Genomic DNA, 44,377 nt, shown 5'->3' with positions numbered 1-44,377 from the left:
GCAATGGGCCTCTCTGTGGCAATGGCGCTCTCTGTAGCAATGGACCTCTCTGTGGCAATGGCGCTCCCTGTAGCAATGGGCCTCTCTGTGGCAATGGCGCTCTCTGTAGCAATGGACCTCTCTGTGGCAATGGCGCTCCCTGTAGCAATGGGCCTCTCTGTGGCGAGGGGGCTTGCCCCCGTTGGGCTGCGCAGCGGCCCCAGAAGCACGGGAGTGCTGCGCACTCAAACGGGGGCAAGCCCCCTCGCCACAAAGAGGCCCCTCGAAGTTAACCAATAGGCGTGCAACAAGCGAGGCTGGCGCGATATGCAGGTTGATTGGCAAAGATCGCAGCCATGGGCCGATTGTCTGTGTTCAAGGTGAAGAACAGACTGATTCCATCAGCGCCGTTACGGCGTTCTTCACGAGGTAAGGTCCATGAACAACACCATCGCCGGCATCAGAATTCCCGACAGCGCTTTGGCCAGGGCCGCTACTGAATACATTCGCGACGTCGAATCAGACCTGCTGTACAACCACTCTCGCAGGGTATTTCTGTTCGGTGCGCTGAGCGGTAAACGCAAGCAACTGACCTACAACGCAGAGTTGCTGTATGTCGGGGCGATGTTCCATGACTTGGGCTTGATGGAAGGCCATCGTTCCGCAGACGAGCGTTTTGAGGTCGACAGCGCCAATGCCGCCAAAGCGTTCCTCACTCCGTACGGTTTGAGCGATGACGATATCGAGCAGGTGTGGTTGTCCATCGCCCTGCACACCACGCCAGGCGTGCCGCAGCACCTGCGTCCGAATGTGGCGCTGGTGACTGCCGGGGTGGAAATGGATGTGCTGGGTATCGACTATGCCGCGTTCCCGGTTGAGCAACGCGAGGCAGTCGTGCATGCGCATCCGCGCGGTGACGGATTCAAGGAATGCATTCTGTGTGCGTTCGCCAATGGCTTCAAACACAAGCCGGATACCACGTTTGGCACGGTGAATGCGGATGTGCTGGAGGACAGCGAAGCAGGGTTCAAGCCGATGAACTTTGTCGAGATCATCCGCAAATCGCCTTGGGTCTCCTGAACACCAAAAAACCGGTGGAGTGAGCCTGCTCGCGATAGCGCTCTATCAGTGAACGAATGTATCGCCTGACATGGCCCCATCGCGAGCAGGCTCACTCCCACAGTGGGCTGAGGTGATCACAACGATGTGATCACCTCATTGGTTCAAACCGCTCCCGGCGCCTGCGCCCGACGCACATCCGGCTGCTTCCACGAATCCGCTGCGCTTTCTTCGATCGCTTGCTGAATCGCACGCTTGCGCGCTTCTTCGGCACGGCGACTGAAGAACCACACCAAAAACGTCATCAGCGACACCGCGAGCAGAATCAGGCTGGCCACGGCGTTGATCTCCGGCTTCACCCCCAGGCGCACCGCCGAGAACACTTCCATCGGCAGCGTGGTCGAGCCCGGCCCGGAGACGAAGCTTGCCAGCACCAGGTCATCCAGCGACAGCGCGAACGACATCATGCCGCCCGCACCCAGCGACGGCGCGATCATGGGAATGGTGATCAGGAAGAACACCTTCCACGGTCGTGCGCCAAGGTCCATGGCCGCCTCTTCGATGGACAGGTCCAGCTCACGCAAACGTGCCGACACCACCACCGCCACATACGCCGAACAGAACGTAGTGTGGGCAATCCAGATCGTGATGATGCCGCGTTCCTGCGGCCAACCGATCATTTGCGCCATCGCCACGAACAGCAGCAACAGAGACAGACCGGTAATGACTTCCGGCATCACCAGCGGCGCGGTGACCAAACCACCGAACAGCGTGCGACCTTTGAAGTGGCTGATCCGCGTCAACACGAATGCCGCCATTGTGCCCAGCGCCACCGCCGCCACCGCCGTGTAGGTGGCAATTTCCAGCGAACGCAGCACCGAGCCCATCAGCTGCGAGTTGTCCATCAAGCCGACGTACCACTTGATCGACCAGCCGCCCCACACCGTGACCAGTTTCGAGGCGTTGAACGAGTAGATCACCAGGATCAGCATTGGCAGGTAGATGAACAGCAGACCCACGACCAGCATGAAACTCGAGAAACGGAAGCGCTTCATTATTTGCCCTCCATTTCTTTGGCCTGACTACGGTTGAACAGAATGATCGGCACGATCAGGATTGCCAGCATCACCACCGCCAGGGCAGACGCCACCGGCCAGTCACGGTTGTTGAAGAATTCCTGCCAGAGCACTTTACCGATCATCAAGGTTTCCGGCCCGCCGAGCAGTTCCGGGATCACGAACTCACCCACCACCGGAATGAACACCAGCATGCAGCCAGCGATGATGCCGTTCTTGGACAGCGGGATGGTGATCTTCCAGAAGCTGTTGAAGGTACTCGAACCCAGGTCGGACGCGGCTTCCAGCAAGCTGTTGTCGTGCTTCACCAGGTTGGCGTAAAGCGGCAGGATCATGAAAGGCAGGTACGAATACACAACACCGATGTAAACCGCGAGGTTGGTGTTGAGGATTTGCAGCGGCTCATCGATCCAGCCCATGGTCATCAGGAACCCGTTGAGCAAGCCGTTGTTGCTGAGGATGCCCATCCACGCATAAACGCGGATCAGGATCGCGGTCCAGGTCGGCATCATGATCAGCAGCACCAGCACCGTCTGCATCTCTTTGCGCGCGCTGGCAATGGCGTAGGCCATCGGGTAACCGATCAACAGGCACAGTACGGTGCTGATCAGCGCCATCTTCAGCGAGCCGAGGTAAGCGGCAATGTACAACTCGTCCTCGGTGAGCATCACGTAGTTGCCCAGGTTCAGCAGCAACTGCAGTTTTTGCTCAACGAACGTGTAAATCTCGGTGTACGGCGGGATGGCGACATCGGCTTCAGCAAAGCTGATCTTCAACACAATGAAGAACGGCAGCATGAAGAACAGAAACAGCCAGATGAACGGAACCCCGATGACCAGCTGACGGCCACCGGGAATTATTCGGTTGAGGCGGCGTTTGAACTTGCGCATGTTCATGAGCGAAGTACCACGCCGCTGTCGTCTTCCCACCAGACGAACACTTGATCGCCCCAGGTTGGGCGCTGGCCGCGACGCTCGGCGTTAGCGACGAACGACTGGACGATTTTGCCGCTCGGCAATTCGACGTAGAACACCGAATGGCCGCCAAGGTAGGCGATGTCGTGGACCTTGCCGCTGGACCAGTTGTACTCACAGGTCGGCATGTCGGCGGTGACCAGCAGTTTTTCCGGCCGGATCGCGTAGGTGACCGACTTGTCCTGCACCGAGGTGCTGATGCCGTGACCGACGAAAATGTTGCGGTCCAGGTCCTTGCAGGTGATCAGCGCATGACCTTCGGCGTCGTCCACCACTTCGCCTTCGAAGATGTTGACGTTGCCGATGAATTCGCAAACCAGGCGACTGGTCGGAGTTTCGTAGATATCGATCGGGCTGCCGATCTGCGCGATCCAGCCCAGGTGCATGATCGCGATACGCTCGGCCATGGTCATGGCCTCTTCCTGATCGTGGGTCACCATCACGCAGGTTACGCCCACGCGCTCGATGATCTCGACCAGTTCCAGCTGCATCTGCGAACGAAGTTTCTTGTCCAGTGCGCCCATTGGCTCGTCGAGCAGCAACAGCTTCGGCCGCTTGGCCAACGAACGGGCCAGCGCCACCCGCTGACGCTGACCGCCGGACAACTGATGCGGCTTGCGCTTGGCGTACTGGCTCATCTGCACCAGCTTGAGCATTTCGGCGACCCGCGCATCAACCTCAGCGGCGGGAATCTTGTCCTGCTTGAGGCCGAAGGCGATGTTCTGCGCCACGGTCATGTGCGGGAACAATGCGTAAGACTGAAACATCATGTTGATGGGCCGCTCGTACGGCGGCATGTCGGTGATGTCTACGCCATCAAGGAAAATGCGCCCCTCCGTGGGCCTTTCGAAGCCTGCGAGCATACGCAGCAACGTGGATTTGCCCGATCCCGAACCGCCGAGCAAGGCGAAGATTTCGCCTTTCTTGATCTCCAGGGACACATCGTCCACCGCAATCGTCTCGTCGAACTTCTTCGTGACCCGGTCGATTTTGACCAGCACCTGCTTGGGTGTCTGGTCGCCCTCGAGGGCTTTCTTGTAGGCGCCGGAGGCAACTGCCATTTACGAAACTCCCAAAAAAAAGAGTGCAGTTCGCTCAAGGTGAGCCAACCTTGGATAGTTTGAGGCCAAAAGCTATTTGCCCGACTTGACCTTGGTCCAGCTGCGGGTCATCAAGCGTTGAATGTTCGGTGGCAACTCGATCGACACATAGGTCTTGTCGAGGACGGCCTGGGGTGGATACACCGACTCATCGGTGCGAATGGACTGTTCCATCAACGTGTCCGATTTGGGGTTCGGGTTGGCGTAGCCCACATAGTCACTGACCTGGGCAATCACCTCGGGTTTCAGCAAATAGTTGATGAAGGCGTGCGCCTCCTTGGCGTTGCTCGAGTCTTTCGGGATTGCCAACATGTCAAACCAGAGCGCGCCGCCCTCTTTGGGAATGGAGTAGGCAATGTCCACACCTTTGCCGGCTTCGGCCGCGCGGGCCTTGGCCTGGAACATGTCACCGGAGAAACCGATCGCCACGCAGATGTCGCCGTTGGCCAGGTCGGCGATGTATTTGGAGGAATGGAAGTAAGTCACGTAAGGCCGCACCTTGAGCAACTTGGCTTCGGCCTTTTTGTAATCGTCAGGGTTGGTGCTGTTGGCGTTCAGACCCATGTAGTTGAGGACCGTGGGCATCATTTCGTCGGCAGAGTCGAGAAACGCGACGCCGCAGCTTTGCAGCTTCTTGATGTTTTCCGGTTCGAACACCACGTTCCACGAATCGATCCTGTCGAGACCAAGCACTGCCTTGACCTTCTCGACGTTGTAACCGATGCCGTTGGTGCCCCACAGATACGGCACGGCGTAGAGGTTGCCGGGATCGTTCTGCTCCAGACGTTTGAGCAGCAACGGATCAAGGTTGGCATAGTTGGGCAGTTGTTTCTTGTCGAGCTTCTGGAAAGCGCCGGCCTTGATCTGTTTGCCGAGGAAGTGGTTGGACGGCACGACCACGTCGTAACCGGTGCGCCCGGCCAGCAACTTGCCTTCCAGGGTTTCATTGGAGTCGAACACGTCGTAGACCGGTTTGATCCCGGTCTCTTTCTCGAAATCTGCCAGGGTGGACTCGCCGATGTAGTCCGACCAGTTATAAATATGCACGGTACCGGCCGCCTGAACACTGACCGCCAGGGTCAAGCCAGCGCCGACCAGCAATGCATTGCGCAACACAGAAAAAATAGGCAAGTGAAGGTCCTCTAAATTAGTTGGGCCCAAGTTGCCCGCGTCACATGACAGCCATGGCTGCCCGGCAACAAACCGGCGCGCAACTTACCCTCGATAATCCATTCCAGCAAAACTTTTATGCAGATACCTGTAGCAGCTGCCGAAGGCTGCGTTAAGGTCCGAAGGACCTTGCCGCGTTTTCAACAGCACAACTGCTTCGCAGTCGGACGCAGCCTGCGGCAGCTGCTACAGGGGTTTTACTGATTACTTACCGGATTTGATCTTGGTCCAGCTGCGCGTGAGGATTCGCTGAGTCGCGGCCGGCAGGTCGGCAATCGCATACAGTTTGGCCAGCACGTCCGCAGGCGGGTAGACGCCCGGGTCTTCGGTAATGTCCTTTTCCACCAACGGCGTGGCGGCCGAGTTGCCGTTCGGGAAGCGTACGGCGTTGGTGATTTCAGCCATGATTTCCGGCTTCATCAGGAAGGTCATGAATTTGTAGGCGCCTTCGACGTTTTCAGCATCTTTAGGGATGGCGACCATGTCGTAGAAGCTGCCTGCACCTTCTTTCGGAATGTTGTAGCTGACTTTGACCTTGTCACCGGCTTCAGCGGCGCGCGCTTTGGCCTGGTAGATGTCACCGGAGTAACCGACGGCTACGCAGATGTTGCCATTGGCCAGATCGGAGATGTACTTGGAGGAGTGGAAGTAGCCCACCGAAGGACGAATCTTCAGGAACAGTGCTTCAGCCTCGGCCAATTGTTTTTTGTCCTGGCTGTCGGTTGGATAGCCCAGGTAGTGCAACGCCACCGGAAGCATCTCGGTTGGCGAATCGAGGAAACTGATACCGCACGATTTCAACTTCGCGGCGTTTTCAGGTTTGAACAGCAAGTCCCAGGAATTGGTCGGCGCATCGGCACCCAGTGCAGCCTTGACCTTCTCGGCGTTGAAACCAATGCCGATCGAACCCCACATGTACGGGAAAGCGTGTTCGTTGCCCGGGTCACTCACCGAGACCGCTTTGAGCAGGTCGGTATTGAGATTTTTCCAGTTGGGCAGCTTGGACTTGTCCAGTTTCTGATAGACGCCAGCCTTGATCTGCTTGGCCAGGAAGTTGTTCGACGGCACGACGATGTCGTAGCCGGACTTGCCTGCCAGCAACTTGGCTTCCAGGGTTTCGTTGCTGTCGAAAACGTCGTAAACGACTTTGATCCCCGACTCGGCTTCGAACTTCTTGACGGTATCCGGTGCGATGTAATCGGACCAGTTGTACACGTGCAGGACTTTGTCATCCGCCTGAACGGCGCCTGCCATCACGCCCATCAGGGACATGGCGAGGAGGGTCTTGCCAGCTATCTTCATACCTAATGCCTTCATGGGTAATGCTCCAGTTTTTCTTTTTAACCGCATGCTCGGCAGCCTTTCCCGGTCATCCGAACGGTGGGTCGTCTGGCAAGATCCAAGGCAGGCTTTCAAGGAAAGACCCAGCCTTTGTTTTGCTCCGAGCAAAATGCGCGCATCGCACTTCGCTCAGAGCCTAGCACTTAGCCCTGCAACGCACTCAGGGTCAGGTCCAGACACTTGCGTGCCTTGGTCACCAGTTCATCGATCTCAGCCTTGGTAATCACCAGCGGCGGAGCAATGATCATGGTGTCGCCGACGGCACGCATGATCAGGCCGTTTTCAAAGCAGAACGTGCGGCAGATCATCCCGGCGCCCTTGCCTTCATAGCGCTTGCGCGTGGCCTTGTCCTGAACCAGCTCAATGGCCCCCAGCAGTCCTACCCCGCGTACTTCCCCCACCAACGGGTGATCGTTCAGCTCCCGTAGACGCTTTTGCAAATAGGGTGCCGACTCCGTATTAACGCGCTCGATAATTTTCTCGTCGCGCATGATGCGGATGTTTTCCAGCGCCACGGCTGCGGCAACAGGATGGCCCGAGTACGTGAAACCGTGGTTGAAATCGCCACCTTCGTTGAGCACTGCGACCACCTCGTCGCGCACGATCAGGCCACCCATCGGGATGTAACCGGAAGTCAGGCCCTTGGCGATAGTCATCATGTCGGGCTTGAGGTCGTAGAAATCGGTACCAAACCACTCACCGGTGCGACCGAAACCACAAATCACTTCGTCGGCGACGAACAGGATGTCGTACTTGGCGAGGATTTCCTTGATGCGCGGCCAGTAGGTCTCTGGCGGAATGATCACGCCGCCGGCACCCTGGATCGGCTCGGCAATAAAGGCCCCGACGTTGTCCACGCCGACTTCGAGAATCTTCTCTTCCAGCTGATTGGCCGCCCACACACCGAATTCTTCCGGGGTCATGTCGCCGCCTTCGGCGAACCAATACGGCTGCGCGATGTGAACGATGCCCGGGATCGGCAAGTCGCCCTGCTCGTGCATGTACGTCATGCCACCCAGGCTCGCGCCGGCCACGGTGGAACCGTGATAACCGTTCTTGCGGCTGATGATGACTTTCTTGTTCGGCTGGCCCTTGATCGCCCAATAGTGGCGAACCATGCGCAGCATCGTGTCGTTGCCTTCGGAACCGGAGCCGGTGAAGAACACATGGTTCATGCCTTGCGGCGCGATGTCGGCAATGGCTTTGGCCAATTCGAGTACCGGCGGGTGAGCGGTCTGGAAGAACAGGTTGTAATAAGGCAGTTCACGCATCTGCTTACTGGCTGCGTCGGCCAGTTCATCGCGACCGTAACCGATCGCCACACACCACAGGCCGGCCATGCCGTCGAGGATCTTGTTGCCTTCGCTGTCCCAGAGGTACACACCCTTGGCGCTGGTGATAATGCGCGGGCCTTTCTCTTTCAGCTGTTTGAAATCGCTGAACGGGGCCAGGTGGTGATCGTTGCTCAGTGTCTGCCATTCACGGGTTTGCGGATTGTTGCTGGTCATGCGAATTCTCCTAAAAAGATCAGGTGAAAGCGCCGCCCGACAGCGGCGGCGCCCGGCGGATCAGACGGCGAAGAGCAGGAATTCCCGCTCCCACGAACTGATCACGCGCTTGAAGTTTTCATGCTCGGCCCGCTTGACCGCGACATAGCCAGTGATGAATTTCTTGCCAAGGTACTTCTCGACAGTCGCGCTGTTTTCCATACGTTCCAGCGCGTCTTCAATGGTCAGCGGCAGGCGCAGGTTGCGCCGCTCGTAACCACGGCCCACTACCGGTGCGCTTGGGTTGAGCCCTTCGACCATGCCGATGTAGCCGCAGAGCAGGCTCGCGGCAATCGCCAGGTACGGATTGGCATCAGCACCCGGCAGGCGGTTTTCCACCCGACGGTTTTGTGGCCCGGCATCCGGAACCCGCAGACCCACGGTGCGGTTCTCTTCGCCCCACTCCACGTTCACCGGCGCCGAAGTGTCCGGCAGGAAGCGGCGGAACGAGTTGACGTTCGGCGCGAACAGCGGCAACAGTTCGGGGATCAGTTTCTGCAAGCCACCGATGTGGTGCAGGAACAGCTGACTCATGGTCCCGTCATCATTGGAGAACACGTTCTTGCCGGTCTCCATGCTGATGATGCTCTGGTGCAAATGCATTGCGCTGCCCGGCTCGCCGGTCATGGGCTTGGCCATGAACGTCGCCGCGACGTTATGCTTGAGCGCCGCTTCGCGCATGGTGCGTTTGAAGATCAGGATCTGGTCGGCCAGGGACAAGGCATCGCCGTGACGGAAGTTGATTTCCATCTGCGCCGTGCCGTCCTCGTGGATCAATGTGTCGAGGTCCAGCTCCTGCAACTCGCACCAGTCGTAAACGTCTTCGAACAGCGGGTCGAACTCGTTCGCCGCTTCGATCGAGAACGACTGGCGGCCCGTTTCCGGGCGACCGGAACGGCCAATCGGCGGCTGCAGCGGATAGTCCGGGTCGTCACTGCGTTTGGTCAGGTAAAACTCCATTTCCGGCGCCACGATGGGCTGCCAGCCTTTGTCGGCATAGAGTTTCAGGACTTTCTTCAAGACGTTGCGCGGCGACAGCTCGATCGGGTTGCCTTGCTTGTCATAGGCATCGTGGATCACCTGAGCGGTCGGCTCGATAGACCAGGGCACCATGTACACCGCGTTCTGGTCGGGGCGGCAGATCATGTCAATGTCGGCCGGGTCGAGCAGCTCGTAATAGATATCGTCTTCGACATAGTCGCCGGTCACGGTCTGCAACAGAACGCTCTCGGGCAGGCGCATGCCTTTTTCAGCAATGAACTTGTTGGTCGGCGAAATCTTGCCTCGGGTGATCCCGGTCAAGTCGGCGATCATGCATTCGACTTCTGTGATCTTGTGGTCTTTCAACCAATCGGTGAGCTGGTCGAGGTTGTTACTCATAAATGCCTCTTAGGCTGAGTTTCCTGACTCTTGTAAGTCAGGCGTTGTTTGACGCGTGGGCGTCGCTTGGTACAGATTGCCACTGTGGTTGCCGCGCACGAATACCCGCCTCGACAGTAGCGTGGAAAGACATTGTAGGGTTTGCGCGTGCAGAATCATGAGCAACGTACGACGCAATGGCCGAGCCGTGCTCGAAAAAGAGTTCTATATTGGAAGAAGCGCCGGTAACCAGACTGCCATCGAGCCCGTCCAGAATATCGGACGCTGCCGGCACAAAGCCCTGCAGCGGGCAGGAGGTGACGCCGATCAACGGCAGGCGAGACATGAAGCACCCCGGTATTATTGCTGTTATGGGTTTGAATCGGAGCTTAGCCTTGTTCATTTTTTTACACAACACCCCCGTAAAAAATACAACACGGCCCGCTCAAGCCCGCAGCCGGCAAAGCGCTCAATGACATAAAAACGCCCCAAAGTGCCTCAAAATTGCCCTGTGAGCGCTTTTTTAGGGCAAAAAAGGCCTCGCTTGACTTCGGCATGCCGTTCGGGTTGACTGAAACCCGAAGAGATCAATGATTGATATTTTTAACAACAAAGGTGTTGCATCATGTCGGTACCCCCGCGTGCCGTTCAGCTTAACGAAGCGAACGCGTTCCTTAAGGAACATCCTGAGGTTCTGTACGTTGACCTTCTGATTGCGGATATGAATGGTGTGGTGCGCGGCAAGCGCATCGAACGCACCAGTCTCCACAAGGTTTACGAGAAAGGCATCAACCTGCCGGCCTCCCTATTTGCTCTGGATATCAATGGCTCGACGGTGGAAAGCACCGGCCTGGGTCTGGACATCGGCGATGCTGACCGTATCTGCTATCCAATCCCCGACACTCTGTGCAATGAACCTTGGCAGAAGCGCCCTACCGCGCAACTGTTGATGACCATGCACGAACTTGAAGGCCAGCCGTTCTTCGCTGACCCGCGGGAAGTGCTGGCCAATGTCGTTCGTAAGTTCGACGAGATGGGCTTGACCATCTGCGCCGCGTTCGAGCTGGAGTTTTACCTGATCGACCAGGAAAACGTGAACGGTCGTCCGCAGCCGCCACGCTCGCCGGTATCCGGCAAGCGCCCGCATTCGACTCAGGTCTACCTGATCGACGACCTCGACGAATACGTCGACTGCCTCCAGGACATTCTGGAAGGTGCCAAAGAGCAAGGCATACCTGCCGACGCAATCGTCAAGGAAAGTGCCCCGGCGCAGTTCGAAGTGAACCTGCACCACGTCGCCGACCCGATCAAGGCGTGCGACTACGCGGTACTGCTCAAGCGTCTGATCAAGAACATTGCCTACGACCATGAAATGGACACCACTTTCATGGCCAAGCCTTACCCGGGCCAGGCCGGCAATGGTCTGCACGTACACATTTCGATTCTTGATAAAGAAGGCAAAAATATTTTTGCCAGCGAGGATCCCGAGCAGAACGCCGCACTGCGTCACGCGATCGGCGGTGTGCTCGAGACCCTGCCCGCGCAGATGGCTTTTCTCTGCCCGAACGTCAACTCCTACCGTCGTTTCGGCGCACAGTTCTATGTGCCGAACTCGCCGTGCTGGGGCCTGGATAACCGCACGGTGGCGATCCGCGTGCCGACCGGTTCCTCGGACGCTGTGCGTATCGAGCACCGTGTGGCCGGCGCTGACGCCAACCCGTATCTGCTGATGGCTTCGGTTCTGGCAGGCGTGCACCACGGTCTGACCAACAAGATCGAGCCGGGGGCACCGGTTGAAGGCAACAGCTACGAGCAGAACGAGCAGAGCCTGCCGAACAACCTGCGCGACGCATTGCGCGAGCTGGACGACAGCGAAGTCATGGCCAAATATATCGATCCGAAATACATCGATATCTTCGTGGCCTGCAAGGAAAGTGAGCTGGAGGAGTTCGAACACTCCATCTCCGACCTTGAATACAACTGGTACCTGCACACCGTGTAAGCGGGTGCAGTAAAAAAGAACGTCGCCGGCCTCACAGCCTGCGGCGTTTTTTTATGGCTCAGATAGACCTTCTAACCATGGTCAGCACTCAATCCCTGTGGCGAGGGGCTTTACCCCCGTTGGAGTGCGCAGCGCTCCCATGAACAGTCAACGCGGTATGCCTGACTGACCAGAATGGACTATAGAGGGAGCGCTGCGCACTCCTACGGGGGTAAACCCCCTCGCCACAGGTAGACCCCCTCACCACAAAGAACTCCTCACTACAGCGAACCCCCCTCACCACAAAGAACTCCCTCACCACAGCGAAACCCCTTCACCAATAAGACCCCCCGGCACAGGGGATGTGGAACATCTCTGCGCTCTGCGTACAATGCCCCCTGCCCCCGCAGGAGTCTCCAATGACGCGCATCGCCACCGTTCGCAAACCCCGCGCCCGCAGTCAGGCGCGGATCGATTCGATACTCGACGCCGCGCGCACGCTGCTGGCGGCCGAGGGCGTGGCCAGCCTGTCGATTTACAGCGTAGCCGAGCGCGCGGAGATTCCGCCCTCCTCCGTCTACCACTTTTTCGCGAGCGTTCCGGCCCTGCTCGAAGCGCTGACCGCCGACGTTCACGGCGCTTTCCGCGCCTGTCTGCAAGCACCCATCGATCACGATGCGCTGCGCAACTGGCACGACCTCTCGCGCCTGGTCGAACAGCGCATGCTGGAGATTTACGAAGGAGATGCCGCCGCGCGGCAGTTGATCCTCGCCCAGCATGGCTTGACCGAAGTGACTCAGGCCGACCGTCAGCACGACATTGAACTGGGCGATTTGATGCACAAGCTGTTCGATCACCATTTCGAACTGCCGAAACTGCCGACCGATGTCGATGTGTTTGCGCTGGCCATGGAGCTAGGGGATCGGGTGTACGCGCGCTCGGTGCAGCAGCACGGACAGATTACCCCGCGCATGGCAGAAGAAGGGATGCGGGTGTTTGATGCGTACCTTGGGCTCTATCTGCCGCCGTATCTGCCAAAGCGCACGGTTTCAACCTGATCTGCGTGGCGGCTCCTACGGCGTCATCGCGAGCAGGCTCGCTCCCACAGTGGATCTTCGGCGAACAAAGCATTTGAGTACGACAAAAATCCCTGTGGGAGCGAGCCTGCTCGCGATGGCCGCGCCGCTGACATGACCTGTTCACACGCATAAAAAAACCCCGAAAGGCTTGTGCCGTTCGGGGCTATAGGTGGCGCATGGATCACAACTTGGCGATCGACACTTCGGTGGATTTCACAAACGCAATCACCTCGCTACCGACCACCAGCTCCAACTCCTTCACCGAGCGCGTGGTAATCACTGAAGTGACGATGCCCGAGGCGGTCTGCACGTCGATTTCCGAGAGCACGTCACCCAGCACGATTTCCTTGATGTGGCCTTTGAACTGGTTACGAACGTTAATGGCTTTGATCGTCATACGATTTCTCCTAAGGTCGACATGAGATGCAAGTGGCAAGCCTCAAGCTGCAAGTAAAAGCAATCCAATCCACTTGCAGCTTGAAGCTTGCAACTTGCCGCTGCTTCTATTGCGCCCAACGCAACTGCGTGGGCAGGGGTGAAACGGGTTCCGGTTCCGGCGGTTGGCCGGGTAATGCGAGGACGCGGTTGAGCACTTCGGTTTCCAGCGTCGCCAGTCGATGAGAGCCACGCACTCGGGGGCGCGGCAGTTCTACGTGCAAGTCGAGGCCGACTTCGCCCTCTTCGATCAGGATCACCCGATCGGCAATCGCCACCGCTTCACTGACGTCGTGGGTCACCAGCAACACGGTGAAACCGTGCTTCTGCCACAGCCGCTCGATCAGTTGCTGCATTTCAATTCGAGTCAGCGCATCCAGTGCGCCCAAGGGCTCGTCCAGCAGCAGCAAGCGCGGCTGATGAATCAACGCGCGGGCCAGCGCCACACGCTGCTTCTGCCCACCGGAGAGTGCCGCCGGCCACTCGTTGGCGCGATCCGCCAGACCGACTGATTCCAAGGCTTCCAGCGCTTGCGGCCGCCAGTTCCCGGACAAGCCGAGACCGACGTTGTCGATGACTTTTTTCCACGGCAGCAGCCGCGCTTCCTGGAACATCAGCCGCGTCTCTTCGCGCGCGTCAGTCAACGCGGCGGAGCCCGCGAGCAATTCACCACCACTAGGTTTATCAAGCCCGGCGAGCAAGCGCAGCAACGTGCTTTTGCCACAACCGCTGCGACCGACCACGGCCACAAATTGACCGGCCGGAATGTGCAAATCGATGCCGCGCAACACCTGTCGCGAGCCAAAGGTTTTTTGCAGTTTGCGCACCGCCAGCGGTATCCCGCGCAATAGACGTGGGGGTTGTTGAGCCGTCATTCGACACCTCCCTTGGCAACCTGATACGCCGGATGCCAGCGCAACCAGACACGCTCCAGACCACGGGCCGCAAGGTCGGCCAGCTTGCCGAGCACCGCGTACAGAAGAATCGCCAGCACCACCACATCCGTCTGTAAGAACTCTCGGGCATTCATGGCCAGATAGCCGATGCCAGAGCTTGCGGAAATGGTTTCCGCGACGATCAGCGTCAGCCACATAAAGCCCAGGGCGAAACGTACGCCGACCAGAATCGAAGGCAACGCACCCGGCAAAATCACTTGGCGGAACAGGCTGAATCCGGACAAGCCGTAACTGCGCGCCATCTCCACCAGCGCCGGATCAACGTTGCGAATGCCGTGGTAAGTGTTGAGGTAGATCGGAAACAACGTACCCAGCGCCACCAGAAAAATCTTCGCCGACTCGTCGATGCCGAACCACAAAATCACCAGCGGAATCAGCGCCAGGTGCGGAACGTTGCGGATCATCTGCACCGAGCTGTCGAGCAGGCGTTCACCCCATTTCGACAGGCCGGTGATGAAACCCAGCACCAGGCCGAGGCTGCCGCCAATGGTAAAACCCAGCGCCGCACGCCAGCCACTGATCGCCAGATGCGTCCAGATTTCGCCGCTCTGCACCAGGCTGATACCGGCTTCGATCACCGCGATCGGCGCCGGCAAAATCCGGGTCGACAGCCAGCCCGCCGACACCGACAGCTGCCACACCGCCAGCAGCAAAACCGGCAACGCCCAGGGCGCAAGGCTGTGGATGATTTTCTTCATGACGCGCCTCAGCTCTGCGACGCGGCTTTGGGGAGAATGTCGTTGGCGACCATCTCACCGAACGGGCTGACGTAGTTGGCGCCTTGCGGCAGCTGCGGGCGCTCGATGTCGAGGTGCGGGAACAGCAGCTCGGCGACCCGGTACGACTCTTCCAGGTGCGGATAACCGGAGAAGATGAAGGTATCGATGCCCAGGTCTGCGTATTCCTTTACGCGAGCGGCCACGGTCGGGCCATCGCCGACCAATGCCGTACCGGCACCACCGCGCACCAGGCCGACGCCGGCCCACAGGTTGGGACTGACTTCGAGGTTGTCGCGACTGCCGCCGTGCAGCGCCGCCATGCGTTGCTGGCCGACCGAATCGAACCGTGCCAGTGACGCCTGGGCGCGGGCGATGGTGTCGTCATCCAGATGAGAAATCAGGCGATCCGCCGCTTGCCAGGCTTCGGCATTGGTTTCACGAACGATCACATGCAGACGAATGCCGAAGCGCACAGTGCGACCGAGCTTGGCGGCCTTGGCACGCACCTGTTCGATTTTCTCCGCAACGGCGGCCGGCGGTTCGCCCCAGGTCAGGACCATCTCCACTTGCTCTGCCGCCAGATCCTGGGCCGCTTCCGAGGAGCCGCCAAAGTACAGCGGCGGACGCGGTTGCTGGATCGGCGGATAGAGCAGCTTGGCGCCTTTCACGCTGATGTGCTGACCGTCGTAATCGACGGTTTCACCTTCCAGCACGCGGCGCCAGATGCGGGTGAATTCCACCGAGGCTTGATAACGTTCTTCGTGCGTCAGGAACAAACCGTCGCCGGCCAGTTCTTCCGGATCACCGCCGGTGACCAGGTTGAACAACGCGCGGCCACCGGACAGGCGATCCAGCGTGGCCGCCTGACGCGCAGCGACCGTCGGGGAAATGATCCCGGGGCGCAACGCGACCAGAAACTTCAGGCGCTGAGTCACTGGAATCAGCGACGCGGCGACCAGCCACGAATCTTCGCAGGAGCGGCCCGTGGGGATCAGCACTCCGCCAAAACCCAAGCGATCAGCCGCTTGCGCGATCTGTTGCAAGTAACCGTGGTCGACGGCGCGCGCGCCCTCTGAAGTGCCGAGGTAATGGCCATCGCCGTGGGTAGGCAGGAACCAGAAAATATTGAGGCTCATGGAGTGGTCTCCTTGGGGAATCGAATGACGGGGCTTTGCTTACTGAGCTTTGGTCGCTGAGCTTTGCGCAACGGCGGCCGGTGGCGTCCAGATCACGTCTTTGATGCTGAGCGGCTTCGGAATCAGCTTGAGCTGATAGAAGCTGTCGGCGATTTTCTGTTGCGCGGCGACCACTTCCGGGGTCAGGAACACGGCACCGAAGCCCTGACGTTTCATCGAGGTGAGAGTGATGTCCGCCGGCAGGCCAAGCAATGGCGCGACCTGACGGGTGACGTCTTCAGGGTTGGCCTGGGCCCACTCGCCGACGGCGCGCACTTCTTCCACCAGGGTCTGAATCACCTGAGGATTTTTCTGTGCGTAGGGTTTGGTCGCGAGGTAGAACTGATGGTTGTCGACGATGCCTTTGCCGTCGCGCAAGGCGTGCGCCTGCAGCTGCTGTTCGGCGGCGGCCTGGTACGGGTCCCAGATTACCCAGGCGTCTACGCTGCCACGCTCAAAGGCAGCACGCGCATCGGCGGGAGGCAGGAAAACGGTCTGGATGTCGCTGTATTTGAGCCCGGCATCTTCCAGCGCCCGCACCAGCAGGTAGTGCACGTTGGAGCCTTTGTTCAGGGCGACCTTCTTACCTTTGAGTTCTTGCACCGATTTGATCGGTGAATCCTTCGGCACCAGGATCGCTTCACTGTGCGGTGCCGGCGGTTCGTACGCCACGTAGAGCAGATCCGCACCAGCCGCCTGGGCAAACACCGGAGGCGTTTCGCCGGTGACGCCAAAATCGATGGAGCCGACGTTCAGGCCTTCAAGCAATTGCGGGCCGCCGGGGAACTCAGTCCATTTGACGTCCACGCCTTGCGCGGCGAGACGTTTTTCCAGGGTGCCTTTGGCTTTGAGCAGCACCAGAGTGCCGTACTTTTGATAACCGATTCGCAACGTCTCGGCCTGAGCTTGAGTAATGGCGCCGAAGGACACAGCCGCAGCAAACAGAGCGACCAGACCACGACGCAAAATGACAGTGCGCATAGCGCTCTCCTTTTTGCAGTTGGGTATTGGCTGCACCTGCTTGCCCGTTAGCGGGCGAGTAAGATGAGTATTTCAAATTCGGGTGTGGCTTGAATGCTGGCTCAAATACTCCAGCGGGCACTTAACAAACGTTCGTTCAACACATTCGGATCAAGCGGTTTCGGCCGTCGGGCCATGGCGCTTAAAAACAGGTCCAGGGATTCGTTCAGGCGTTGTTCCAGCTCCGGGGCCAGTTGCGCCTGCGCGCTGCCTTCGCCGTAAGCGATCTGGCTGTCGACGGCAAAAATGCCGTGGAGCATTTCCTGAGCTTTCAACGCCGACAACACCGGTTTGAGCGCGTAATCGACCGCGAGCATGTGAGCGATGCTGCCACCGGTAGCGATGGGCAACACCACTTTGTGCGCCAGTGCGCGTTCAGGCAGCAAGTCCAGCAAGGTCTTCAGGGCACCGGAGAATGAGGCCTTGTAGACCGGCGTGGCGATCACCACGCCGTCGGCATTTTCAATTTGTTGCAGCAGGTCGATGACTTTCGGGCTGTCGAAGCGTGCGTGTAGCAAGTCTTCGGCCGGAAAGTCCCGTATCCGGTAACTGACCACTTCCACACCTTGCTCCTGCAACCAGCGTTGCGAGCGTTCCAGCAGCACCCCGGAGCGCGAGCGCTGGCTGGGACTGCCACCGAGAGAGACGACCAACATTCAGATATTCCTTGAACGGTGCAGCGATTCGCAGTGTGCGATCTCGCTTCGATGGAAAGACCTTACCAGCCGATTGATATATCTATAAATCATGTTTAATCATTTGATTATTCTTTTTTGTTCTATGCAATTCGCTGCATTTTGCTCATAAAAAAAGGCCGTCGAAACGGCCTGAAAGTCTCTGCTTGAATATCATTGAACGCGGATGGCGCAGGAGCTGGCTTGCCAGCGATGTGGGTGTACCTGATACACCAAAGCGCGTGGATCGCCAGCAAGCCGGCTCCTACAGCATCAGTTAGCGGTTCGGTTGAGGCGTGAGGCGCAGGTAGGGTTTCACCGCGCGATAGCCCTTGGGGAAGCGTTGTTTGATCTCATCTTCATCTTTGAGCGACGGCACAATCACCACGTCATCACCGTCCTGCCAGTTGGCTGGCGTGGCGACTTTGTAATTGTCGGTCAACTGTAACGAGTCGATGACTCGCAGGATTTCATGGAAGTTGCGTCCGGTGCTGGCGGGGTACGTGATGGTCAACCGGATCTTCTTGTTCGGGTCGATCACAAAGAGCGAACGCACGGTGAGGGTGTCGTTGGCGTTTGGATGAATCAGGTCATAGAGGTCCGAGACTTTGCGATCGGCATCCGCGAGGATCGGAAAGTTGACAGCGGTGCCCTGAGTTTCGTTGATGTCCTCGATCCATCGGTGGTGCGAGTCCACTGGATCCACCGATAGGGCAATGGCCTTGACTCCGCGCTGGGCGAATTCGTCCTTGAGCTTGGCGGTAAACCCCAGTTCGGTGGTGCACACCGGCGTAAAGTCGGCGGGGTGAGAAAACAGCACTCCCCAGCTAGTGCCCAGCCATTCGTGAAAACGAAGGGTACCGGCGCTGGAATCCTGTTCAAAGTCGGGGGCGGTGTCGCCCAGTCTGAGGCTCATGATACTGCTCCTGTGAGTACTGTTTGAACTCACTGTGCCCGCATTCATTAGCAATTAAAAAGAATAAATATCGATTTGGTTAGATCTTTTGTAAATATTAAAAACAGGATCAACTTGTTTCGAAAACACAAAAGCCCCGCCTGACGTATCCGCCGAGCGGGGCTTTTTACGATGACAGGAGTGCTGTTACAACAGCGGAATCGAATAGCTGAGAATCAGGCGGTTTTCGTCCTGGGAGCGAACGCCCGGGATGTTGGTGCGCCAGGTAGCGTTTTTCCACATGACGCCAACGTTCTTCAGTGGGCCTTGCGGCACGACGTAACCCACAGTCAGGTCGCGTTCCCACTCGGAGGCGTTGTTGCCAGCCGGCGCGGAGTTGGCGCGAGTATCGATGTCATCGCCACGCAGATACACCAGACCGGCAGTCAGGCCAGGCACGCCGACTTTAGCGAAGTCGTACGAGTAGCGTGCTTGCCAGGTGCGCTCGCCGGCACGGCCGAACTTCTGGATTTGCATGTCGGTGATGGTGTAGTTAGACGAACCGTCGCCCTGGTTCAACCAAGGGAAGTCGCTGCTGCCATTGCTGACCTGATAACCACCACCAAAGGTATGACCGGCAACGGTGTACAGGAACAGACCGCTGTACAGATTATTGTCGACTTTGCCTTTACCGTTCGATGTGCTGCTGTAGTTGCCCGAGCTGTAGTAAAGCGGATCGTGACCGTTGGCGCCGTCGTCAGAGCTGTTGAAGTAGCGCAAATCCGACTTCAAGACACCTGGACCGATCGCCCAATTGTGTACCAGACCCAGGAAGTGCTGCTTGTAGAAGTCTTCCAGGTTGCCGTAGTAGTACTGAGCAGTCAGGTCCTTGGTGATTTTGTAGTCACCACCGGCATAAATGAACTTGTTGCTGTCACGGCCGCTGATGGTACGTGCGTTGGCACCACCGATGCTCATCTGCTCGTTGTTGCTGGAGTTACGCCCCTTCACGGATTCGATCTGGCCGCCGACCAGGGTCAGGTCCTTGATTTCGCCGGATGTGATCTGACCGCCCTGCCAGGTTTGTGGCAGCAGACGACCATCGTTGGTTGCGATAACCGGGTTCTTCGGCTGCAGTGTGCCCAGTTTCAACTCGGTCTGAGATATCTTGGCTTTTGCCGTCAGGCCCAGGCTGGAGAAGTTATCAACCGCTTCACCGTTGGACTCGCTTGGGAAAACCGTGCCGCCGTACGAGTTATTGCTGGCCCCGTTAGTTCCGCCGCCCGAATCCAGACGCACGCCCAGCAGGCCGATCGCATCGATACCGAAGCCGACCGTGCCTTGGGTGTACCCTGAGATGAAACGCAGATCGAAGCCCTGGCCCCATTCTTCGTTCTTGTTCGCGCCAGAACCATCACGGTTATCGGTATTGATGTAGAAGTTGCGCAGCCCCAACGTGGCCTTGCTGTCTTCGATAAAACCGGCGGCGCCTGCCTGCTGCGCCATAACCCCTACAGCCACAGCCAGGGCCAAGGTGGACTTGTTCATGTGTTTCGCTCCTATCGTTCTCTGATTCTTGTGTAACCGGCCCGGGGTCGACTGCCCCAAATCCTGATTCGCGCAATGAGCGCATCGCCCTTGTGCGTATGTAGCCAAGGGCCCGCCATCTGAGGGGCGCGCATGATAAACCCAAAAAAATCTATGTCAGCATTTTTAATTTCTTTTCGGAATATAGGATTGCACTGCTCCAGCGCGCCCGGACAGGGGGTATCGGCCCTGACGTCAGTTTCTGAACCATCAATGTGAGTCGGGCAGATCCGGAGAGTGGGCGCATCCCCGATCCCGCAGACGAGGCTCACTTTAGTACTGCCGGACAGAAACTAAAAAGAATAAAAAATTAGATATATAAACCTTTTAGGAATATAAAAATCCACGCAAAAAAAAGCCCCGCCGGCAGGCGAGGCTTTGATTGGTTTTTTACATGAAGCTGTAGGTGTAGTTGAAGATCACACGGGTTTGGTCCGCCGCCGCAATGTTGGGAGCGTCGCCACGATACGTACCGTGACGGACCGTGGTCCCGAAACCTTTCAACGCGCCCGTTTGAATCACGTAATCGACACGCAGGTCACGCTCCCACTCAGTGGCATCCGGGCCGCCCACGGTCCGCGATTTGATATCGTCGCCACGCAAGTAAGCGGCAGATGCTTTGAGGCCTGGAACACCCAGTGAAGCGAAGTCATAGGTGTATTGACCGAAAGTAGTGTTTTCACCAGCGCGAACGAAGCCGTTGATCATGGCATCAGTAAACAGGTAGAAGCTCGCACCGCCTGCTTCCTCACTACGACCGCCGTCGTTGGTGACGCTGCCTTGGTTCAAATAAACGAAGCCGCCATCATCCCCGACTTGCTGATGACCCAACAGGAAAGCACTTCCACCCAGCGTGTAGGTGAAGATCGCACTCCAGGTTTTGTTGTCGACTTCGCCAGCGGTCTTAGCATAACCACCGTTGTTGTTGAACGCGTAGCCAGCGTCGCCGTTCTTACCATCGGAACTGCTGTCGAAATAGCGCAGGTCGGTCTTGAAGGACTGATTAGCAGCGATCGGGAAAACGTGCGTCAAACCGAGGAAAGTCTGTTTGTAGAAATTTTCCAGGTTGGAGTGGTAAGCCTGCAGGGTCAGATCTTTAGTAACCTTCCAGTCAGCACCCGCGTAACGGAACTGATTGCTTTCCTGAGTTGCACCCGCCACCGACAGACCCGTCGAGTTGGAGGAAGCGCGACCCGATGCATGCTCCAACTGACCAACGTTGAATGTCACATTGTCGATTTCCTTCGAGGTGATGGTGCCACCTTCAAAGGTTTGCGGCAGCAAACGGCTGTCGTTTGCTACCAGGATCGGCATGTTCGGCTGCAGAGCGCCGCCATAGTGGGCTTCAGTCTTGGAGAAGCGCGCCTTGACGTTACCGTTTGCTCGGCTCCATGAGTCGGCAGCCGAATTGCCGGACTCACTCGGGAAGAATGAGCTTGGATAGGTATGCTTGTTATCGCCACCCAGGTAAATCCCGACGAGAGCCTGTGCGTCAAAACCGAAACCAACGACACCTTGAGTGAAGCCGGAGAGATAATCGAATTTGAAACCCTGGGCTGTCTCGCGCTGATCCGCCCCGCCATCACGGTTATCAGCGTTGAAATACATCGTTCGCGAACTGACGCTAGCCTTGCTGTCTTCGATAAAACCGGCGGCGCCTGCCTGCTGCGCCATAACCCCTACGGCCACGGCCAGGGCCAAGGTGGATTTATTCATTATCTAGCTCCTCTCGTTTCTAATTCTTGTGTTCTTGGTCCTGGGTCGTGTGCCCCGGATTCCTAAGATGGGTGATTAGCGCCGCAGCGTGACTCTCAAGTCAATCGTAACTGTGTATGTCTACGACCATAGTCTAATACCCGGAATTGGGGACAATTTCAGGCTGGTTACATCGGATCTACACCAAATGATTTAGCCGTTCGATCCTTCAGACCTTTTCGGAATAGAGCCAGTGATAACGCTGTGCGTGTCTCGCGAATTAGCTCAGTCCCAAATGGTCTTTATTAGTCCTTATTTAGATCGATCAGCTTTAAGCAAAATCAATCCAGGGAAGGCTTCGGGACCACCAGACGCGCACTATCCAGACCATTTGTTACAGTTTTTGTATCGCGCTCACTGACTTTTCTATACACGCGACAAAGCTCACTGCGGGCTGCCGGGGCGCGGCGAACCAGCGTTTCGCTGGAGGGTGGCATGGCGAAGAGGATTGGAATGACGATGAGGTTATTGAGAACAGGGAAAGGTGGAGACAGGATGAACACCTGTGGCAAGGGAGCTTGCCCTCGCTGGGTTTCTGCAGGTTTCAGGGCTGCTACGCAGCCCAACGGGGGCAAGCCCCCTCGCCACAAATTACAAAGCCTCAGACTCAGACTCAGCCACAGGCCACAAGCCTCAAGCCTCAAGCCTCAAGCCTCAAGCCTCAAGCTACAGCGTTTTTTCGAAAATCTTCGAATTGCGCTGATAGTTGTAGAGCGAGGCCCGCGCTGACGGCAGGCGCTCGACGCTGCTCGGCACGAACCCGCGCTCGCGGAACCAGTGAGCGGTGCGGGTCGTGAGCACGAACAGGGTGTTCAAGCCTTGCGCCCGGGCACGGCTTTCGATGCGTTCGAGCAACACATCACCCCGCGCGCCGTGCCGGTATTCCGGGTTCACCGCCAGGCACGCCAGCTCGCCGGCGTCCGAATCGGCAATCTGATAAAGCGCCGCGCAGGCGATGATCATGCCTTCGCGCTCGACCACACTGAACTGTTCGATCTCACGCTCCAGCACCTCGCGTGAACGCCGCACCAGAATGCCCTGCTCTTCCAGCGGACTGATCAGATCGAGCAATCCGCCGACGTCTTCGATGGCCGCTTCCCGGACCACTTCAAACTGCTCCTGCGCCACCAGCGTGCCGCCACCGTCGCGGGTGAACAGCTCGGTCAGCAGTGCGCCGTCTTCGGCGTAACTGACGATATGACTGCGCGCCACACCGCCACGGCAAGCCTCGGCAGCCGCATCCAGCAGCTCGGCCTGATAGTTGCTGCCCAGGCGCTGCAGATGCGCTGGCACCTGCTGCGGACGCAGCTCGCGAACCAGACGACCATTCTCGTCGATCAAGCCCGGATCTGCGCCGAACAGCAACAGCTTGTCAGCGCCCAGGTCGATGGCCGCGCGGGTAGCAACGTCTTCGCACGCAAGGTTGAAAATCTCGCCGGTCGGCGAGTAACCCAGCGGCGACAACAGGACAATGGAACGCTCGTCGAGCAGCCGATTGATACCCTTGCGGTCGACCCGGCGTACCTCACCGGTATGGTGATAATCCACGCCTTCCAGCACCCCGATCGGCCGCGCCGTCACCAGGTTGCCGCTGGCCACGCGCAGGCGCGAGCCCTGCATGGGCGAGGCAGCCATGTCCATCGACAGGCGTGCCTCGATCGCGATACGCAACTGGCCGACCGCGTCGATCACGCATTCAAGGGTCGCGGCATCGGTGATGCGCATGCCATGGTGGTAATGCGGGATAAGGCCGCGCGCGGCGAGGCGGGTTTCAATCTGCGGACGGGAACCATGCACCAGCACCAGCCGCACGCCCAGACTGTGCAGCAGCACGAGGTCATGGACGATGTTGCCGAAATTCGGATGCTCGACGCCATCGCCGGGCAGCATGACGACGAAGGTGCAATCGCGGTGAGCGTTGATGTAAGGCGAAGCGTGACGAAGCCAATTAACGTATTCGGGCATGAACCTGGGCCTGTAATAAATAGCAGCCAAAAAATGGGCGAAACGGGAAACGCACAGCGGGCTGATGGTTATCGTCGGAACAGGCTTGGCGACACGCGCGCTCTCCTCATGAATACGGGTTGGGACGTCTGCAATTTAATGTTGGCCCTGCGGGAGCGGGCTTGCTCGCGAAGGCGGTTTGTCAGTCATATAAGTGTCGACGGTCACACCGCTTTCGCGAGCAAGCCCGCTCCCACCGGGGGTTATGTTCAGATTCCTGGCACTCGCGTCGTGGCCGGCGTCTGGCAGTAATGTTCAATCAGTTGCCGTAGTAGATGCACCGTAGGCTGTAAACGTGACATTTCCAGGTATTCCCCCGGCTGGTGTGCGCAGGCGATATCGCCGGGGCCGAGCACCAGGGTTTCACAGCCCAGGTGCTGAAGATAAGGCGCTTCGGTGCCGAACGCCACTGCTTCGGCGCGATGGCCGGTGAGCTTTTCCGCGACCCTCACCAGTTCGGCATCCTCGGCCTGCTCGAACGGCGGCACTTCAGGGAACAGCGGCGCATACTCAATCTTCACCTGATGCCGTTCGGCAACCGGCTTGAGTTTTTGCAGAATCTCGGCGCGCAAGGCGTTCGGGTCCATGCCCGGCAAGGGCCGCAGATCGAACTCCAGCGAGCATTGGCCGCAGATACGGTTGGGGTTGTCGCCGCCATGGATGCAGCCAAAATTCATCGTCGGCATCGGCACGCCAAACTGTGGATTACGAAACTCGCGCTGCCATAACAGCCGCAAGCCGCGCAGCTCACCGATGGCATCGTGCATGGCTTCGAGCGCGCTGTGGCCCAAGCGCGGATCGGAGGAATGGCCGCTCTGACCGAGAATGTCGATGCGCTCCATCATGATGCCTTTGTGCATGCGGATCGGCTTGAGCCCGGTCGGTTCTCCGATCACCGCCGCTCGACCCAACGGCCGGCCAGCCTTGGCCAATGCACGAGCGCCGGACATCGAGCTTTCTTCGTCACACGTCGCGAGAATCAGCAGAGGCTGCTTGAACGGCTGATCAAGCAAAGGCAGGACAGCCTCGATCGCCAGCGCAAAAAAACCCTTCATGTCGCAACTGCCCAGGCCGACCCAGCGACCATCCACCTCAGTCAGCTTCAGCGGATCGGTCTGCCACAATGCGCCATCGAACGGCACAGTGTCACTGTGACCGGCCAGCACCAGCCCGCCGGGGCCGGAACCGAAACTGGCGAGCAGATTGAATTTACCCGGGCTGACCTGCTGGATATCGCAGGCAAAACCCAGATCGCCGAGCCAGGTTGCCAGCAGATCAATGACTGGCCGATTGGTCTGATCGAGGCTGGCCTGCGTACAGCTGACGGACGGTGCGGCGATCAGCGCAGCGAACTGATCTTTCATGGATGGTAAAGGCATCGCTGACTCCAACTCCCGAATTGAAGACCATCATAGAACCATCCGGCGACAGGAATAAACCGCCGCAGAGCCGGTTAAACCCTACCCTCTCTCAGTCCTGTACACTGCACGGCCTTGGCAGCCACACATTCCCCCGGCTGCGCTCCCGATTCTGGATTTTCCGGCCATGCAAAAAGAAACTGAAATCAAACTCCGCGTCAGCCGCGAAACCCTCGCCGCTCTGCGCGAGCATCCATTGCTGAAAAAACGCAACAAAAGTGGCTGGGAACGCCGTGAACTGATGAACCAGTATTTCGACACGCCTGAGCGCGATCTGGCCCGCGCCAAGGTCGCCCTGCGCCTGCGCCGCGACGGCGAAGAAGTGATTCAGACGTTGAAGACCCGCGGCCAGAGCGTCGCCGGTTTGTCCGAGCGTAACGAATACGACTGGAACCTGCCCAAAGCCAAGCTCGACGTAAAAAAACTCGACGGCGAATGCTGGCCGGAAGAACTGGCCGAGCTGGACAAGAAAACCCTGAAGCCGATCTTCACCACCGATTTCGTCCGCGAACGCGCCGAAATCGCCTGGGGCCGTGGCAAGACCAAAGTGGTGATCGAAGCCGCACTGGATTTGGGCCACGTGATCGTCGGCAAACAGAAAGAAGAAATCTGCGAGCTGGAGCTGGAACTGCGCGAAGGCGAGCCGGCCGCCCTGCTGGAACTGGCCGCCGAGCTGGCCGCAACCTTGGCGCTGATGCCGTGTGACATCAGCAAGGCCGAACGCGGTTATCGCTTGTACGACGCCAATAGCTATTCCTTGAGCCTGCCAGCCCCGCAGATCACTGCCGAAACACCGCTGGACGACGCGTTCGCCGCGCTGAGCTGGCACTTGCTCGGCAGCAGCCAGCGTCTGGCCGAGCAATACCGTTTCAACGGCCACTGGCGACTGTTGCTGGATTGGGTGGAAAACCTCGCCGAAATGCGCGCCTTGCTGAGCAGCCTCGGGCAAGCCGCACCACGCCAGTCGACGCACGATCTGCGGGTTGCGCTGGATGCGCTGCTCGAAGACTGGCGCCCGCTGGTGCTGGCCGGTCTGGATGACGAAGACGTGCGCAAAGCGGCGCCCGAGCAGTTCCTCGAAGAACTCGAAGACCCGCGCTGGGGTCTGTTTTCCCTGAACTGCTCGCGCTGGTTGCTGGCCCGCATCTGGGCAGCCGATCGTAATGTGCGTGGCAATCGCCAGGGCGCAGCACAACTGGGCAGCTGGTTGCCACGACTGCTGGGTGAGGAAGCCACGTCGTTGCAACTGCAGCGCTATCAGCAACAGCCGGAAGACCTGGCCGAGCAATTGCCGCGCATCGAACGCATTCAGTCCTGGCTACACCACGCTCGTGGCGTGCTGGACATCCCGGAAATGGATCGTCTGTTCGGCGAGCTCAAGCAGCTTGCGCAACTGGCGAACGAGCCGATCACCGACGAATCGCTGGATGCACGCAAGCAGCAAGCGATCGCGGTTTATCAGAATCGTGCGTGGAAGATGCTGCTGCGTATGTAACAACCTGTGGTGAGGGGCTTGCCCCGGGGCGATCCGACGGACCCCAAAATCGGTGAATGCGACTTATCGGATTTAGCGCATTGGCTGGTTTGGGGAGCCTTTCGAACCCCTACGGAGGCGAACCCTCCCAACAAAAAGCGAACACCGCACAAGCTGGCTGACTAATCCCGACACGGCTTCGTCGGGTAGTGGCCCAACGGTCGGCGACTGCGCGACTATCCTTTGCGAACTGTTGTTCTTGAGGAGCCCGCATGTCCGTTCAACTTGCCATTCAGGACCGCTGGCTGGATCTCAACGAGTTATTGCGCGAGCTGGTTGCGCAAGGCTTTATCAGCCAGGATTCAGCCGAGCACGCCCTCAATGCGCGCCGCCGTCACGCCGCCAACGGCCAGATGCATCCGCTGGAGTTCATCGCCAGCCAGCAACTGGACGACCTCAGCCGTCCCGGCAAACACCTCGATCTCGAAAGCCTGACCCTGTGGTTGTCGCAACAGGCAGGTCAGCCTTACTTGCGCATCGATCCGCTGAAAATCAACGTGGCGGCAGTAACGCCCCTGATGTCCTACGCCTTCGCGCAGCGGCACAAGATTCTGGCTGTGTCGGTTGACCGCGACGCAGTGACCGTGGCCAGCGCCCAACCTTACGTGAACGCGTGGGAAGTGGATCTGACGCACGTGCTGAAGCTGCCCATCAAGCGCGTAGTCGCCAACCCGGTGGACATTCAGCGCTTCAGCGTGGAGTTCTTCCGCCTGGCCAAATCGGTTACTGGCGCGACCAATGCCGATCAGCAGAGCAACAACCTTGGCAATTTCGAACAGCTGCTCAACCTCGGCGCCAGCGATCAGGAGCCAGATGCCAACGATGCGCACATCGTCAACATCGTTGACTGGCTGTTCCAGTACGCCTTCCAGCAACGCGCCAGCGATATCCACATCGAACCGCGCCGTGAGCAGGGCACAGTGCGTTTCCGTATCGACGGCGTGCTGCACAACGTTTATCAATTCCCGCCGCAGGTGACCATGGCTATTGTCAGTCGCCTGAAAAGCCTCGGCCGAATGAACGTCGCGGAAAAGCGCAAACCCCAGGACGGCCGGGTCAAAACCAAGACCCCGCATGGCGGCGAGGTAGAGCTGCGACTGTCGACACTGCCGACGGCGTTCGGCGAAAAAATGGTCATGCGGATCTTCGACCCGGAAGTGCTGCTCAAGGATTTCGACCAGCTTGGTTTTTCCGCTGAGGATCTCAGACGCTGGCAGGACATGACCCGCCAGCCCAACGGCATCATTCTGGTCACCGGGCCAACCGGTTCAGGCAAGACCACCACGCTGTACACCACGCTGAAAAAACTGGCGACGCCGGAGGTCAATCTCTGCACCATCGAGGACCCGATCGAGATGGTCGAGCCGGCATTCAATCAGATGCAGGTCCAGCACAATATCGACCTGACCTTTGCCGCCGGTGTTCGCGCGCTGATGCGGCAGGACCCTGACATCATCATGATCGGTGAGATACGTGATCTCGAGACTGCGGAAATGGCCATTCAAGCCGCGCTTACCGGTCACCTGGTGCTGTCGACGCTGCACACCAACGATGCGCCCAGTGCCATCAGCCGCCTGCTGGAACTCGGCGTGCCGCATTACCTGATCAAGGCCACCGTGCTGGGGGTGATGGCTCAGCGGCTGGTCCGCACGCTGTGCCCACACTGCAAAGCGCCTCTGAAGCTGGGTGAAGATGACTGGCAAACCCTGACCCGACCCTGGCAGGCGCCATTGCCGACCAATGCCCAACGCGCCATCGGTTGCGTGGAATGTCGCGACACCGGCTATCGCGGTCGCGCCGGGGTGTACGAAATCATGCAACTGACCGACGGCGTTAAAGCGCTGATCAACCCCGACACTGATCTGACGGCCATCCGTCGCCAAGCGTTCAAGGAAGGCATGCGTAGCCTGCGGCTATCGGGCGCGCAGAAAGTCGCCGCAGGTTTGACGACGATTGAGGAGGTGCTGCGGGTGACGCCTCAGAGTGAACAGAAATGAAGCCTTTATGTCGCTTGATGATTCGGTAGCCGACAAGCAGTTCTTATCTGCGCCTTGCATCGCTACACTCTGCCGTCCCCATTTCATGGATTATCAGGGATTCGTTATGCAAATCGGAAGTGTGCTATTGCTGTTTGTCGGCCTCGTGCTCGCCATTCTGTTCATGGGTTTCAAGGTTGTGCCTCAGGGTTATCAATGGACCGTGGAGCGTTTCGGGCGCTACACCAACACGCTCAAACCTGGCTTGAACATCATCATCCCGGTCATGGACCGCATCGGCCGCAAGATCAACGTGATGGAAAGCGTGTTGGACATTCCACCGCAGGAAGTCATCACCGCCGACAACGCGACCGTACAGATCGACGCTGTCTGCTTTTTCCAGGTGGTCAACACTGCGCAGGCTGCCTATGAGGTAAACAACCTCGAACACGCGATTCGCAACCTGTTGCAAACCAATATCCGTACCGTGCTCGGCTCCATGGAGCTGGACGCGATGCTCAGCCAGCGCGACGGGATCAACGAAAAGTTACTGCGCACCGTTGATGAAGCGACGGCGCCGTGGGGCATCAAGATTACCCGGATCGAGATCAAGGACATCAGCCCGCCTGCCGATCTGATGGCCGCCATGTCGGGGCAAATGAAAGCCGAGCGGATCAAGCGGGCGCAGATCCTCGAAGCCGAAGGCCTGCGTGCTGCGGCGATTCTGACCGCCGAGGGCAAAAAACAGGCGCAGATCCTCGAAGCTGAAGGTGGCCGACAGGCAGCCTTCCTTGAAGCGGAGGCCCGCGAGCGACAGGCCGAAGCCGAAGCGCAAGCCACCAAGGTGGTGTCCGAAGCGATTGCCGGCGGCAATGTGCAAGCAGTCAATTATTTCGTCGCGCAAAAGTACATCGATGCGCTGGGCAAACTCGCCTCGGCCAACAACAGCAAAGTGATCCTGATGCCGTTGGAAGCCAGCTCAATGATCGGTGCAGTCGGCGGGATTGGTGAAATCGTCAAAGCCACCTTCGATAAGAAAGCCTGAGGCACGTTATGTGGGCATTCCTGCAAAATCTGTCGTACTGGGACTGGCTTGCCTTGGGCACGATACTGCTGATCCTTGAAGTATTCGGTGCCGGTGGTTATTTACTGTGGATCGGCATGGCAGCCGCCGCAGTTGGCGTGCTGACGTTTGTGCTGCCCGAGATGTCCTGGGAATTGCAGCTTCTGTTCTTCGGGCTGCTATCGATCTCGACCGCGCTTTACTGGTGGAGACGCCAACGCAAAGCAGTACGTCAGAGCGATGAGCCGAACCTCAACCTGAGAGGTCAGGAACTGATTGGTAAAACCTTTGTGGTGCACGAAGCGATTATCGACGGGCGCGGTAAGATCAAAGTGGCAGATGGTGTGTGGATGGCCCGAGGGCCAGACGCCGCCGTTGGCAGTCGAGTTCGGGTCATCAGTCAGCAGGGCGTGGTTTTGCAAGTCGAAACGACTGAATGACCAGCGGGGAACTCAGTTGGGTACTTGGCCATCTAACGTCTTAGATCACCCAGTGGAGTCACCCTATGCGTTTCAAAGTTGCTGTCGCTACCCTTGCTTTGCTGTCACTTCCCGTCGGTTCGGCGATGGCCGACAGCTTCTGGCGAAACGTCATTTCGTCCGGAGCGACGACAGGTTCGACTTACCTGACATTCAAGGATCACAAGCTGATCATTGCTGCGCAGGACGATGCCGGTAGTTTTGTTGCCAGTGACGGCAGTATTCGCGGCCCTTATCTGGAATCGGCGATGCAAAAAGTTCGCGCCGACAATCCGGGCCTGCAGGCCACGGACATGGAACTGGCTAATGCAATTCTGGCAAAGAACGCAGTTGCATCGGAATAAGCCGCTCAGCTGAACAAAAATGCCGCTCTCTTGTGCGGCATTTTTTTCGCCTGGAGCAACCCCACTGTAGGAGCCGGCTGGCTGGCGATGGTGTGTCAGGTGACATCCATTCAGCTGACCCACCATCGCTGGCAAGCCAGCTCCTACAAGGGTGGGGGGTGTTTATTAGCGGTAATCATCCACTGGCACACACGCGCAAAACAGATTGCGATCGCCGTAGACGTTATCCACCCGGTTCACGACCGGCCAGTATTTGTGCGCTTTGGTATGCGCGTCCGGTGTTACTGCTTGCTCAATGCTGTAAGGCCGCTCCCAAACCCCGGTTATGTCGGCCAAGGTATGCGGCGCACGCTTCAGCGGGTTGTCCTCGGCGGGCCAGTTGCCGTTTTGCACCTCGGTGATTTCCGCACGGATACTCAGCATCGCCCCGATAAAGCGGTCGAGCTCGGCCTTGGATTCACTTTCGGTCGGCTCGATCATCAAGGTTCCAGGCACCGGGAAGGACATGGTCGGCGCGTGGAATCCATAATCCATTAGCCGTTTCGCCACATCTTCTTCGCTGATCCCGATCAGTGCCTTGAGCGGTCGCAGGTCGAGAATGCATTCATGCGCCACTCGCCCATTGCGCCCGGTATAAAGCACCGGGAAGGCCCCGGACAAATGTTGCGCCAAATAATTTGCGGCCAGAATGGCGACCTCGCTGGCATCCGCCAGTTGCGGGCCCATCATCGCGATGTACATCCAGCTGATCGGCAGAATGCTCGCACTGCCCCACGGCGCAGCGCTGACCGCGCCGTTTTGCGGCAGCGGGCCGTCGATAGGCACCACCGGATGATTTGCCACGAACGGCGCCAGATGCGCCCGCACACCGATCGGCCCCATGCCGGGCCCGCCGCCGCCGTGTGGAATGCAGAAGGTCTTGTGCAGGTTCATGTGGGAAACGTCGGCGCCGATGTCCGCCGGACGCGCCAGCCCGACTTGCGCATTAAGGTTGGCGCCGTCCATGTACACCTGACCACCATGATGGTGGATCACCTCGCAGATTTCGCTGATTCCCTCCTCATACACGCCATGGGTCGAAGGGTACGTAGCCATCAGGCAAGCGAGTTTGTCACCGGCCTCGCCGGCTTTCCCTTTCAGATCATCCAGATCCACATTACCCGCTTCGTCACACTCGACAATAACCACGCGCATGCCGGCCATTTGAGCGGACGCCGGGTTGGTGCCGTGGGCGGAGGATGGAATCAGGCAAATTTCCCGAGCGCCTTCATGACGACTCTCATGGTATTTGCGAATCGCCAGCAACCCGGCGTACTCGCCCTGGGCTCCGGAGTTGGGCTGCATGCAGATCGCGTCGAAACCGGTGATTGCGCAGAGCCAACGCTCCAGTTCCTCGATCATCAGCGAGTACCCGACTGCCTGCTCCTTAGGCACAAACGGGTGCAGATGGGCGAATGACGGCCAGGTGATCGGAATCATCTCGCTGGTGGCGTTGAGCTTCATGGTGCAGGAGCCCAGCGGAATCATCGACTGGTTAAGCGCCAGATCCTTGTTTTCCAGCTGCTTGAGGTAACGCAGCATCTCGGTTTCGCTGTGATGCGCGCTGAAGACCGGGTGACTCAGACAGGGCGTTGAACGCAGCAGTGCATCGGGAATGCCCGAAGCCAGGGACTCGGCGTCCAGGTCATCAATATCAATGCCGTGATCGGCACCGAGAAACACGTCGAACAACTTCGAGACCGTGGTTTCATCGCACGTTTCATCCAGACTGAGGCCCAACTGTCCGCGGCCGAGGATGCGCAGATTGATGTGCGCCGCCAGAGCGCTTTCGATGATGGCCGTCTGAGCGCCACCGACATCCAGCGTCAGCGTGTCGAAAAAATGCTGATTGAGACGGGTCAGACCATGGCGTTCGAGACCGGCGGCGAGAATGCAGGTCAATCGATGGACGCGTTGGGCGATTCGCTTCAACCCGTCCGGGCCATGGTAGACCGCGTAAAAACCGGCGATGTTGGCCAGCAACACCTGGGCGGTGCAGATGTTCGAATTGGCCTTCTCGCGACGGATGTGTTGTTCCCGGGTTTGCAGCGCCATGCGCAGCGCGGTGTTGCCGCGGGCATCCTTGGACACCCCGATGATCCGGCCCGGAATCGCTCGTTTGTACTCTTCGCGACTGGCAAAAAACGCTGCGTGCGGTCCACCGTAGCCCATGGGCACGCCGAAGCGCTGGGATGAACCGAGCACCACGTCCGCGCCCAACTCCCCGGGCGGCGCCAGCAACAGCAGACTCAGCAGATCGGCGCCGACACAGGCCAGGGCTTGCTGGGCATGCAGATGATCAATCAACGGCCGAAGGTCGCGGATCTCGCCGTGAGTGTCAGGGTATTGCAGGAGCGCGCCGAACACCTGGTGCTGTTTCATGTTGTCTACAGCGTCGACGACCAGCTCGAAACCGAAACCTTCGGCGCGGGTTTGCACCACGGAAATCGTCTGCGGATGGCAGTTTTCATCAACGAAAAACACATTGCTTCTGGATTTCGCGACCCGCTTGGCCAGGGCCATGGCTTCAGCGGCAGCGGTGGCTTCATCCAGCAATGAGGCGTTGGCCAATTCCAGGCCGGTCAGGTCGATGGTCATCTGCTGATAGTTGAGCAGCGCCTCCAGCCGACCTTGGGCGATCTCCGGTTGATACGGCGTGTACGCGGTGTACCAGCCGGGATTTTCCAGGACGTTGCGCAGGATCACGGCCGGTGTGAGCGTGCCGTAATAGCCCATGCCGATCAGGCTGGTCCAGACCTGATTCTGTTCGGCATAGCCGCGAAGCCTGGCCAGCGCTGCTTCTTCATCCAGGGCGGGCGGCAGGTCCAGGGCCCGGTTCAGGCGAATGCCCGGTGGCACGGTCTGCTCGATCAGCTCGACCCGACTGCCGAGGCCGAGGCTGTCGAGCATGGCCTGCTGCTCGGCAGCATCGGCCCCGAGGTGGCGGCGCAAGAAGGCATTGGGGTCGCGTAACTGGCTCAGGGACGGCAACTGGGACATGACGGGCTCTCTCTTGACTGGCGCTCAGCGTCGATGCAACACGGTCAAACCAGCATAGCAGCCGATGTCATAATGCCCTTGAGCAGTAGAAGATCGCAGCCTCGTTGCACTCGACAGCTCCTACATTGAGCTTAACGGGCGTCCAGCTATTGCGATGCGGACCATTGAAATCCAGTCCCCTGTAGGAGCTGTCGAGTGCAACGAGACTGCGATCTCTTGATCGTGATCTGCAAGACGAAAAAAAGCCCCGACGAGTCGGGGCTTTGGGATAACGCTCGGGACTTACTCGCCGATAGCAGCTTTGTAGCCAGCGGCATCGAGCAGCTTGTCCAGTTCAGCCTTATCGCTGGGCTTCAGCTTGAAGATCCACGCGCCGTACGGATCCGAGTTGATTTTTTCAGGTTCACCGCTCAACTCGTCGTTGACCGCAATCACTTCGCCGCTAACTGGCGAATAGATATCGGAAGCAGCTTTAACCGACTCGACCACACCGGACTGATCGCCCGCAGCGAAGACTTTTCCGACCTCGGTCAGCTCGACAAACACCACGTCACCCAGGGCTTCCTGAGCGTGATCGCTGATGCCCACGGTGACGGTGCCGTCGGCTTCAAGGCGGGCCCACTCGTGACTTTCGGCAAAACGCAGGTCGGCAGGGATATCGCTCATGTTCTGTGTCCTCAAGAGAATTGTCAGCGGTCGGGCCCGCCGGAAAAGGTTAGATCAAGGTTTTGCCATGGCGGACGAAGGTCGGTTTGACCACGCGTACCGGGTACCACTTGCCACGGATTTCCACTTCGGCGCGGTCGGCAGTGGCCATCGGCACGCGCGCCAGGGCGATCGACTTGCTAAGCGTAGGAGAGAAACTACCACTGGTGATCTCCCCTTCGCCAACATTGGCGATCCGGACCACCTGATGAGCGCGTAAAACCCCGCGCTCCTCAAGAACCAGACCGACCAGTTTGTGTTGAATACCATCGGTCCGTTCAGCCTCCAGAGCCGCCCGACCGATGAACTCGCGGTTGGCCGGTTCCCAGGCAATGCTCCAGGCCATGTTGGACGCCAGCGGCGAAACATCCTGGTGGATGTCCTGACCATAGAGGTTCATTCCAGCCTCGACCCGCAATGTATCGCGGGCGCCCAGACCGATCGGCGAGATGCCTGCGCCCACCAGATCGTTGAAAAACCCCGGTGCCTGATTGGCCGGCAAAATGATTTCGAGCCCGTCTTCGCCGGTGTAACCGGTGCGGGCGATGAACCAGTCGCCGTCAGGCTGGCCTTCGAAAGGCTTGAGCATCTGAATCAGATTGCCACGCGACCGGGTCACCAGCTCGGCAATCTTGTTCCGGGCGTGCGGGCCTTGGATGGCCAGCATCGCCAATTCGGTACGCTCGCTCAAATGGACATCGAAGCCACGCAGATGCGCTTGCATCCACGCCATGTCCTGATTGCGGGTGGAGGCATTGACCACCAGTCGATAACCATATTCGAGACGGTAGACGATCATGTCGTCGACGATACCGCCACGCTCGTTGAGCATGGTGCTGTACAACGCCCGGCCGGGACTGTGCAGGCGCTCGACGTCATTGGCCAGTAAATGCTGGAGCCACACCTTGGCCTGCGGCCCAGCGGCATCGATCACGGCCATATGGGATACATCGAAAACCCCGCAATCGCGGCGCACCTGATGGTGTTCCTCAACTTGCGAACCGTAATGCAGAGGCATATCCCAACCGCCAAAATCGACCATCTTCGCGCCAAGGGCGAGATGCAGGTCGTACAGAGGCGTACGCTGTCCCATGGGTTTCTCCTTCCGGGCGTGGCGAGGGTGCGGACCGGTGCCTACCCACTGAAACCCCCTGAACAGAGGGGCCTAGCAGATTTCAGCTACCGGGTCTGTAGGACGGACCGCACCGAATGCCGCGCATTGTAGCCTCAAGGTGTAGGACTGGCACCTAGCTGTTTCGATGCGCTGAACGTCTGATCAATCCGATGACTGGTAGTAACCCCACCAGTACCAGCGTCAACGCAGGGAGAGATGCTCTCGACCATTCGCCTTCGCTGGTCATTTCAAAGATGCGCACTGCCAGCGTGTCCCAGCCAAACGGGCGCATGAGCAGGGTTGCCGGCATTTCTTTGAGAACATCGACGAACACCAGCAGCGCTGCGCTCAGAGCCCCGGGAAGCAATAGTGGCAGATACACTTTGAAAAACAGTCGCGACCCACTGACACCCAGGCTACGGGCCGCTTCAGGCAAAGAAGGCCGTATTCGCGCCAGGCTGTTTTCCAGTGGCCCATAAGCCACGGCGATGAACCGCACAAGATAGGCAAGTAACAAAGCCGAGAGACTGCCCAACAACACTGGTTTGCCAGCTCCACCCAGCCAACCCGAAAGCGGAATAACCAGCTCACGATCCAGGTAACTGAAGGCCAGCATGATCGACACCGCCAGCACGGAGCCCGGCAGGGCATAACCGAGGTTGGCCAGACTGACGCCGGAGCGAATCGCACGCGTGGGCGCCAGTCGGCGCGCAAATGCCAAAACCAATGCGACGCTGACAGTGATCAAGGCCGCCATACCGCCCAGGTACAACGTGTGAACGATCAAGCCGGTGTAGCGCTCATCCAGATCGAAACGTCCGCGCTGCCAGAACCACACGACCAGCTGCAGCACTGGAATCACGAATGCACAGGCGAACACCAGACTGCACCAGCCGGTCGCGGCCAGCGCCTTGATGCCTCGCAGGTGATACAACGCTTTTACCCGTGGCCGCTCGTTGCTCGCCCGATTCGCGCCGCGCGCGCGACGTTCTCCATAAAGCACGAGCATCACCACCAGCAGCAACAGGCTGGCCAGTTGCGCTGCGGTAGAGAGGCTGAAGAACCCATACCAGGTTTTGTAGATCGCGGTTGTGAATGTGTCGAAGTTGAATACCGATACAGCGCCGAAATCCGCCAATGTTTCCATGAGCGCCAGCGCCACCCCTGCGCCAATCGCCGGACGCGCCATGGGTAGCGCAACCCGCCAGAACGCTTGCCATGGGGATTGGCCGAGGACCCGCGCAGCTTCCATCAGACCCTTGCCCTGAGCGAGGAATGCGCTGCGGGCCAGCAGATAGACATAGGGATAGAAGACCAGCACGAGGACAAGAATGACTCCGCCGGTGGATCGCACGCGAGGCAATCTGAAACCGGTACCGAACCATTCTCGCATTAGGGTTTGCACGGGGCCGGCGAAGTCCAGCAGACCGACGAAAACGAACGCCAACACATAGGCGGGAATGGCGAACGGCAGCATCAGCGCCCAATCGAGCCATTTTCTGCCGGGGAACTCGCAGAGGCTGGTGAGCCAGGCCAGGCTCACGCCGAGCAGTGTTACGCCCACACCAACGCCGAGCACAAGCGTCAGGGTATTGCCCAGCAGCCGTGGCATTTGCGTGTCCCACAGGTGGGACCAGATTTGCAGATCAACGGTTTGCCATGACAACAGCAAGACGCTTAATGGCAGCAGTACCAGCGCGGCGATGGCGAAGACCAGGGGATACCAGCGGCGTTGGGCGGTATGGGCCAAGAAAGGGCACTCGCGGATAAATCGTGAAGTGTAGGGAAAACGCAAAAAGATCGCAGCCTCGTTTCACTCGACAGCTCCTACAAGGGTACGCCTTGCCAATGCAGGAGCTGTCGAGTGCAACGAGGCTGCGATCTCTTTATCTTTAGTTCCAGCCAGCCCGATCCATCATCCGAATTGCTTCAGCCTGACGCTTGCCGGCAATTTCCACAGGCAGGGTATCGGCAACAAACTTGCCCCAACTCGCCACTTCTGCAGAAGGTTGCACCGCTGGGTTCGCCGGGAATTCCTGGTTCACGTCAGCAAAGATCTTCTGTGCCTCAGGCGTGGTCATCCACTCGACCAATGCCTTGGCTGCTTGCGGGTGTGGCGCATGCTTGGTCAGGCCGATCCCCGAAAGGTTTACGTGCACGCCGCGATCCGCCTGATTCGGCCAGAACAGCTTCACCGCCAGATCTGGCTTCTGCTTGTGCAGGCGACCGTAGTAGTAGGTATTGACGATACCGACGTCGCACTGCCCAGCGTTGATCGCCTCCAGCACTGCAACGTCATCCGAGAACACATCGGTCGACAGGTTGTTCACCCAGCCCTTGAGAATTTTCTCGGTTTTTTCGGCGCCGTGCACTTCGATCATGGTGGCAGTCAGGGACTGGTTATAAACCTTCTTGGCGGTGCGCAGGCACAAGCGTCCTTCCCAGTTCTTGTCTGCCAGAGCTTCGTAAGTGGTGAGCTCGCCCGGCTTCACTCGCGTGGTGGAATAGGCGATGGTCCGTGCACGCAGGCTCAGGCCGGTCCAGGCGTGGGTGGACGAGCGATACTGCAGTGGAATATTGGCGTCAATGGTTTTTGAGGTAAACGGTTGAAGGATGCCCATCTGTTCGGCCTGCCAGAGGTTACCGGCATCGACCGTGAGCAACAGATCGGCGGTGGCGTTTTCGCCCTCGGCCTTGATGCGCTGCATCAGCGGCGCTTCCTTGTCAGTGATGAACTTGACCTGAACACCGGTCTTGGCGGTGTAGGCATCGAAAACCGGTTTGATGAGTTCGTCGATGCGCGAAGAGTAGACCACCACTTCGTCGGCGGCCTGGGCTGCAGTGCTGCCGATCAGGGACAGGGCCAGGGCGGTCAGTAGACGCTTGGGTGCCGACATGGTGGCGGTCTCTCGTTTGAAAATGAGGGTAAATGATAAAGACTCACATTTACCTTCTCAATCGAAGTGTCGGCGGAGGCGTTACCAGATGTTGCACAGTTGAGAAAGGTAGTGAATGTGCCGACGCCTTCGCGGGCAAGCCCAGCTCCCACAAGATTCGAGTGGAACGCAAAATCTGCGACTGACACTGAAAACCTGTGGGAGCCGGGCTTGCTCGCGAAGCGGCCATCAGCCCCAACGCCAGTCTCAAGCTTTTGCAAGTGCGGGCAAATCCCCAATCAACCCCAGCGCCTCACGCACAAACAGCGCCTTGGCCTCGGGCAGCCCGTCGACGATCTTCAACCCTGCATTGCGCAGCCAGCGCACCGGCAGCGGATCAGCCTGAAACAACCGCTCAAAGCCCTCCATAGCCGCCATCAGCGCCAGATTGTGAGGCATGCGTCGGCGCTCGTAGCGGCTGAGCACTTTCACGTCCGCCAGACGCTCTCCCCGCGCCACGGCTTGCAACAGCACCTCAGCCAGCACGGCGGCGTCGAGGAAACCGAGGTTCACGCCCTGCCCCGCCAGTGGGTGAATGGTGTGCGCTGCGTCGCCGATCAGCGCCAAGCCCTCAGCGACATAACGCTTGGCATGACGCTGACGCAGCGGCACGCATACACGCGGGTCGGCGCTGAGCACCGTGCCCAGCCGGCCTTCAAAAGCGCGCTCCAGCTCCAGACAAAAAGATGCGTCATCCAGGGCCATCAGGCGTTCAGCTTCATTCGGCGTGGTCGACCAGACGATTGAACACCAATCCTGCTGTCCGTCCCGCTCCAGCGGCAAAAATGCCAACGGACCGTTATCGGTAAAACGCTGCCACGCGGTCATCTGATGAGAGTTGGCGCATCGCACACTGGTGACGATCGCGTGATGCAGATAATCCCACTCGCGAGTCGCTACGCCGGTCAGCCGCCGGACCGCCGAATGGGCGCCGTCAGCGGCGAGCACCAGCGGGGCACGCAATGTGCGGCCATCGGCCAGGGTCAGCAGCCAGTCATCGCCGGAGCGACGCATCTGTTCCAGGCGAGCGTTGGCCAGCATGCCCAGATCGCACTCGTGCAAACGGTCGAGCAAGGCATCCTGAACTACGCGGTTTTCGACGATATGCCCGAGCACTTCGGCGTGCACGCTGGCCGCCGAAAAGTGAATCTGCCCGGTGCCGCTGCCGTCCCAGACGTGCATGTCGGTGTAAGGGCTGCTGCGTCGGGCGGCGATGCCGTCCCACACGCCCAGCCGCTCTAGTATTCGTTGGCTCGCGGAAGACAACGCGCTAACCCGCGGCTCGAACGGTGCCTGGCTATCGAAAGGTTTGACGCTCATCGGGCTGCCGTCCAGCAGCAGGACTTCCAGTCCGCTATCCTGCAACGCCAACGCCAGTGCGCTACCAACCATTCCAGCCCCGACAATCAGCAGATCTGCGCGCATGTCCATGCTTTAACCCTGTCTCGCTTGCGGCGTGAGCCGCTGTAGAAAATTGTGTGGATCAAGCATCGGGACGCGTACCCAGTCCCATCGCCTGACGGGCAAACCAGCGTTTGGCCGGTGGCAGCAGATCAAGGCCGAGCAGACCGATATTGCGCCCCAGTGAAACTAATGGCTGCGTACTGCCGAACAGGCGCGTGACCTGATCGGAGAAGCCCACGGTGAGGTTCTGATCCAGCCGTTGACGCTCGCGATAGGCTTGCAGGCTTGTAAAATCGCCGGGAGATGTTGGGCTGGCGAGCAGTACATCGGCCAACGCCTGAGCGTCACGCAGCGACAGGTTGAAACCCTGCCCGGCAATCGGGTGCAGGCTGTGGGCGGCGTTGCCGAGAATCGCCAGATGCGGACGCACTTGCTCCTCCGCCTCGATTAATGACAGCGGATACAGATGCCGCGCGCCGACCTGTTTCAGCGTGCCCAGGCGATAACCGAACACGCCCTGCAATTCGCTTAAGAAACTGCGCTCATCCAGTGCGGCCAGGCGCTGCGCGTCCATGCCCTGACGGGTCCACACCAGTGCGCAGCGGTTTTCCGGCAACGGCAGCAACGCCATCGGGCCATCGTCGGTAAACCGTTCGAAGGCCACACCGTTATGCGCTTCGCTCGGGGTGATGTTGGCGATCAGCGCGCTCTGGTTGTACGGGCGTTTTTTAATACCGACCCCAAGTTGCTCGCGCAAGCCCGAACGGCCGCCATCGGCGAGCACCGCGAGATCGCATTCGAGTGTGGTTTCGTCATTCAGGGTCAGGCGGTAGCCGTCGGCAAGCGGCTCCATACGGGTGACTTCGGCCGGGCAGCGCCAGCTCACCACATCCTTGTCCAGGCCTCGCCACAGGCATTGGCCGAGCCAGGCGTTTTCCACCACATAGCCCAAGGCGGGCACGCCCTCTTCCATCGCCGACAGCCGCGCGGTGGAAAAACGCCCGCGGTCGGACACATGAATCTGTTTGATCGGCTCGGCGCGGCGCGAGATTTCCTGCCAAACGCTCAACCGTTGATATATTTGCCGGGCGCCATAAGACAGCGCCGAAGACCGCGCGTCATAGCTTGGCTGGTAGCTATCGCCCGGAGCGAACGGCTCGATCAGGACAATGCTCCAGCCGCGCGCTTTGGCTCCCGCTTGCAAGGCCAACGCCAGGCTCGCCCCGACCAGGCCACCGCCGATGATTGCCAGATTGACTCGACTCATGCCGCCTGCGCCCGCGCCGCAGCCATCAAGGCCTCGATCTCGGCGACCGTTTTCGGCACGCCATGGGTCAGGATTTCACAGCCGGTTTTAGTCACCACCACGTCGTCCTCGATGCGCACGCCAATGCCGCGCCATTTCTTTGCCACCGTTTGATTGTTCGCAGCGATATAAATACCCGGCTCCACGGTCAGCGCCATGCCAACCTCAAGCACGCGCCATTCACCACCGACCTTGTACTCGCCGACATCGTGCACATCCATGCCCAGCCAATGACCAGCGCGGTGCATGTAGAACGCTTTATAGGCTTCGCTGGCGATCAACTCATCAACATCGCCCTGCAACAAGCCCAGTTGCACCAGCCCGGCAGTGATCACCTGGACCGTAGCTTCGTGCGCCTGATTCCAATGGTTGTTCGGGGCGATTTCGGCGAATGCGGCTTCCTGGGAAGCCAGCACCAGTTCGTAGATCGCCTTCTGTTCCGCTGAAAACTTGCCGTTGACCGGCCAGGTGCGGGTGATGTCGCTGGCGTAACAGTCAATTTCGCAGCCGGCGTCGATCAATACCAGGTCGCCGTCCTTGAGCAACGCATCATTCTGCTGGTAGTGCAGGATACAGCTGTTGCGCCCGGCGGCGACGATGGAGCCATACGCGGGCATCTTCGCTCCGCCTTTGCGAAATTCGTAATCCAGCTCGGCCTCGAGGCTGAATTCATACAGTCCGGCGCGGCTGGCCTGCATGGCGCGAATGTGCGCCTGGGCGGAAATCCGCGCAGCCTCGCGCATCACCTTCACTTCCGCCGCCGATTTATACAGGCGCATGTCGTGCAGCAGATGATCCAGCGCAACAAATTCGTTGGGCGGCTGGGCGCCGAGGTGCGCCTTGGAACGGATCACGTTTATCCAGTCCATCAGGTGCCGGTCGAATTCAGGGTTGCTGCCCATCGCCGAATACACCCGGTCGCGCCCTTCGATCAGGCCCGGCAGGATGTCGTCGATGTCTGTAATGGGGAACGCGTCGTCGGCACCGTAGTCGCGGATGGCGCCTTCCTGGCCGGCACGTAAACCGTCCCACAATTCCCGCTCGGCATTGCGTTCACGGCAGAACAGCAGGTATTCGCCATGTTCACGGCCGGGCATCAGGACAATGACGGCTTGCGGTTCAGGGAAACCGCTGAGGTACTGAAAGTCGCTGTCCTGACGGTAAACGTGCTCGACGTCGCGATTGCGGATGGCAACCGCGGCGGCGGGCAGGATGGCGATGCTGTTGGGTTCCATCTGCGCCATCAGGGCCTTGCGGCGACGGCCGTATTCCGATTTCGGGATATGAATCATGGGCAGATGGCTTTTCCTGGCTCGCAGTTAATGCAACGACGGTTTCGCAGCCGTTTCGTCGGTTTTCTTGGTCTCGGTAAACAGCAGCAGCGGCGCGACGCGCAGGTACTCCATGACTTCCATGTAATCGCTCTCGCCGTCGTCGGACTCTTCGAGCGCGTCTTGCACCTGAGAAATGGCGGCCAGGTCCTGCAGGACTTCCTTGGCCTCGTCGGTCAGCGCGTACTCGCGGCGAGTCAGGCCGAAACCGGTGAGAAAGCCCTGGCACCACTGGCCCAGTGCGACGGCTCGCTCGGTCAGCGGCGCGTCGTCGGTCGGCAACAGCAGCACGACGGTCATGTCGTCGCTGGTCAATTCACCTTTGACCATCTCTTGCAGACCGATCAAGGCATTGCGAACGTTGTCTTGTGGCTCGCCTTCGAGCAATTCGGCGGCATCGGCCAGCCAGCTGTCGGCTTCGAAACCGGCACCGGCGCAACTGCGGCCAAGCAGCAGACCGTGCAGCTCGGCAGGCGAAACAGGATGACCGCTGGTGCTCAGCAATGTAGCGAAGGCTTGGTATGGAGAATTCTGAATGGGCATGGGCAGCTAGGCGCCAGACGGCGCTATGTCTAGAATGGAGGCCTGTATCCTACATCGACAGACTCGCCAAGACTATTAAAGGCTGTCCGCCAGTAAAGGCTGCCCGCGAGCTACTTCCCATCAGTTACATATTCAGTGGACCCAATGGAAGACACCGACTTGCAAGCGCTGATGGCCAGACTCGAACTGCTAATTAATCGGGTCGAGCAACTTAAGGGTCAAAACGGACTCCTATTAGCTCAGGAAAAAACCTGGCGCGAGGAACGCGCTCACCTCATTGAAAAAAATGAAATCGCCCGGCGTAAGGTCGAATCGATGATTTCGCGCCTCAAGGCCCTGGAGCAAGACTCATGAGTTCAAGCAATAGCGTTACCGTGCAGATTCTCGACAAAGAATATTCGATCATCTGCCCCCAGGAAGAACGCAGCAATCTGGTGAGCGCTGCCCGTTACCTCGACGGCAAGATGCGTGAGATCCGCAGCAGCGGCAAAGTCATCGGCGCTGATCGCATTGCTGTGATGGCCGCGTTGAACATCACTCACGACCTTCTGCACAAGGAAGAACGCCCGGATGTACAGGCCAACAGCTCGACCCGCGAGCAGGTTCGCGACCTGCTGGACCGCGTCGATCTGGTGCTCGCCACCGATCCGGACGTCAGCAAGGGCTGATTCATCGAGCCGCTTGGGTTATACTCGCAGCACTCCCTGGGGTGCTTGCCAGTTGACCACGTCCCTGAGCCGATTCGCACTACCCTGGAGGCTGCACGTTGGGCTGGTGTGCATGTCCGCTAGACGGAAAGCCTTAAAGCCTACTGCATCTTCCACCTTGAACTTTCGGGTTCAAGGGCTAAGTCAGCAGCGGTTCTTCCGGGGAGCCTGATTTCAGTCCGATGCCGGTTTTTTACCGGCATCGGCTTTTTCATGGGTACGCTTTACGTGCCCGTCCTGGTCCTGCCGAAGCCGAATTCATGACCGAACCTGCGCTGCTGCCCCGCCCGCAACTTCGACGCATGCTGCGCAAGGCCCGCCGCGCACTGACACCCCATCAGCAGCGCCAGGCTGCCCGCGGGCTGTACAAGCAATTGGCTCATCAGCCAGTGTTCCGGCGCGCCAAACATATTTCCCTGTACCTGCCGACTGACGGTGAGATCGACCCGCGCATCCTGCTGCGTGCCGCTCAGCGCCGCGGCAAGGCGACTTACCTGCCGGTGCTCAGCGCCTGGCCGCGGACCAAAATGGTCTTCCAGCGCGTTCGCCCTGGCGAAAAGCTCAAGCCCAACCGCTTCCGGATCCTGGAGCCT

39 protein-coding genes and 1 other RNA gene (1 of these 40 running past the window's edge) are annotated in these 44,377 nt (G+C 58.9%); 12 read left to right on the top strand and 28 right to left on the bottom strand.

The features are described from left to right. Window positions 1-417: 417 nt before the first annotated feature. On the top strand, window positions 418-1,059 hold the full coding sequence (locus F8N12_RS08445; protein ID WP_150580046.1) for an HD domain-containing protein: 642 nt from the start codon (window positions 418-420) through the stop codon (window positions 1,057-1,059). Window positions 1,060-1,202: 143 nt separating this feature from the next. Here F8N12_RS08445 and F8N12_RS08440 read toward each other — a convergent pair whose 3' ends face one another. From F8N12_RS08440 to F8N12_RS28205, 8 genes are all read right to left on the bottom strand, one after another. Further along, on the bottom strand, window positions 1,203-2,093 hold the full coding sequence (locus tag F8N12_RS08440) for an ABC transporter permease subunit (RefSeq protein ID WP_150580045.1): 891 nt from the start codon (window positions 2,091-2,093) through the stop codon (window positions 1,203-1,205). Continuing rightward, window positions 2,093-2,971, bottom strand: a complete 879-nt coding sequence (locus tag F8N12_RS08435; RefSeq protein ID WP_191623131.1) for an ABC transporter permease subunit — start codon at window positions 2,969-2,971, stop codon at window positions 2,093-2,095. The genes F8N12_RS08440 and F8N12_RS08435 overlap by 1 nt, the downstream gene beginning before the upstream one ends. A gap of 35 nt (window positions 2,972-3,006) precedes the next feature. Next, window positions 3,007-4,149 (bottom strand): ABC transporter ATP-binding protein, encoded by a 1,143-nt coding sequence (locus tag F8N12_RS08430; RefSeq protein WP_150580043.1) that lies wholly within the window; start codon window positions 4,147-4,149, stop codon window positions 3,007-3,009. Between the two features lie 72 nt (window positions 4,150-4,221). Next, the gene (locus F8N12_RS08425; RefSeq protein ID WP_150580042.1) at window positions 4,222-5,319 is read right to left on the bottom strand and encodes a polyamine ABC transporter substrate-binding protein; all 1,098 of its coding nucleotides are present in this window, start codon (window positions 5,317-5,319) and stop codon (window positions 4,222-4,224) included. 243 nt (window positions 5,320-5,562) lie between these two features. Continuing rightward, on the bottom strand, window positions 5,563-6,660 hold the full coding sequence (locus F8N12_RS08420; RefSeq protein WP_150580051.1) for a polyamine ABC transporter substrate-binding protein: 1,098 nt from the start codon (window positions 6,658-6,660) through the stop codon (window positions 5,563-5,565). Between the two features lie 182 nt (window positions 6,661-6,842). Next, window positions 6,843-8,207: an aspartate aminotransferase family protein gene (locus tag F8N12_RS08415; RefSeq protein WP_150580041.1), complete on the bottom strand. Its 1,365-nt coding sequence runs from the start codon at window positions 8,205-8,207 to the stop codon at window positions 6,843-6,845. Between the two features lie 60 nt (window positions 8,208-8,267). Beyond that, window positions 8,268-9,626 (bottom strand): glutamine synthetase family protein, encoded by a 1,359-nt coding sequence (locus F8N12_RS08410; RefSeq protein ID WP_150580040.1) that lies wholly within the window; start codon window positions 9,624-9,626, stop codon window positions 8,268-8,270. Between the two features lie 37 nt (window positions 9,627-9,663). After that, the gene (locus F8N12_RS28205) at window positions 9,664-9,951 is read right to left on the bottom strand and encodes a glutamine amidotransferase (protein ID WP_150580039.1); all 288 of its coding nucleotides are present in this window, start codon (window positions 9,949-9,951) and stop codon (window positions 9,664-9,666) included. Between the two features lie 279 nt (window positions 9,952-10,230). Here F8N12_RS28205 and F8N12_RS08400 point away from each other — a divergent pair, with 279 nt between their 5' ends. Both F8N12_RS08400 and F8N12_RS08395 read left to right on the top strand, forming a co-directional pair. After that, complete coding sequence (locus F8N12_RS08400) at window positions 10,231-11,607, top strand: glutamine synthetase family protein (protein WP_028623670.1); 1,377 nt, start codon at window positions 10,231-10,233, stop codon at window positions 11,605-11,607. Between the two features lie 398 nt (window positions 11,608-12,005). Next, on the top strand, window positions 12,006-12,644 hold the full coding sequence (locus F8N12_RS08395; protein ID WP_150580038.1) for a TetR/AcrR family transcriptional regulator: 639 nt from the start codon (window positions 12,006-12,008) through the stop codon (window positions 12,642-12,644). Window positions 12,645-12,846: 202 nt separating this feature from the next. Here the strand turns inward: F8N12_RS08395 and F8N12_RS08390 are convergent, their stop codons facing one another. The 11 genes from F8N12_RS08390 to argE form a co-directional block, all read right to left on the bottom strand. Continuing rightward, entirely contained in the window at window positions 12,847-13,062 is a 216-nt protein-coding gene (locus tag F8N12_RS08390) for a TOBE domain-containing protein (protein ID WP_003444581.1), read from the bottom strand. A 106-nt stretch (window positions 13,063-13,168) separates the two neighbouring features. After that, window positions 13,169-13,975, bottom strand: coding sequence for an aliphatic sulfonates ABC transporter ATP-binding protein (gene ssuB, locus F8N12_RS08385; RefSeq protein ID WP_150580037.1), 807 nt, complete (start codon window positions 13,973-13,975; stop codon window positions 13,169-13,171). After that, window positions 13,972-14,754, bottom strand: coding sequence for an aliphatic sulfonate ABC transporter permease SsuC (ssuC, locus tag F8N12_RS08380; protein ID WP_150580036.1), 783 nt, complete (start codon window positions 14,752-14,754; stop codon window positions 13,972-13,974). Before ssuC ends, ssuB begins: the two co-directional genes overlap by 4 nt. Before the next feature lie 8 nt (window positions 14,755-14,762). Beyond that, window positions 14,763-15,911, bottom strand: coding sequence for an FMNH2-dependent alkanesulfonate monooxygenase (gene ssuD, locus F8N12_RS08375; protein WP_150580035.1), 1,149 nt, complete (start codon window positions 15,909-15,911; stop codon window positions 14,763-14,765). A gap of 39 nt (window positions 15,912-15,950) precedes the next feature. Next, window positions 15,951-16,931, bottom strand: coding sequence for a sulfonate ABC transporter substrate-binding protein (locus F8N12_RS08370; protein ID WP_150580034.1), 981 nt, complete (start codon window positions 16,929-16,931; stop codon window positions 15,951-15,953). 101 nt (window positions 16,932-17,032) lie between these two features. Next, complete coding sequence (ssuE, locus tag F8N12_RS08365) at window positions 17,033-17,626, bottom strand: NADPH-dependent FMN reductase (RefSeq protein WP_150580033.1); 594 nt, start codon at window positions 17,624-17,626, stop codon at window positions 17,033-17,035. 295 nt (window positions 17,627-17,921) lie between these two features. After that, window positions 17,922-18,560 carry a peroxiredoxin gene (locus tag F8N12_RS08360; protein ID WP_150580032.1) on the bottom strand — a complete coding sequence of 213 codons (639 nt, stop codon included), beginning with the start codon at window positions 18,558-18,560 and terminating at the stop codon, window positions 17,922-17,924. A gap of 186 nt (window positions 18,561-18,746) precedes the next feature. Then, entirely contained in the window at window positions 18,747-20,087 is a 1,341-nt protein-coding gene (locus F8N12_RS08355; protein WP_150580031.1) for an OprD family porin, read from the bottom strand. Between the two features lie 429 nt (window positions 20,088-20,516). Next, window positions 20,517-21,842 carry an OprD family outer membrane porin gene (locus tag F8N12_RS08350; protein WP_150580030.1) on the bottom strand — a complete coding sequence of 442 codons (1,326 nt, stop codon included), beginning with the start codon at window positions 21,840-21,842 and terminating at the stop codon, window positions 20,517-20,519. Window positions 21,843-22,547: 705 nt separating this feature from the next. After that, the gene (argA, locus tag F8N12_RS08345) at window positions 22,548-23,846 is read right to left on the bottom strand and encodes an amino-acid N-acetyltransferase (protein WP_150580029.1); all 1,299 of its coding nucleotides are present in this window, start codon (window positions 23,844-23,846) and stop codon (window positions 22,548-22,550) included. Between the two features lie 248 nt (window positions 23,847-24,094). After that, the gene (argE, locus tag F8N12_RS08340) at window positions 24,095-25,264 is read right to left on the bottom strand and encodes an acetylornithine deacetylase (RefSeq protein ID WP_150580028.1); all 1,170 of its coding nucleotides are present in this window, start codon (window positions 25,262-25,264) and stop codon (window positions 24,095-24,097) included. Window positions 25,265-25,430: 166 nt separating this feature from the next. Between argE and F8N12_RS08335 the strand changes: the two genes are divergently transcribed. The 5 genes from F8N12_RS08335 (at window position 25,431) to F8N12_RS08315 (ending at window position 30,699) form a co-directional block, all read left to right on the top strand. Further along, window positions 25,431-26,798 carry an inorganic triphosphatase gene (locus F8N12_RS08335; RefSeq protein WP_150580027.1) on the top strand — a complete coding sequence of 456 codons (1,368 nt, stop codon included), beginning with the start codon at window positions 25,431-25,433 and terminating at the stop codon, window positions 26,796-26,798. Window positions 26,799-27,049: 251 nt separating this feature from the next. Further along, window positions 27,050-28,834 carry a GspE/PulE family protein gene (locus F8N12_RS08330; RefSeq protein WP_150580026.1) on the top strand — a complete coding sequence of 595 codons (1,785 nt, stop codon included), beginning with the start codon at window positions 27,050-27,052 and terminating at the stop codon, window positions 28,832-28,834. Window positions 28,835-28,940: 106 nt separating this feature from the next. Continuing rightward, on the top strand, window positions 28,941-29,858 hold the full coding sequence (locus F8N12_RS08325) for an SPFH domain-containing protein (protein WP_150580025.1): 918 nt from the start codon (window positions 28,941-28,943) through the stop codon (window positions 29,856-29,858). An 8-nt stretch (window positions 29,859-29,866) separates the two neighbouring features. Further along, complete coding sequence (locus F8N12_RS08320) at window positions 29,867-30,316, top strand: NfeD family protein (RefSeq protein ID WP_150580024.1); 450 nt, start codon at window positions 29,867-29,869, stop codon at window positions 30,314-30,316. Window positions 30,317-30,381: 65 nt separating this feature from the next. Further along, a complete protein-coding gene (locus F8N12_RS08315; RefSeq protein WP_150580023.1) occupies window positions 30,382-30,699 on the top strand; it encodes a DUF2388 domain-containing protein in 318 nt (105 codons plus the stop codon). Between the two features lie 165 nt (window positions 30,700-30,864). Here the strand turns inward: F8N12_RS08315 and gcvP are convergent, their stop codons facing one another. From gcvP to F8N12_RS08270, 9 genes are all read right to left on the bottom strand, one after another. Continuing rightward, the gene (gene gcvP / locus F8N12_RS08310; protein ID WP_150580022.1) at window positions 30,865-33,738 is read right to left on the bottom strand and encodes an aminomethyl-transferring glycine dehydrogenase; all 2,874 of its coding nucleotides are present in this window, start codon (window positions 33,736-33,738) and stop codon (window positions 30,865-30,867) included. A 282-nt stretch (window positions 33,739-34,020) separates the two neighbouring features. Beyond that, a complete protein-coding gene (gene gcvH / locus F8N12_RS08305) occupies window positions 34,021-34,404 on the bottom strand; it encodes a glycine cleavage system protein GcvH (protein ID WP_150580021.1) in 384 nt (127 codons plus the stop codon). A 49-nt stretch (window positions 34,405-34,453) separates the two neighbouring features. Beyond that, a complete protein-coding gene (gcvT, locus tag F8N12_RS08300; protein ID WP_150580020.1) occupies window positions 34,454-35,536 on the bottom strand; it encodes a glycine cleavage system aminomethyltransferase GcvT in 1,083 nt (360 codons plus the stop codon). Between the two features lie 154 nt (window positions 35,537-35,690). Next, on the bottom strand, window positions 35,691-37,307 hold the full coding sequence (locus F8N12_RS08295; RefSeq protein WP_150580019.1) for an ABC transporter permease: 1,617 nt from the start codon (window positions 37,305-37,307) through the stop codon (window positions 35,691-35,693). Window positions 37,308-37,449: 142 nt separating this feature from the next. Continuing rightward, a complete protein-coding gene (locus F8N12_RS08290) occupies window positions 37,450-38,454 on the bottom strand; it encodes an extracellular solute-binding protein (protein WP_150580018.1) in 1,005 nt (334 codons plus the stop codon). Between the two features lie 246 nt (window positions 38,455-38,700). Further along, window positions 38,701-39,918, bottom strand: coding sequence for a 2-octaprenyl-3-methyl-6-methoxy-1,4-benzoquinol hydroxylase (locus F8N12_RS08285; RefSeq protein WP_191623130.1), 1,218 nt, complete (start codon window positions 39,916-39,918; stop codon window positions 38,701-38,703). A gap of 58 nt (window positions 39,919-39,976) precedes the next feature. Then, on the bottom strand, window positions 39,977-41,164 hold the full coding sequence (ubiH, locus tag F8N12_RS08280) for a 2-octaprenyl-6-methoxyphenyl hydroxylase (RefSeq protein ID WP_150580016.1): 1,188 nt from the start codon (window positions 41,162-41,164) through the stop codon (window positions 39,977-39,979). Next, a complete protein-coding gene (gene pepP, locus F8N12_RS08275) occupies window positions 41,161-42,495 on the bottom strand; it encodes a Xaa-Pro aminopeptidase (protein WP_150580015.1) in 1,335 nt (444 codons plus the stop codon). The genes ubiH and pepP overlap by 4 nt, the downstream gene beginning before the upstream one ends. A gap of 27 nt (window positions 42,496-42,522) precedes the next feature. Next, complete coding sequence (locus F8N12_RS08270) at window positions 42,523-43,077, bottom strand: YecA family protein (RefSeq protein WP_150580014.1); 555 nt, start codon at window positions 43,075-43,077, stop codon at window positions 42,523-42,525. Between the two features lie 144 nt (window positions 43,078-43,221). Between F8N12_RS08270 and F8N12_RS08265 the strand changes: the two genes are divergently transcribed. From F8N12_RS08265 to F8N12_RS08250, 4 genes are all read left to right on the top strand, one after another. Continuing rightward, the gene (locus tag F8N12_RS08265; protein ID WP_028622044.1) at window positions 43,222-43,431 is read left to right on the top strand and encodes a TIGR02449 family protein; all 210 of its coding nucleotides are present in this window, start codon (window positions 43,222-43,224) and stop codon (window positions 43,429-43,431) included. Further along, a complete protein-coding gene (locus F8N12_RS08260) occupies window positions 43,428-43,745 on the top strand; it encodes a cell division protein ZapA (RefSeq protein WP_150580013.1) in 318 nt (105 codons plus the stop codon). The genes F8N12_RS08265 and F8N12_RS08260 overlap by 4 nt, the downstream gene beginning before the upstream one ends. A gap of 30 nt (window positions 43,746-43,775) precedes the next feature. Then, window positions 43,776-43,954, top strand: a non-coding RNA gene (gene ssrS / locus F8N12_RS08255) — 6S RNA. Window positions 43,955-44,044: 90 nt separating this feature from the next. Further along, a protein-coding gene (locus F8N12_RS08250) for a 5-formyltetrahydrofolate cyclo-ligase (protein ID WP_150580012.1) crosses the window boundary here: on the top strand, window positions 44,045-44,377 show its 5' portion. 273 nt of this gene lie beyond the right edge of the window; the window shows 333 of its 606 coding nt (coding positions 1-333); the start codon lies at window positions 44,045-44,047; its stop codon lies off the right edge, out of view.

Source organism: Pseudomonas fluorescens, assembly GCF_902497625.1.
In the GTDB taxonomy this organism is placed as follows: Bacteria; Pseudomonadota; Gammaproteobacteria; order Pseudomonadales; family Pseudomonadaceae; genus Aquipseudomonas; species Aquipseudomonas fluorescens_BQ.
This window is presented reverse-complemented; position numbering and strand designations above follow the sequence as displayed.

Excerpts from the sequence above, each read along its gene's own strand:
- F8N12_RS08445 (WP_150580046.1), top strand. The coding sequence starts at position 418 with ATGAACAACACCATCGCCGGCATCAGAATTCCCGACAGCGCTTTGGCC.
- F8N12_RS08440 (WP_150580045.1), bottom strand. The coding sequence starts at position 2,093 with ATGAAGCGCTTCCGTTTCTCGAGTTTCATGCTGGTCGTGGGTCTGCTG.
- F8N12_RS08430 (WP_150580043.1), bottom strand. The coding sequence starts at position 4,149 with ATGGCAGTTGCCTCCGGCGCCTACAAGAAAGCCCTCGAGGGCGACCAG.
- F8N12_RS08420 (WP_150580051.1), bottom strand. The coding sequence starts at position 6,660 with ATGAAGATAGCTGGCAAGACCCTCCTCGCCATGTCCCTGATGGGCGTG.
- F8N12_RS08415 (WP_150580041.1), bottom strand. The coding sequence starts at position 8,207 with ATGACCAGCAACAATCCGCAAACCCGTGAATGGCAGACACTGAGCAAC.
- F8N12_RS08410 (WP_150580040.1), bottom strand. The coding sequence starts at position 9,626 with ATGAGTAACAACCTCGACCAGCTCACCGATTGGTTGAAAGACCACAAG.
- F8N12_RS28205 (WP_150580039.1), bottom strand. The coding sequence starts at position 9,951 with ATGTCTCGCCTGCCGTTGATCGGCGTCACCTCCTGCCCGCTGCAGGGC.
- F8N12_RS08400 (WP_028623670.1), top strand. The coding sequence starts at position 10,231 with ATGTCGGTACCCCCGCGTGCCGTTCAGCTTAACGAAGCGAACGCGTTC.
- F8N12_RS08395 (WP_150580038.1), top strand. The coding sequence starts at position 12,006 with ATGACGCGCATCGCCACCGTTCGCAAACCCCGCGCCCGCAGTCAGGCG.
- F8N12_RS08390 (WP_003444581.1), bottom strand. The coding sequence starts at position 13,062 with ATGACGATCAAAGCCATTAACGTTCGTAACCAGTTCAAAGGCCACATC.
- ssuB (WP_150580037.1), bottom strand. The coding sequence starts at position 13,975 with ATGACGGCTCAACAACCCCCACGTCTATTGCGCGGGATACCGCTGGCG.
- ssuC (WP_150580036.1), bottom strand. The coding sequence starts at position 14,754 with ATGAAGAAAATCATCCACAGCCTTGCGCCCTGGGCGTTGCCGGTTTTG.
- ssuD (WP_150580035.1), bottom strand. The coding sequence starts at position 15,911 with ATGAGCCTCAATATTTTCTGGTTCCTGCCTACCCACGGCGATGGCCAT.
- F8N12_RS08370 (WP_150580034.1), bottom strand. The coding sequence starts at position 16,931 with ATGCGCACTGTCATTTTGCGTCGTGGTCTGGTCGCTCTGTTTGCTGCG.
- ssuE (WP_150580033.1), bottom strand. The coding sequence starts at position 17,626 with ATGTTGGTCGTCTCTCTCGGTGGCAGTCCCAGCCAGCGCTCGCGCTCC.
- F8N12_RS08360 (WP_150580032.1), bottom strand. The coding sequence starts at position 18,560 with ATGAGCCTCAGACTGGGCGACACCGCCCCCGACTTTGAACAGGATTCC.
- F8N12_RS08355 (WP_150580031.1), bottom strand. The coding sequence starts at position 20,087 with ATGAACAAGTCCACCTTGGCCCTGGCTGTGGCTGTAGGGGTTATGGCG.
- F8N12_RS08350 (WP_150580030.1), bottom strand. The coding sequence starts at position 21,842 with ATGAATAAATCCACCTTGGCCCTGGCCGTGGCCGTAGGGGTTATGGCG.
- argA (WP_150580029.1), bottom strand. The coding sequence starts at position 23,846 with ATGCCCGAATACGTTAATTGGCTTCGTCACGCTTCGCCTTACATCAAC.
- argE (WP_150580028.1), bottom strand. The coding sequence starts at position 25,264 with ATGCCTTTACCATCCATGAAAGATCAGTTCGCTGCGCTGATCGCCGCA.
- F8N12_RS08335 (WP_150580027.1), top strand. The coding sequence starts at position 25,431 with ATGCAAAAAGAAACTGAAATCAAACTCCGCGTCAGCCGCGAAACCCTC.
- F8N12_RS08330 (WP_150580026.1), top strand. The coding sequence starts at position 27,050 with ATGTCCGTTCAACTTGCCATTCAGGACCGCTGGCTGGATCTCAACGAG.
- F8N12_RS08325 (WP_150580025.1), top strand. The coding sequence starts at position 28,941 with ATGCAAATCGGAAGTGTGCTATTGCTGTTTGTCGGCCTCGTGCTCGCC.
- F8N12_RS08320 (WP_150580024.1), top strand. The coding sequence starts at position 29,867 with ATGTGGGCATTCCTGCAAAATCTGTCGTACTGGGACTGGCTTGCCTTG.
- F8N12_RS08315 (WP_150580023.1), top strand. The coding sequence starts at position 30,382 with ATGCGTTTCAAAGTTGCTGTCGCTACCCTTGCTTTGCTGTCACTTCCC.
- gcvP (WP_150580022.1), bottom strand. The coding sequence starts at position 33,738 with ATGTCCCAGTTGCCGTCCCTGAGCCAGTTACGCGACCCCAATGCCTTC.
- gcvH (WP_150580021.1), bottom strand. The coding sequence starts at position 34,404 with ATGAGCGATATCCCTGCCGACCTGCGTTTTGCCGAAAGTCACGAGTGG.
- gcvT (WP_150580020.1), bottom strand. The coding sequence starts at position 35,536 with ATGGGACAGCGTACGCCTCTGTACGACCTGCATCTCGCCCTTGGCGCG.
- F8N12_RS08290 (WP_150580018.1), bottom strand. The coding sequence starts at position 38,454 with ATGTCGGCACCCAAGCGTCTACTGACCGCCCTGGCCCTGTCCCTGATC.
- F8N12_RS08285 (WP_191623130.1), bottom strand. The coding sequence starts at position 39,918 with ATGCGCGCAGATCTGCTGATTGTCGGGGCTGGAATGGTTGGTAGCGCA.
- ubiH (WP_150580016.1), bottom strand. The coding sequence starts at position 41,164 with ATGAGTCGAGTCAATCTGGCAATCATCGGCGGTGGCCTGGTCGGGGCG.
- pepP (WP_150580015.1), bottom strand. The coding sequence starts at position 42,495 with ATGATTCATATCCCGAAATCGGAATACGGCCGTCGCCGCAAGGCCCTG.
- F8N12_RS08270 (WP_150580014.1), bottom strand. The coding sequence starts at position 43,077 with ATGCCCATTCAGAATTCTCCATACCAAGCCTTCGCTACATTGCTGAGC.
- F8N12_RS08265 (WP_028622044.1), top strand. The coding sequence starts at position 43,222 with ATGGAAGACACCGACTTGCAAGCGCTGATGGCCAGACTCGAACTGCTA.
- F8N12_RS08260 (WP_150580013.1), top strand. The coding sequence starts at position 43,428 with ATGAGTTCAAGCAATAGCGTTACCGTGCAGATTCTCGACAAAGAATAT.